The 56,492-nt window shown below is 64.3% G+C and carries 54 protein-coding genes (1 of these 54 running past the window's edge); 18 read left to right on the top strand and 36 right to left on the bottom strand.

What is annotated here, in order from left to right; genetic code table 11:
* A protein-coding gene (pyk, locus tag GPL20_RS33545) for a pyruvate kinase (RefSeq protein ID WP_157335989.1) crosses the window boundary here: on the top strand, positions 1-837 show its 3' portion. It extends 600 nt beyond the left edge of the window; 837 of the gene's 1,437 nt are visible here — the last part of the coding sequence; its start codon lies beyond the left edge, outside the window; the stop codon is at positions 835-837.
* A 149-nt stretch (positions 838-986) separates the two neighbouring features.
* On the opposite strand, the gene GPL20_RS33540 is transcribed toward pyk, so the two are convergent.
* Positions 987-1,667: a helix-turn-helix domain-containing protein gene (locus tag GPL20_RS33540; protein WP_157335987.1), complete on the bottom strand. Its 681-nt coding sequence runs from the start codon at positions 1,665-1,667 to the stop codon at positions 987-989.
* Between the two features lie 769 nt (positions 1,668-2,436).
* Between GPL20_RS33540 and GPL20_RS33535 the strand changes: the two genes are divergently transcribed.
* The 3 genes from GPL20_RS33535 (at position 2,437) to GPL20_RS33525 (ending at position 6,352) form a co-directional block, all read left to right on the top strand.
* On the top strand, positions 2,437-2,889 hold the full coding sequence (locus tag GPL20_RS33535) for a hypothetical protein (protein WP_157335985.1): 453 nt from the start codon (positions 2,437-2,439) through the stop codon (positions 2,887-2,889).
* A gap of 184 nt (positions 2,890-3,073) precedes the next feature.
* Complete coding sequence (locus GPL20_RS33530) at positions 3,074-3,805, top strand: hypothetical protein (protein ID WP_157335983.1); 732 nt, start codon at positions 3,074-3,076, stop codon at positions 3,803-3,805.
* 1,110 nt (positions 3,806-4,915) lie between these two features.
* Positions 4,916-6,352, top strand: a complete 1,437-nt coding sequence (locus GPL20_RS33525) for a hypothetical protein (RefSeq protein ID WP_246251164.1) — start codon at positions 4,916-4,918, stop codon at positions 6,350-6,352.
* Positions 6,353-6,483: 131 nt separating this feature from the next.
* Here the strand turns inward: GPL20_RS33525 and GPL20_RS33520 are convergent, their stop codons facing one another.
* Positions 6,484-6,648 carry a Flp family type IVb pilin gene (locus GPL20_RS33520; RefSeq protein WP_157335980.1) on the bottom strand — a complete coding sequence of 55 codons (165 nt, stop codon included), beginning with the start codon at positions 6,646-6,648 and terminating at the stop codon, positions 6,484-6,486.
* Between the two features lie 422 nt (positions 6,649-7,070).
* Here GPL20_RS33520 and GPL20_RS33515 point away from each other — a divergent pair, with 422 nt between their 5' ends.
* The 3 genes from GPL20_RS33515 (at position 7,071) to GPL20_RS33505 (ending at position 10,836) form a co-directional block, all read left to right on the top strand.
* Positions 7,071-8,582, top strand: coding sequence for a hypothetical protein (locus GPL20_RS33515; RefSeq protein ID WP_157335978.1), 1,512 nt, complete (start codon positions 7,071-7,073; stop codon positions 8,580-8,582).
* A gap of 57 nt (positions 8,583-8,639) precedes the next feature.
* Positions 8,640-9,824 (top strand): glycosyltransferase family 87 protein, encoded by a 1,185-nt coding sequence (locus GPL20_RS33510; protein ID WP_246251162.1) that lies wholly within the window; start codon positions 8,640-8,642, stop codon positions 9,822-9,824.
* A 148-nt stretch (positions 9,825-9,972) separates the two neighbouring features.
* The gene (locus GPL20_RS33505) at positions 9,973-10,836 is read left to right on the top strand and encodes an alpha/beta fold hydrolase (protein WP_157335976.1); all 864 of its coding nucleotides are present in this window, start codon (positions 9,973-9,975) and stop codon (positions 10,834-10,836) included.
* Between the two features lie 305 nt (positions 10,837-11,141).
* On the opposite strand, the gene ftsH is transcribed toward GPL20_RS33505, so the two are convergent.
* From ftsH to tolQ, 10 genes are all read right to left on the bottom strand, one after another.
* Positions 11,142-13,064, bottom strand: a complete 1,923-nt coding sequence (ftsH, locus tag GPL20_RS33500) for an ATP-dependent zinc metalloprotease FtsH (RefSeq protein ID WP_157335974.1) — start codon at positions 13,062-13,064, stop codon at positions 11,142-11,144.
* Between the two features lie 265 nt (positions 13,065-13,329).
* Positions 13,330-14,391, bottom strand: coding sequence for a tRNA lysidine(34) synthetase TilS (tilS, locus tag GPL20_RS33495; protein WP_157335972.1), 1,062 nt, complete (start codon positions 14,389-14,391; stop codon positions 13,330-13,332).
* Positions 14,392-14,473: 82 nt separating this feature from the next.
* Positions 14,474-15,517, bottom strand: a complete 1,044-nt coding sequence (gene ybgF, locus GPL20_RS33490; RefSeq protein ID WP_157335970.1) for a tol-pal system protein YbgF — start codon at positions 15,515-15,517, stop codon at positions 14,474-14,476.
* Between the two features lie 187 nt (positions 15,518-15,704).
* On the bottom strand, positions 15,705-16,193 hold the full coding sequence (gene pal, locus GPL20_RS33485; RefSeq protein ID WP_157335968.1) for a peptidoglycan-associated lipoprotein Pal: 489 nt from the start codon (positions 16,191-16,193) through the stop codon (positions 15,705-15,707).
* A 295-nt stretch (positions 16,194-16,488) separates the two neighbouring features.
* Positions 16,489-17,214: an N-acyl amino acid synthase FeeM domain-containing protein gene (locus GPL20_RS33480; protein WP_157335965.1), complete on the bottom strand. Its 726-nt coding sequence runs from the start codon at positions 17,212-17,214 to the stop codon at positions 16,489-16,491.
* Positions 17,215-17,408: 194 nt separating this feature from the next.
* Positions 17,409-19,739 (bottom strand): putative bifunctional diguanylate cyclase/phosphodiesterase, encoded by a 2,331-nt coding sequence (locus GPL20_RS33475; RefSeq protein WP_157335963.1) that lies wholly within the window; start codon positions 19,737-19,739, stop codon positions 17,409-17,411.
* Positions 19,740-19,975: 236 nt separating this feature from the next.
* Positions 19,976-21,343: a Tol-Pal system beta propeller repeat protein TolB gene (gene tolB / locus GPL20_RS33470; protein WP_167533330.1), complete on the bottom strand. Its 1,368-nt coding sequence runs from the start codon at positions 21,341-21,343 to the stop codon at positions 19,976-19,978.
* A gap of 23 nt (positions 21,344-21,366) precedes the next feature.
* Complete coding sequence (locus GPL20_RS33465; protein ID WP_254125413.1) at positions 21,367-22,326, bottom strand: protein TolA; 960 nt, start codon at positions 22,324-22,326, stop codon at positions 21,367-21,369.
* Positions 22,327-22,330: 4 nt separating this feature from the next.
* Positions 22,331-22,783, bottom strand: a complete 453-nt coding sequence (gene tolR, locus GPL20_RS33460; RefSeq protein ID WP_157335961.1) for a protein TolR — start codon at positions 22,781-22,783, stop codon at positions 22,331-22,333.
* A gap of 55 nt (positions 22,784-22,838) precedes the next feature.
* Positions 22,839-23,555: a protein TolQ gene (gene tolQ / locus GPL20_RS33455; protein ID WP_028180156.1), complete on the bottom strand. Its 717-nt coding sequence runs from the start codon at positions 23,553-23,555 to the stop codon at positions 22,839-22,841.
* A gap of 807 nt (positions 23,556-24,362) precedes the next feature.
* Here tolQ and GPL20_RS33450 point away from each other — a divergent pair.
* Together GPL20_RS33450 and ggt are read left to right on the top strand one after the other, a co-directional pair.
* Positions 24,363-24,686: a hypothetical protein gene (locus GPL20_RS33450; RefSeq protein ID WP_254125415.1), complete on the top strand. Its 324-nt coding sequence runs from the start codon at positions 24,363-24,365 to the stop codon at positions 24,684-24,686.
* Between the two features lie 373 nt (positions 24,687-25,059).
* Positions 25,060-26,796, top strand: coding sequence for a gamma-glutamyltransferase (gene ggt / locus GPL20_RS33445; protein WP_157335959.1), 1,737 nt, complete (start codon positions 25,060-25,062; stop codon positions 26,794-26,796).
* A 54-nt stretch (positions 26,797-26,850) separates the two neighbouring features.
* Here the strand turns inward: ggt and GPL20_RS33440 are convergent, their stop codons facing one another.
* Positions 26,851-27,015 carry a Rossmann-fold NAD(P)-binding domain-containing protein gene (locus GPL20_RS33440; protein ID WP_246251160.1) on the bottom strand — a complete coding sequence of 55 codons (165 nt, stop codon included), beginning with the start codon at positions 27,013-27,015 and terminating at the stop codon, positions 26,851-26,853.
* A gap of 78 nt (positions 27,016-27,093) precedes the next feature.
* Here GPL20_RS33440 and GPL20_RS33435 point away from each other — a divergent pair, with 78 nt between their 5' ends.
* The gene (locus GPL20_RS33435) at positions 27,094-27,612 is read left to right on the top strand and encodes a DUF2231 domain-containing protein (protein WP_157335957.1); all 519 of its coding nucleotides are present in this window, start codon (positions 27,094-27,096) and stop codon (positions 27,610-27,612) included.
* Between the two features lie 15 nt (positions 27,613-27,627).
* On the opposite strand, the gene GPL20_RS33430 is transcribed toward GPL20_RS33435, so the two are convergent.
* The 6 genes from GPL20_RS33430 to GPL20_RS33405 all read right to left on the bottom strand — a co-directional run bounded on the left by GPL20_RS33430 (position 27,628) and on the right by GPL20_RS33405 (position 31,466).
* Complete coding sequence (locus GPL20_RS33430; protein ID WP_157335955.1) at positions 27,628-28,395, bottom strand: serine acetyltransferase domain-containing protein; 768 nt, start codon at positions 28,393-28,395, stop codon at positions 27,628-27,630.
* A 202-nt stretch (positions 28,396-28,597) separates the two neighbouring features.
* Positions 28,598-29,092, bottom strand: a complete 495-nt coding sequence (locus GPL20_RS33425) for a DUF2852 domain-containing protein (RefSeq protein WP_157335953.1) — start codon at positions 29,090-29,092, stop codon at positions 28,598-28,600.
* 121 nt (positions 29,093-29,213) lie between these two features.
* Positions 29,214-29,954 (bottom strand): TetR/AcrR family transcriptional regulator, encoded by a 741-nt coding sequence (locus GPL20_RS33420; RefSeq protein ID WP_157335951.1) that lies wholly within the window; start codon positions 29,952-29,954, stop codon positions 29,214-29,216.
* 129 nt (positions 29,955-30,083) lie between these two features.
* Positions 30,084-30,449 carry a YciI family protein gene (locus tag GPL20_RS33415; protein WP_157335949.1) on the bottom strand — a complete coding sequence of 122 codons (366 nt, stop codon included), beginning with the start codon at positions 30,447-30,449 and terminating at the stop codon, positions 30,084-30,086.
* Positions 30,450-30,503: 54 nt separating this feature from the next.
* Positions 30,504-30,908, bottom strand: coding sequence for a YciI family protein (locus GPL20_RS33410; RefSeq protein ID WP_157335947.1), 405 nt, complete (start codon positions 30,906-30,908; stop codon positions 30,504-30,506).
* 138 nt (positions 30,909-31,046) lie between these two features.
* Complete coding sequence (locus tag GPL20_RS33405; protein WP_157335945.1) at positions 31,047-31,466, bottom strand: YciI family protein; 420 nt, start codon at positions 31,464-31,466, stop codon at positions 31,047-31,049.
* Between the two features lie 258 nt (positions 31,467-31,724).
* Between GPL20_RS33405 and GPL20_RS33400 the strand changes: the two genes are divergently transcribed.
* The 5 genes from GPL20_RS33400 to GPL20_RS33380 all read left to right on the top strand — a co-directional run bounded on the left by GPL20_RS33400 (position 31,725) and on the right by GPL20_RS33380 (position 34,794).
* Complete coding sequence (locus GPL20_RS33400) at positions 31,725-32,513, top strand: SDR family NAD(P)-dependent oxidoreductase (protein WP_157335943.1); 789 nt, start codon at positions 31,725-31,727, stop codon at positions 32,511-32,513.
* A gap of 165 nt (positions 32,514-32,678) precedes the next feature.
* Positions 32,679-33,116 carry a hypothetical protein gene (locus tag GPL20_RS33395; RefSeq protein WP_157335941.1) on the top strand — a complete coding sequence of 146 codons (438 nt, stop codon included), beginning with the start codon at positions 32,679-32,681 and terminating at the stop codon, positions 33,114-33,116.
* Between the two features lie 289 nt (positions 33,117-33,405).
* Positions 33,406-33,750 (top strand): hypothetical protein, encoded by a 345-nt coding sequence (locus tag GPL20_RS33390; protein WP_254125419.1) that lies wholly within the window; start codon positions 33,406-33,408, stop codon positions 33,748-33,750.
* A 109-nt stretch (positions 33,751-33,859) separates the two neighbouring features.
* Positions 33,860-34,069, top strand: coding sequence for a hypothetical protein (locus GPL20_RS33385; protein ID WP_157335939.1), 210 nt, complete (start codon positions 33,860-33,862; stop codon positions 34,067-34,069).
* A 374-nt stretch (positions 34,070-34,443) separates the two neighbouring features.
* Entirely contained in the window at positions 34,444-34,794 is a 351-nt protein-coding gene (locus tag GPL20_RS33380; RefSeq protein WP_157335937.1) for a hypothetical protein, read from the top strand.
* A 99-nt stretch (positions 34,795-34,893) separates the two neighbouring features.
* Here GPL20_RS33380 and GPL20_RS33375 read toward each other — a convergent pair whose 3' ends face one another.
* The 4 genes from GPL20_RS33375 to GPL20_RS33360 all read right to left on the bottom strand — a co-directional run bounded on the left by GPL20_RS33375 (position 34,894) and on the right by GPL20_RS33360 (position 37,712).
* Positions 34,894-35,307, bottom strand: coding sequence for a VOC family protein (locus tag GPL20_RS33375; RefSeq protein ID WP_157335935.1), 414 nt, complete (start codon positions 35,305-35,307; stop codon positions 34,894-34,896).
* A gap of 28 nt (positions 35,308-35,335) precedes the next feature.
* Positions 35,336-35,872: an SRPBCC family protein gene (locus tag GPL20_RS33370; RefSeq protein WP_157335933.1), complete on the bottom strand. Its 537-nt coding sequence runs from the start codon at positions 35,870-35,872 to the stop codon at positions 35,336-35,338.
* A 188-nt stretch (positions 35,873-36,060) separates the two neighbouring features.
* The gene (locus tag GPL20_RS33365) at positions 36,061-37,347 is read right to left on the bottom strand and encodes an RNA polymerase sigma factor (RefSeq protein ID WP_254125421.1); all 1,287 of its coding nucleotides are present in this window, start codon (positions 37,345-37,347) and stop codon (positions 36,061-36,063) included.
* Positions 37,344-37,712: a YciI family protein gene (locus GPL20_RS33360; RefSeq protein ID WP_007614296.1), complete on the bottom strand. Its 369-nt coding sequence runs from the start codon at positions 37,710-37,712 to the stop codon at positions 37,344-37,346. The genes GPL20_RS33365 and GPL20_RS33360 overlap by 4 nt, the downstream gene beginning before the upstream one ends.
* Positions 37,713-37,854: 142 nt before the next feature.
* On the opposite strand from GPL20_RS33360, the gene GPL20_RS33355 reads away from it, so the two are divergent.
* Positions 37,855-38,820, top strand: coding sequence for a 2-hydroxyacid dehydrogenase (locus tag GPL20_RS33355; RefSeq protein ID WP_157335931.1), 966 nt, complete (start codon positions 37,855-37,857; stop codon positions 38,818-38,820).
* A 116-nt stretch (positions 38,821-38,936) separates the two neighbouring features.
* Here the strand turns inward: GPL20_RS33355 and GPL20_RS33350 are convergent, their stop codons facing one another.
* Complete coding sequence (locus tag GPL20_RS33350; RefSeq protein ID WP_157335929.1) at positions 38,937-39,581, bottom strand: TetR/AcrR family transcriptional regulator; 645 nt, start codon at positions 39,579-39,581, stop codon at positions 38,937-38,939.
* A 128-nt stretch (positions 39,582-39,709) separates the two neighbouring features.
* Here GPL20_RS33350 and GPL20_RS33345 point away from each other — a divergent pair, with 128 nt between their 5' ends.
* On the top strand, positions 39,710-40,354 hold the full coding sequence (locus GPL20_RS33345) for a glutathione binding-like protein (RefSeq protein WP_157335927.1): 645 nt from the start codon (positions 39,710-39,712) through the stop codon (positions 40,352-40,354).
* Between the two features lie 103 nt (positions 40,355-40,457).
* On the opposite strand, the gene GPL20_RS33340 is transcribed toward GPL20_RS33345, so the two are convergent.
* The 10 genes from GPL20_RS33340 to GPL20_RS33295 all read right to left on the bottom strand — a co-directional run bounded on the left by GPL20_RS33340 (position 40,458) and on the right by GPL20_RS33295 (position 52,816).
* Entirely contained in the window at positions 40,458-41,225 is a 768-nt protein-coding gene (locus GPL20_RS33340; RefSeq protein WP_157335925.1) for a substrate-binding periplasmic protein, read from the bottom strand.
* Positions 41,226-41,261: 36 nt separating this feature from the next.
* Positions 41,262-41,612, bottom strand: a complete 351-nt coding sequence (locus GPL20_RS33335) for a c-type cytochrome (protein ID WP_246251158.1) — start codon at positions 41,610-41,612, stop codon at positions 41,262-41,264.
* An 88-nt stretch (positions 41,613-41,700) separates the two neighbouring features.
* The gene (locus GPL20_RS33330; RefSeq protein WP_157335922.1) at positions 41,701-43,419 is read right to left on the bottom strand and encodes a pyrroloquinoline quinone-dependent dehydrogenase; all 1,719 of its coding nucleotides are present in this window, start codon (positions 43,417-43,419) and stop codon (positions 41,701-41,703) included.
* 425 nt (positions 43,420-43,844) lie between these two features.
* Positions 43,845-45,149 (bottom strand): TRAP transporter large permease, encoded by a 1,305-nt coding sequence (locus tag GPL20_RS33325; protein ID WP_157335920.1) that lies wholly within the window; start codon positions 45,147-45,149, stop codon positions 43,845-43,847.
* A gap of 31 nt (positions 45,150-45,180) precedes the next feature.
* The gene (locus GPL20_RS33320; RefSeq protein ID WP_212431363.1) at positions 45,181-45,774 is read right to left on the bottom strand and encodes a TRAP transporter small permease subunit; all 594 of its coding nucleotides are present in this window, start codon (positions 45,772-45,774) and stop codon (positions 45,181-45,183) included.
* A gap of 10 nt (positions 45,775-45,784) precedes the next feature.
* Positions 45,785-46,786 (bottom strand): TRAP transporter substrate-binding protein, encoded by a 1,002-nt coding sequence (locus GPL20_RS33315; RefSeq protein ID WP_157335918.1) that lies wholly within the window; start codon positions 46,784-46,786, stop codon positions 45,785-45,787.
* 33 nt (positions 46,787-46,819) lie between these two features.
* Positions 46,820-48,478 carry a hydantoinase B/oxoprolinase family protein gene (locus GPL20_RS33310; RefSeq protein ID WP_157335916.1) on the bottom strand — a complete coding sequence of 553 codons (1,659 nt, stop codon included), beginning with the start codon at positions 48,476-48,478 and terminating at the stop codon, positions 46,820-46,822.
* A gap of 2 nt (positions 48,479-48,480) precedes the next feature.
* Complete coding sequence (locus GPL20_RS33305; protein WP_157335914.1) at positions 48,481-50,565, bottom strand: hydantoinase/oxoprolinase family protein; 2,085 nt, start codon at positions 50,563-50,565, stop codon at positions 48,481-48,483.
* Between the two features lie 199 nt (positions 50,566-50,764).
* Positions 50,765-51,760, bottom strand: coding sequence for an alpha/beta fold hydrolase (locus GPL20_RS33300; RefSeq protein ID WP_157335912.1), 996 nt, complete (start codon positions 51,758-51,760; stop codon positions 50,765-50,767).
* A gap of 126 nt (positions 51,761-51,886) precedes the next feature.
* Positions 51,887-52,816 (bottom strand): NmrA family NAD(P)-binding protein, encoded by a 930-nt coding sequence (locus GPL20_RS33295; protein WP_157335910.1) that lies wholly within the window; start codon positions 52,814-52,816, stop codon positions 51,887-51,889.
* Positions 52,817-52,929: 113 nt separating this feature from the next.
* Here GPL20_RS33295 and GPL20_RS33290 point away from each other — a divergent pair, with 113 nt between their 5' ends.
* Complete coding sequence (locus tag GPL20_RS33290; protein ID WP_157335908.1) at positions 52,930-53,565, top strand: TetR/AcrR family transcriptional regulator; 636 nt, start codon at positions 52,930-52,932, stop codon at positions 53,563-53,565.
* 140 nt (positions 53,566-53,705) lie between these two features.
* On the opposite strand, the gene GPL20_RS33285 is transcribed toward GPL20_RS33290, so the two are convergent.
* The gene (locus GPL20_RS33285; protein WP_157335906.1) at positions 53,706-54,527 is read right to left on the bottom strand and encodes an NAD-dependent protein deacetylase; all 822 of its coding nucleotides are present in this window, start codon (positions 54,525-54,527) and stop codon (positions 53,706-53,708) included.
* Positions 54,528-54,601: 74 nt separating this feature from the next.
* Positions 54,602-56,401 (bottom strand): cation:proton antiporter domain-containing protein, encoded by a 1,800-nt coding sequence (locus tag GPL20_RS33280; protein WP_254125424.1) that lies wholly within the window; start codon positions 56,399-56,401, stop codon positions 54,602-54,604.
* Positions 56,402-56,492 lie beyond the last annotated feature (91 nt).

Here is a 56,492-nt window from a genome sequence, read left to right as displayed (position 1 = left end):
GTGATCGAGGCCAAGAAGATGATCCGCGGCCGCGCCGCGGTGATGGCCAAGATCGAGAAGCCGCAGGCGATCGACCGTCTCGCCGACATCATCGAGGCCTCCGATGCGCTGATGGTGGCGCGCGGCGACCTCGGCGTCGAGCTGCCGCTGGAGCGCGTGCCGAGCCTGCAGAAGCAGATGACACGCATGGCGCGCCGCGCCGGCAAGCCGGTGGTGATCGCGACCCAGATGCTGGAATCGATGATCCAGTCGCCGGTGCCGACCCGCGCCGAGGTCTCCGACGTCGCCACCGCCGTCTATGAGGGCGCCGACGCCATCATGCTGTCGGCGGAATCGGCGGCCGGCAAATTCCCGGTCGAGGCGGTCTCGACCATGAACCGCATCGGCGAGGAGGTCGAGCGCGACCCGACCTATCGCTCGGTGGTCACAGCGCAGCGTCCCGCGCCGGAATCCACCGCAGGCGATGCCATCGCCGACGCCGCGCGGCAGATCGCGGAGACGCTCGACCTGCCCGCCTTGATCTGCTGGACCAGTTCGGGTTCGACCGCGGTGCGGGTGGCCCGCGAACGGCCGAAGCCGCCGATCGTGGCGATCACGCCGAACATCACCGCCGGCCGCCGGCTCGCCGTCGTCTGGGGCGTGCACTGCGTGGTGGCGGAAGATGCGCGCGATCAGGACGACATGGTGAGCCGCGCCGGCCAGATCGCGTTCCGCGACGGCTTCGTCCGTGCCGGCCAGCGCGTCATCATCGTCGCCGGCGTGCCGCTCGGCATCCCCGGCACCACCAACATGGTGCGCATCGCTTCGGTCGGGCCTGAGGGCGACGCGCATATCTGATTTCCGGGTCGCTCCGGAAAAAAATTGCGAAAACAACCCCATGCACAGTGGCCGGCGACTTCGGCGAGGGTGCTGCTTTTTCTCGAAAAGGCTTGCTCGACCAACGGCCTGAGCACGACGAGGCCTCCGCCTCGATCGCGCACGCGATTTTACGCCCCCACCAGCGCCTTCGCCGCCGGCAACAGCGTCTGCTGCACCACGAGGCCGCGGGCACGGGCATCCATGACGCCGACGGCGCGCAGCGCGAGCAGCGTCACGGTCTGCACGGCATCGCGCATCTTGGCGGGATCCTCGAGATTGTCTGGCGCGAGCGGCCCGACCAGCGCCTCATGGAGCGCACCGAGCAGCGCGGTTGCGGCGAGCGCGGTATCCTGTGCCGGCAGGTGACCGGCGCGCACGGCGGCATCGATCCGCGCGGCGATCTCGCCCGCGATCTCGCGCCGGCTGGCAAGGCGCGAGGCGCTGACATCGACGTCGACGGGCTCGGCGAGGATGCCCCAAGCCAGCCTACGCTGCGAAAGCGTATGGACCGCCACGGTGGTCACGGCAGCCGCCAGTGCCGAGGACGGGCCGGGCGCGGCGTCAGCCGCCCGGCGGATCGCCGCGAGCTCGTCGCGCGAGACCTCGGCGATCAATTCGGAGATCAGCTCGGCCTTGGAGGGGAAATAGCGGTAGACCGTTCCCGCCGCCACATTGGCCCGGACTGCGACCGGCGCGATCTGCACCGCCGCCATCCCGCCTTCCGCCGCCGCCTCGCGCGCCGCCGCCAGTATCGCACTGCGCCTGGCCGCAAGGCGCTTAACCACTTGATGCGTCCGCCGATAAACCATGGCGCGCTTCCTGTCCCACACGCCAGCCGCACGCCCTGCGGCCGAACGCTTCGTCACTTCAGTAGGTGCAAATCGTCCCGCAAGGACTGAACAACTATTCAGAGTGGATGACAAGATGCAAATGCGTGAAGCGTCACAGCGGAAGGGCTGGAGCGCCGAGGCCGCGCTGCAAAAGCTGCATAGGCGCGGCTCGCTCCCACCTGGCAACGACCTTGCTGGCCGGAGCTACCTACCGGGACTAGGAAGTCGGCCGGGATCGGAAGACGAGATGCTATTGCTGAGCGCGCCACTGCCTTGGAAGCAACCGAAGTTGCGCCACGTTGCTTTACATCTCTAAGCTATTCTGTAGGGTCTGCAACCGGACGTTGATATGAGCCGGCGCGCAATGTGTTGGCAGCGTCGACGCCCCGGGGCGGTGGTTGTGACTGGGGTTCGCAATACTTTCAGTGTCTGTTGGCGCAGAGCGAGTTCATGGCGCGCCCACCAAAGTCATCTGGCCAACTCATCATCAGACAATGTCGAAGGGTTCGAGCTGCCTTCCGCCGCTATCAAGCTACGGTGGAGAATCACATATGCGAACGGAGCGCACGACTTGAAGCGGCTCATGGGCTTCGTCCTCGCTCTCTTTCTCGCATTTCAATCGGCTGTAAGCGAAGCGCGATCTTGCAAACATTCGATGCGACGCGCGGTGGCTATTGCTTGCGTGGGCCCATCTTGTGACGGCGTTGCCGGGGGGCCCATCATTCCGCATGAGGGAGGCTTGGTCCGGATGGTTGCGAACGACCAAGCTCCTCTCGCCTACTTTCTGGATGAACTGCCGGATGGTTTCGATCCTTCCCAAGCGCCGAATGGCGCGAAAGAAGTCGCGATTGCCAGGGTGCGCGCACTCGACATTCCAGTCTGGCTAGGAAAGCGGGATCAATCCGGGATCACACCCACTCAACGTTCACGCGACAGGTATTTTATCCGAATACAGGTTCTTGAAGTACGAAGTGGCAGCGCCCCAGTAGGCAAGACGTATGAAATCTACTTTGGTGAATGGGGCCGCGAGATGATCTATCCACTCACGCCGGACCAACTCGCACGCGACTACGTCGTCGTCATGTACTCCGATCCGACTGATGGAAAGCACCGGCTTGTCGGATTTCCGGTCAACAGCACGCAGTACCGGGATTGGATGACTAAGCGCTCGGAATACTGGCGCTCGCAGTACAAGAAATAAGATCAACTGAAGGGGAATCGCGATGGCTTGGTCTGACGTCAGGATCAGGATCAAATTTTTCGGCGCGATAGAATCAAATTTGGAACCCACAGTCCGAGCACTTGAAGATACTCATTCGATCGCTCTTCGATCGCGATCGGCTCATTTGCCGGTGTTGCTCTCGTGCGGGAACGGAGCGAGCAACATGAAGCGGCTCATGGGCTTCGCTCTCACTCTGTTCCTTTTTCTCATGCTGATACCAGATCGTGCAGCAGCCGCTGAGCTATTTTCGGTGCGGTGTGAAGGTGGCGTCCCCGCCCGCCCTTACTTCGCGACGTTCGACGTCGATGCCAAAGCTGTCGTCTTTGAAACGCCGCCCATAAATGTCGAAACGAATTTCGGTATCAATGCGTTCTCAGGACAGATTGTCTCCTCAAACGATGGAAAGATTGAATTTGTGGTGCACGTCCTCCCAGGACGGCTCTACCTGATCCTTGATCGCAATCGAAGGACGATGACTTGGCCAGGATTGGATGACCCCACCTTTCGGCCGACATTGAATGACCGGTGCACCGTCACCCCGCCGAGAAGCATTTTGAGCTTCCGGGTTCGCGACCCAATTCAGCACCCGAGCTCGGTCCGCTGTGAAGATGCAGGTTACATGTACTTCACGATGGATGCCGCTTCGAAACAAGCGCTTTTCGAGCGCGGCAAGGAGGGAAGAGGGTATCGCGGCGAGGTCACGGATGCCGGCCAGGATGAGGTCACGCTGTCGATGAATTTCGATGTCCCTCGCCGGGTCGTATGGAGCAGAAGTCGCCAGACGATCACGATCGAAGGCATCGAGGGTGATGCATCGCGACCTCGCACCGTCATGCAATGCCAGGAAGTCCCGCCTCGAACCATGATGGAATTTCATAGAGACCCACAGCGGTAAGAGACGCCTCTACGACGGCAGCGATCCGCTTCAATCAATCGAAAGAAAACGAGCGACTGGCCGACCGTGTCTGACGGCATAAACATCGATGGAGCTTGGCTTTGAGATTCTCAATCGCTGGACGCGGAGCAAGCTGCACCATTCTGGTTCTGGCGCTGCCTACAGTCGGCCTTTCGGCCGAGGACCTGGACAAGAACCAGAACCGCCAAATCCGATCCGCTGCACATTTGGGCCCAATAGGCTCTCCGTCGAGAGGAGGTAGTAACATGGGGCACACGGCCGGACCTGAAGTGCCTCTTGCATATTTTCTCGATAAGGCTCCGAACGATATTCGCATTTCAACGCTACCCACCACAGCCACGGAAGTACTTCTGGCCAGGGTGCGACTGCTAGGCGCTGCATCCTATCTGGGCGGGCGCGTGGGGCGTGGGGGGCATCGGCAATATCCCCTCCCAAAAGAGATTTCTTTGCTCGCATCAGGATTGTTGAAGTCCTAAGCGGACATGCAGCCGTTGACTCGGTCTTCGAAGCGACGTTCGGGGCAGTTGATCAAACCCATTCCCTCATTCCGGTGCCGCGCACTCAACTCGAACTGGAGAAGGAGTACTTTGCGCTCCTATACGCGGACGATGGTGGTCAATGGCATCTAGCCGGATTTCCGATGGGCGAGGCTGAGTATCGGAAGTGGGAAGAGAAGTTTTGGAACGATGAGCGCGAGCGCATGCGCCCGAAGCAATAAGCGAAACGGCAGAGAAGCAAAAGAAACTGAGGATTTCTCGCACCCGGCCCGGCCCAAAGCCCGGCGGCCGCATGCTCATTCGCTGTCTTTCGCCCAAATCGCCCTCAAGAACTGAACAAATATTCAGAGTGAATGACAAGATGCAAATGCGCAGACGTGCGACACGCCATTCCAAAGCGCATGCAGACAGGTAAACGCATCCTTGCACAGCGTGGCCGTGGCGATCCGGTCCAGTTTACCCCAATTTAGAAGCGAACATGCTCTAGTTGCCGACGCTTGCGCGCTGTTGCGCGCTGACGCCCAGGCCCGAGAGTGCGATGTCGGTTTCCATCACAAGCACCATGCCCATTCGAGGCGTTGCACGCTGGCTCATGCCATTCTGCATCGGCGCCCTCGTCTACATGTTCTTTCTGGGCGTCGGCGACATCATGCTGCGGGATTCCGATACGCTGTGGCAGATCAAGGTCGGGCAGTGGATCCTCGAAAACCGCGCACTGCCCCATACCGACATCTATTCGTTCACGCGAGCCGGCGAAGCGTGGTTCTCGAGCTCCTGGCTGGCGCAAGTCCTGTTCGCACTGGCCTACGAGCCGTCGAACTGGTCGGGCGCGGTGATCCTGACATCGCTTGCGATCGGAGCGACCGCAGCGATCTTCATCTACCTGCTCGAGCCTTATCTGGAGCCTGCGCGCGCCTTCGTGCTCCTCACCCCGCTCCTCGCGATGTCGATGGGCCACTTTCTTGCCCGTCCGCACATGCTGGCGCTGCCGGTCATGCTGGCCTTTGTCGGCGGGCTGCTGGCGGCCGCCGATCGGCGCACTGCCCCCTCCTGGCTGCTGCTGCCCCTCATGGCGCTGTGGGCCAATCTTCACGGCGGTTTCGTCATGGGCCTGGCACTGATCGGCCCCATTGGCCTCGATGCGCTCGCGTCCACGGAGCGCAAGGACCGATTTGCACTGGCGGCGCGCTGGGCCTTGTTCGGATTTGCGGCGCTTGCCGCAAGCTGCTGCACGCCCTATGGCTGGAACACGCCGCTCGCAACGACCAAGATCCTCGGGCTCGGCAAGGCGCTCTTGATGATCCCGGAATGGGTGCCCGCCGATTTCAGCTCGCTCGATTTGTTTGGAGCCAGCCTGCTCGGATTGATCGCCATCGGCTACTACAGCGGGGTGGTGCTGTCCTGGACCCGTATTCTCTTGCTGCTCGGCCTGGTCTGGGCGGCACTCAACCACGTCAGAAACATCGAAGCCTTTGCGATGTTGACACCGCTCGTGCTGGCCAAGCCGTTCGCCGACCATTGGGGCGTGACGAGAACGGTCGCGTTCAGGGCGGCGGAATCCCGGCCCTCCCTTGCATTGACCGCAATCGCGGCGCTCGCGATCGTCGCGGCCGGCTGGAGCATCACACGGTCCTATGCCACGCCGTCCCGGTATGCCTTTATCGGTAACCACTCCCCCGCAGCCGCGGTCGACCTGCTCGAGCGGCGCCACGCAGAGCGTATCTTCAGCACGGCCCCGATCGGAGGTTATCTGATCTCCCGCAACGTCAAGGCCTTCATCGACGGCCGCGCCGAGCTGTATGGGGAGCGGTTCGTGCTCGACTATTTCGACGCCATCGAGGGCAAGAACGTAGACACTCTGCTGCGTCTGCTCGAAACCTACCGGATCGACGCGACGCTGCTGAACACCACAGTCCCCGCCTCGAGGATAATGGACCATTTGCCGGGCTGGAAGCGGCTCTATGCGGATGACATCGTGGTGGTTCACGTGCGCGACGACGCACCGGCGAAACCCTCCACGTCACGATGAGCCGCGAACTGGCCCGTTGATTCTCGCTGCCTTGTACGTGCGCGGACGCTTTGCTGCGTCTTGCAAACCAGCGCAGAAAAGAAAAGAGCCTCGTCTTGGACGAGGCTCTTTCGACTTTCGGTTCGCCGGCCTTACTTGAGGCTGGTCGAGATCGAGGTGAACTTGGTGTTCAGCGCCGTGCCGAGGTTGTTGACGACGGTGATGATCGCCAGCGCGATGCCGGCAGCGATCAGGCCGTATTCAATGGCGGTGGCGCCGGATTCGTCTTTCACGAAACGCGAAACGAGGTTCTTCATAGACTGCTCCCAAAGAGTACACGTGGCTACAACTGGTCCGGTCTTTTCGGCTTCCCAGCGCCGCCCGACCATGGAAAAAACCTAGTGGCAAAGAATTGCGCCGCAGTTAATTCAGCTGCGTAAACACGGAGCGGCTTGCGCGTATTGGCCGTTGGTAAAGGAGAATTGAAAACAATCAGTTAAATCGTCGGTATTCGGGGCAGGAACGAACTTGACGATTTACCCGAAGTTATGACCACGCGTGGTCCAATGCCGCCGGCTCGGCCTGAAGCGCGACGGGACGAATCGTTCATCGCGCTTCGGGTTATTGTTTGAGCATGATCTCCGCGCAAACGCGTTCCGCGTTTGTCGCGAGGGAAAACCGCTACACACTTTTCCGGATCATGCTCGACCGACAAGAACAAGCAGGACGACGAGGCGGCATGTCGCTTTCCTTTGCCAACAGCATCGCGGTGCAGAGCCGCGCACGCGCACTGGTGCCGCTGTGCGTCGGTGCCGGCGTCTATCTGTTCTTCCTCCATGTCGGCGACACGCTGCTTCAGGACTCCGACTCGTTCTGGCAGATCAAGATCGGGCAGTGGATCCTCGATCACGGCGCCATGCCGTACACGGATTTCTACTCCTTCACGCGGACGGGCGAGTCCTGGATCTCGACGTCGTGGCTGTCACAGGTGCTGTTTGCCTTCTCCTACGCGCAGTGGGACTGGGCGGGCCCGGTGATCCTCACCGCGGTCGCGATGGCGCTCACGGCTGCCATCTTCGTCCACCTGCTCGACGCGCAGATCGAGGCACCACGCGCGGTGCTGTTCGCGCTGCTGGCGCTGCTGCTGTCGATGCATCACGTGCTGGCGCGTCCGCATATCCTGGCGCTGCCCGTCATGGTGGCCTGGGTCGGCCTGCTGATGGCGGCGGCCGATCGCAGGAGCGCGCCGTCCTGGCATTGGCTGCCGCTGATGGCGCTCTGGGCGAACCTGCATGGCGGTTTCGTGCTGGGTCTCGCGCTGATCGGACCGATCTCGCTCGAAGCGGTCGAGCATGCCGAGAAGGGACGACGGCTTCGGCTGTTCATGCGCTGGGTGCTGTTCGGCGTCGGCGCATTGATCGCGAGCTGCTGCACGCCTTACGGCTGGCGGACGCTGCTGGGTGCGACCAACATCCTCAGTCTCGGCGAGCTGCTCTCGGTGATCTTCGAATGGATGCCGGCAAACTTTGCCACGTTCACGTCGTTTGAAGGCGCCCTGCTCGGCTTGATCGCACTCGGCTATTATCGCGGCCTCGTGCTCTCGGCGCCACGGATCTTCCTGATCCTGTTCCTGACATGGAGCGCGCTGACCCACGTCAGGAGCGTCGACGCCTTTGCCTTCCTGGTGCCGCTGGTGCTGGCAAAACCGCTCGGCGAGATGTTCCCGCGCGCGCCGACGGATGCGCCCGGCGCCGACCGCTGGCCGGCCCGCCATGTCACCGCGCTTGGCGCGCTGATGATCGTGGCCGCAAGCTGGACCTCGACCGTGCTCCATATGGGGCACCACCGCTTCGCCTTCACCATGACGCACACGCCCGTTGCCGCAGTAGACCTGCTCGAGCAACGCAAGCCGCAGCGCATCTTCAATGCCTATCAGTTCGGCGGCTATCTGATCTCACGCAACATCCCGGTCTTCATCGACGGCCGCGCCGAGCTCTATGGCGAGAAGTTCGTCATGGACTTCTTCAAGGCGACGGAGGGCAAGAAGCCCGAGCTCCTGCCTCGCCTGCTCGACGAATACAAGATCGACGCGACGCTCCTGGTCGCCGATGCGCCGGGCCCGCAGATCCTCGACCAGCTCAGGGGCTGGAAGCGGATCCATACGGATGATGTTGCGGTGATCCATGTGCGAACCGGCGCGCAGACCGATGTGGCGCCGGAAGCGGAAACCGCGAAGGGGGCTTTCAAGTAAGTGTCCGTTCAACAGACGACGTCAGGTGGATCGCGCAGCTGGATCTGGATTCCCCTCATGCTGCTGCCGGCGCTGTCGATCGCAACGCTCTTCGGCTGGGGCATCCTGATCTCCACCTTCGTCCATCCCGGCTGGATCGGGCTGAACCACATCGCGCCCGGCACTGACTGGATGGTGTTTTACGGTGCCGTCAGATCGGTGCTGGCCGGCAATCCTGCGCTGGTCACCGATGGCGACGCGTTCACCGCCTATCTCAACCAGTCGTTCGCATCATGGCTCACGGTGCCTCTGGCGTTCCGTCCATGGTTCTATCCGCCCAGCTTTCTCGTTCTGCTGCTGCCATTCGCGCCGCTTGGTTTCGTCGGCTCCTATGTCGCATTCCAGGCCGCGACCGCAGGCCTCCTGGCCTGGGCGCTTCGCAACCGGGCCGATCAACCGCGACTGACGCCCTGGATCATCGCGGCCGTGCTGATCTCGCCATCCGCATCTCTCAATCTGGCCGATGGACAATGCGCCTTTCTCGTCGCCGCGCTGCTGGTCGCAGGCGTCAGGCTGCTCGGACCGCGACCGCTCCTTGGCGGTGCAATCCTCGGGCTCCTGAGCTTCAAGCCGCAATTCTTCCTGCTCGTCCCGCTCGCGCTGCTGGGCCTGCGCCAGTATCGCAGCCTGTGCGCCGCCGCCTGCTCGGCATTCGCATTGGCGGCTGCAAGTGCCATGATTTTTGGCGTCGAATTGTGGCTGTGGTGGATACCGCAGGCGTTCAACAATCTGGTCAGCCCCGATGCAAAATGGCTGACCTATGGCCGCATCTGGGGTCACAGCGTGTGGGCCTGCGCGGTGCTGCTGGGCCTGCCGGAACGGCTGGCATCGATCCTGCAACTGGCCGCAATCCTTTCGAGCGCGGCAGCGACCTTCGCGGCATTTCGCTCCTCGCTCAGTACCGACAACAGACTGATCGTGTTGCTTGCGGCAACCGTGCTGGCGGCGCCGCATTCGGGGCCCTATGACGCGACGCTGCTGGCGGTCGCCATCGTGCTGTGGCTTGCCGCATCGATCGATACTCCGCGCTTTCGCGACTGGCTGATCGGGCTCGGCATCTGGATGGTGCCGTTGCTCAGTCCGGCGGTCTATATCCCGGCGGGGCGGCTATCGCCCCTCCTCATCGTCGCTCTCATCGGCCTCGTCTTCGGCACGTTGCGCAGCCCGGCGAAGTTCCTTGGCGAACACGTCACAGCGAAATAAAGCCGCTGGTGGTGCTCGCGATCTCCGGCGTCGTCTGCCCCGGCAAGTGGAGATCAGGGAGCTTCACTTCTCGGTGCTGACCGTCCCGGCAGGTGACGCGCCCGTTTGCCGTGCGGTAATAGCTGACGGTCGAACAGGAAGGCGCATCATGCCGCTTCGCAATCTCTTCATCGCATTGCTCGTCACGGTCTCGATCGGCGCAGCGCAAGCCGCGCCGCAATGGCTGAACCTGCCGCCGACGCCGACATTGCCCAAGGCAACGCAGAGCGGCTTCGCGCCCGTCAACGGGGTCAGGATCTGGTACGCCGTGTTCGGCCGCGGGCAGCCCGTGCTGTTGCTGCATGGCGGCCTCGCCAATGCCAATTACTGGGGCCACCAGGTCCGTGCGCTGCAACGGCACTATCAGGTCATCGTCATGGAGAGCCGCGGCCACGGGCGCAGCAGCCGCAATCAGGAGCCGTATGGCTACGACCTGATGGCCTCGGACGTGGTCGGGCTGCTCGACCATCTGAAGATCAGGAAAGCGGCGATCGTGGGCTGGAGCGACGGCGCGATCATCGGCCTCGACATCGCCATGAAGCATCCGGAGCGGGTGAGCAGGCTGTTTGCCTTCGCCGCAAACTCGGATCCGTCAGGCGTTGCGGACATTGCGACAAGCGACGTCTTCAATGCCTACATCGCGAGGGCCGGAGAGGAATACACGCGCCTGTCGCCGACCCCGACCGAGTACAAGAACTTCGTCGCGGAGATCACCAAAATGTGGGAGAGCCAGCCGAAATGGACGGCCTCGGACCTTGCGGCGATCAAGGTCCCGACCTGGATCGTGGACGGCGACCATGACGAGGCGATCAAGCGCGAGAACACGGAGTTCATGGCGGCGAACATTCCGGGGGCCGGCCTGCTGATCCAGCCGGAGGTCAGTCACTTCTCGTTCCTGCAGGATCCCGCGCAGTTCAATGATGACGTGCTGCATTTCCTCGGGCGTGGCGGTGAGCGCGCAACGCCGAAATGAGTGGCCTGTAGGGTGGGCAAAGCGCAAGCGTGCCCACCACGTCTGCCGCGACTTCCGAAAGATGGTGGGCACGGCGCAAGAGCGCCTTTGCCCACCCTGCGAAGCTGGCTTCAAGTCATTGCGAGCGGCGCTCTCTCAACACCGTCATTGCGAGCGCAGCGAAGCAATCCAGGGTGCCTGTGCGGAGGCGGTCTGGATTGCTTCGTCGCAAGAGCTCCTCGCAATGACGAGGCACTCGTGAACGCTGGCCAATAAAAAACGCGGCGTTGCCGCCGCGTTTTTCAATTCGATCTGCCGCCCGGCGATTATGCCTGCGGCTGGGGCTCCAGGCCCGGATCCGGATCGGGGCGCGGACGCGACTTGCCGGCCGGGGGCACGGCGGAGGCGCGCGGCGTGGTCGGCTCGAGCACGGACTCGCGGTTCGGCTTCTTGCCCTTCAAGAGATCGACGATCTCGTCGCCGGTCAGCGTCTCGAACTCGAGCAGGCCCTTGGCCAGCGTCTCGAGGTCGGCATGCTTCTCGGTGAGGATGCGGGTCGCTTCCTTGTAGCCTTCCTCGACCAGACGCTTGATCTCGGAGTCGATCTTCTGGACGGTCGCCTCGGACGCGTTCTGCGTGCGCGACACCGACATCCCCAAGAAGACCTCGTCCTGGTTCTCGCCGTAGGAGACGGTGCCGAGCTCTTCCGACAGGCCCCAGCGCGTCACCATCATGCGGGCAAGGCGCGTGGCCTGCTCGATGTCGGAGGCGGCGCCGGACGTCACCTTCTCGCGGCCGAAGATCAGCTCTTCGGCGACGCGGCCGCCCATCATGATGGCGAGGCGCGAGGTCATCTGCTCCAGCGACATCGACAGCTTGTCGCGTTCGGGAAGCTGCATGACCATGCCGAGCGCGCGGCCGCGCGGGATGATGGTCGCCTTGTGGATCGGATCGGTCGCGGGCACGTTGAGGCCGACGATGGCGTGGCCGCCCTCGTGATAGGCCGTCAAGAGCTTCTCTTCCTCGGTCATGACGAGCGACTTGCGCTCGGCGCCCATCATCACCTTGTCCTTGGCCTCCTCGAACTCGGCCTGCGTCACCATCCGCTTGTTGCGGCGGGCGGCGGTCAAGGCGGCTTCGTTGACGAGGTTCATCAGGTCGGCGCCGGAGAAGCCCGGGGTGCCGCGCGCGATGGTCTTGAGGTTGATATCCGGCGCCAGCGGCACCTTGCGGACATGCACCTTGAGGATCTGCTCGCGGCCGACGACGTCGGGATTGGGCACCACGACCTGACGGTCGAAGCGGCCCGGACGCAGCAGCGCGGGATCGAGCACGTCGGGACGGTTGGTCGCGGCGATCAGGATCACGCCCTCGTTCGCCTCGAAGCCGTCCATCTCGACCAGCAACTGGTTCAGCGTCTGCTCGCGCTCGTCATTGCCGCCGCCGAGGCCGGCGCCACGATGACGACCGACGGCGTCGATTTCGTCGATGAAGATGATGCAGGGCGCGTTCTTCTTGGCCTGCTCGAACATGTCGCGCACGCGGGAAGCACCAACGCCGACGAACATCTCGACGAAGTCGGAGCCGGAAATGGTGAAGAACGGCACGTTGGCTTCACCCGCAACCGCGCGCGCGATCAGGGTCTTGCCGGTGCCGGGAGGGCCGACCAGCAGCACGCCGCGCGGAATGCGGCCGCCGAGGCGCTGGAATTTGCCGGGGTCGCGGAGGAATTCGACGATCTCCTGGAGGTCCTGCTTGGCCTCATCCACGCCGGCGACGTCCTCGAAGGTGACGCGGCCATGCGCTTCCGTGAGCATCTTCGCACGCGACTTGCCAAAACCCATCGCCTTGCCGGCGCCGCCCTGCATCTGCCGCGACAGGAAGATCCAGACGCCGATCAGCGCGATGAAGGGCAGCCAGGAGACCAGCAGCGAGACGAACCACGGCACGTTGTCGCCGGGCGGCTTCGCGGTGATCTGGACCTTGCTGTCATAGAGACGCTTCACCAGCGTCGGGTCGTTCGGCGCATAGGTCTGGAAGCTCGAGCCGTTGGTGAAGGTGCCATGGATGTCCGGCCCCTGGATCACCACGTCGCGCACATTGCCGCGGTCAACCTCGCTCAGGAGCTGGGAGAAGGCGATGTCCTGGGAGGAGGCGCGCTGACCCGGATTCTGGAAGAGCGTGAACAACGCCAACAGCAGCAAAACAATGATGACCCAGAGGGCGAAATTGCGCAGATTGGCGTTCATCGATCTTCCTTCGTGGTCGCGCGGATCGCGGCCCTGATCCTTCGGGAGTTACTTGACCCAGTCACTTGGGCTGCGAGGAAATCCCCAAGGAATCCTCATCGTTAGACGCATACAATTTAGGTGCCGCCCCGGTCGCTGCCAAGGGAACGAGATGGGACTATTTATCCCATCTTAGAGCGATTCCCGCTGAAATAATGGCGACCTGGCCGGGGTTTTTCCTGCCTGGTTAAGGTGTCCTGACACGGTACATCTGAAACGGCCGGTGTCATGATCCGCCCTTGCCTCGCCGCGTCGGCGCCGGCGCGATGTGGATACGCCCCCCGGCAAGGCTGATCAAGGCTCCCGCAAGGGTCTGCTTCAGCATCGGCCGGCCATTTGCGGCTGTACGGGGGCCCGCGATGGCCTGATCGAGCGCGGCCAGGAGAGCTTCGACCTTGCCGAGTTCCGCCGGCCCCTCGTGCCCGAAGGCGTTGACCGCCCGCAGCAATAGCCGCAGCCGGACCTCCTCCGGCAGGGCGGCAAATGCCGACGCATCGAAGCTCCGCGCGCCCCGGAGATGCGGCGCATCGCCGCGATCCCGCACGCGGAGGAAGCGCTCGGCGCCGTCGGCTAGCACCTCGACCGCCGCGTTGGCGCGCGCCAGCCGCGCCGCAAGCCGCGCCAGATTTCTGACGTCGCCGCCCTCGGCCGCGAGCTGCGGCAGCAGCGCGCGCAGCCGCGGCCGGGTGAAGGCGGTGTCGCGATTGGTTGGATCATCGGCGAAGCCGACCTTGGCCCGCTTCAGCGTCGCGACCAGCTGCGACTTCGCGACATCGAGCAGCGGGCGCGCGATGAGGATGCCGTCGCGCTCGGACAGACGCGCCATCGCCGACAGCCCGGCAATGCCGCTGCCGCGCAAGAGGCGCATCAACAGCGTCTCGGCCTGGTCGTCGCGGGTGTGCGCGGTCAGCACGTGGCTGGCGCCGGCGGCCCGCGCGGCCTGCGCGAGCAGGCGGTAGCGGGCTTCGCGCGCGGCCGCAGGCAGTCCCGTCTTCGGCTTGGCGCCGCGCCAGCGCAGGGTCCGATGCGGCAGGCCGAGCTCGGCGGCCAGCCGCTTGACCTCGCGCGCCTCGCGCGCCGCCTCTCTCCGCAGGCCGTGATCGACGGTGACGACGGTGAGGTGCGGGCCGCGGGCAAGGCTGCGCTGCCAGCGCGCCGCGAGCCACATCAGCGCGACCGAGTCGGGCCCGCCGGAGACCGCGAGCACCAGCGCCGGCGCAGCTTTCAGATCGGCGAAGAGGCGCTTCGCCTCGCGCGCCGAGATCGGTGAGTTGTCGTCGTCTGACATGACGCGGCCCAGCAATCGCCAGCGGATGATCGCGATGTTTAGCGCACCAGCATCCGCATTGTCAGGGCTCAAACACGAGGTGTCAGCACTTCACCCGCTTCTGCTCGCGGTCGACAGCGGCTTTGACGCCGGCGGAGGCGCGCGGATATTTGCGGCCGACCTCGCCGAAGGCGGCGCAGGCGGCCTCCTTCTCCTTCAGCGCGGCGAGCGACTGGCCGAGCCGCAGCAGGGCGTCCGGCGCCTTGGCCGATTTCTCGTATTTGGTGGTGACAGCGAGGAAGGCTTCCGCCGAGTCGCGATATTGCTGGCGCTGGAAGTAGCTCTCGCCGAGCCAGTATTGCGCGTCGCCGAGCAGCGGATCGCTCGGATATTTCTGCGTGAAATTCTTCATGGTCTGCTCGGCAAGCGCATAGTCCTTGCGCTGCATGTAGCCGATGCCGAGGTCGAACTCGTCGCGCGGCGTTGCCGAGGGCGGCAGGGTGGTAAGGCCCACACCGGCACCCGGTGCCGGATAGCCTGATTGTGCCGGCGGATAGCCGGGCTGTGCCGCCGGGGGCGCGGCCTGCGGCTGATAGCGGGGGCTGGTGTTGGCGAGATCGAGCGGCTCGCCGGCGCCGCGACCGCCGGGTGCTCCGGACTGAGCGCCCGGCGACATCGGCTGCTGCCCGCCGCCGAGCGCGCGCGGTGCGCCCGGCGCGTTCGGATTCTGGTTCGGGTCGAATGCATCGCCGCGGCGGCGCGTGCCGGGCGCACCCGGAGGCGGCGCCTCCTGAACGATCGGCGCGGGAGAAGCGATCTGCGGCTGCTCGTAGTTCGGCTGCGCGGGCTGCTGGCGATAGACCGGCGCCGCCTGGACGGGCGGTGCAGCCGCGACGTTGGGCTGGACCGGTGCTTGACCGGGCGCACCCTGCGCGCCGCCTTCGAGCGCCCGCAGCCGCTCCTCGAGCTGGCGGTTGCGGTATTGCAGCTCTTCGTTCTGGCCGGTGAGCTGGCGCAGCTGGTTCTCCAGCCGCTCGATCCGCATCTCGGGGTCGGCATCATCCGACTGCGCAAATGCGGGCGAGCACAAGGAGAGCAGCGCGGCGATCGCCACGGTGCCGGTAAAGACCTTAAATCTGGATGACATCTTGCCCTGACGACAAAAGCGAAATGGCCTGCGACGGAACATTCGACGCGCCACACATTGAAGTGGAGTACGCCAAAAATGTGACTGCTACAAAGGGGTTTCGGTCACAGAATGCTGAAACGAAACCGGCGCCCGAGAGGGCGCCGGCATAATCGGTTTCTGAAGATGAACGGCGCCTGAGCGAGCGTCAGGAGCTCGCGTTCAGCACGGTGACGGCGCGGCGGTTCTGCGACCAGCACGAGATGTCGTTACAAACGGCCACCGGCCGCTCCTTGCCGTAGGAGATCGTGCGCATGCGGTTCGGATCGATGCCGCGCGAGGCCAGGAACGAACGTACCGACTGGGCGCGGCGGGCGCCGAGCGCGATGTTGTATTCGCGGGTGCCGCGCTCGTCGGCGTGACCTTCGATGGTGAAGCTGTAGCGCGGATAGGTCTGGAGCCACTGCGCCTGCTTCTCCAGGGTCACGATCGCCTGCGGGGTCAGATCGGTCTGGTCGCTTTCGAAGAACACGCGGTCGCCCACGTTCACGACGAAATCCTGCTGACTGCCAGGCGTCGCCGCGTTGGCCATCGCATCCGTCGCAGCGTTCTTGTTGGCGCAGGCGCCCATCGACAGCGCGACCGCGAGCACCGCAGCCAGCTTCAATCCCTGGAGGATACGCATAGGATATTTCATTCCGGAGCCTCCACGCTCACGTTAGTCCACTGCTGTCCGGTCTACAGGGGGTTGGTTAAGCGAACGTTCCGTCAACCTTGACGGAACCTTGCTTGAGCCGGTCAAATGCCCCCAACCAGCGAAAAGCAACCGTCATGGTTAATGGGTTGTAAATGTGGCGCGAGGGTGAAGGCAAGCCGTGCCCGCCGGCAAAAACGCCGGCATTTGCTGGAATATTGGGCTCAGAGCGGATGTGAGGCAATGCGAGCGCCGGCCCGACCGCACAGCGCGGGCCCGTGACGATGCCCGCGGGGAATCAGGCGTGGGCGGCGTCCGGCACCAGCGCCGGCCGCTGCGGGACCCGGTGCTGGCCACCGCGCCCAAACAGCATCCGCCGCTCGAAGGCAGTGGAGCGCATGATCGGATAGCGCTCGAACACCTTCTTGCGGAAGGTCGGGAAGTCCGCCGCCATCAGCCCGAACGGCTTGGTGAGACCCGGAACCAGCCGGGGCTCGGCGATGGTCTCATGCAGGAAGACCCGCCGGTAGAACGCCTGATGCTCGGGACGCACGATGGCAAGCCCGAGATCGGCATTGAAGTGCTCGCAGGCCATGTAAGCGAGGCGCGTCGTCAGATACGGCAATTCCGGAACCCGCTTGACCTGGTCGGGATCGGCGACGAAGCGGGTCGGATCGATCATGACCTCGCCGCGGTCGAGCCGCGGCAGCAGGATCTCGGGGAAGACGTCGACCGAGGTGGACTCGCGCCATTCCGAGGTCAGCACGCTGATGCGCACCGAGCTGCAGAGCTCGCCATGGAGATAGACGCCGAAGGTCCACGCGTTCGGCAGTTCGTCGTAGCGGTCGGTGACCCTGGCTTCGGGGGATTCCTTGACGGCACCCTCGCGCAGATAGGCGCGATAGCGGAGGTTGTAGATCTCCTCCTTGTCCGCGGCCGTTTCCGCAAGATGGTAATCGACGTCGGTCAGAAGCTCCGCTCCCCGTCCAACAGCCGAAATGACAGATCTGGCTGAGGACTGCATTCCAACTCCTTACCCACCCACTCACGCTCGCGCGAACCAAAGGCAATTGCTGCCAGACAACTTGCGCGCGCGTGATCATTTATTAACACCTCCTTAACAAGTATGCAAAGCAATCGAACGGTTAGGGTTAACCCCCGTAGCACTACGGTAGCCGGCAACCGACTGAAATAACGGGAAATTTTTCGAGGGTGGACTCAGGCGAAGGAGCGCGAGTGGACGACGTGGAGCAGGCTCTCGTCGCGTCGTCCATGCGAGGCGTTGAGGAGCTGGCGCATCCGCACGGCAGGCACCGGACGGCTGAACAGATAGCCTTGCGCCTCGGAGACGGTGCCGTCGGCGCTGATCAGCTCGAGCTGCTCGTTGGTCTCGATGCCCTCGACCACGACCGCCATGCCGAGATCGGCGGACAGCCGCGCCACGCCGCGCAAGAGTGTCAGCGGCCGGTCGGTGTCGATGCCCTCGAGGAAGGAGCGGTCGATCTTCACCTTCTGCATCGGAAAATTGTGCAGATAGCTGAGGCTGGAATAGCCGGTGCCGAAATCGTCCAGCGAGATGCGCACGCCGAGCGCATGCAATTGCGACAGGATGTCGTGGGTGAGCTGGGTGTTGCGGAGCAGCGATGACTCGGTGATCTCGATCTCCAGCCGATGGGCGGGGAGACCGGAGACCTCGAGCGCGTAGCGGATTTCGCTCAGCACGTCGCGCTGGTGAAACTGCTGCGGCGAGAAATTGACGGCGACGCTGACGCCATCCGGCCACTTCATGCATTCCATGCAGGCGCGGCGCAGGATCCAGCGGCCGAGATCGACGATCAGGCCCATGTCCTCGGCGACCGGGATGATGTCGACCGGCGAGACCGTGCCGCGCACCGGATGATTCCAGCGCAGCAGCGCCTCGCAGGTGGTGATCTTGCCGGACTTCAGATTGACCAGCGGCTGGTAGAACAGCTCGAACTCCTCGTTGGCGAGCGCCTTGCGCAGGTCGAGCTCGAGGATGCGGCGGGCCTCGACGGTCGCCGCCATCTCGTCGCGGAAGAAGCAGAAGGTGCCACGGCCGTCGGCCTTGGCGCGGTACAGCGCCATGTCGGCGTTCTTGAGCAGCGTGTCGGCGCTGGTGCCGTCCGGCGAGGTCAGCGCGATGCCGACGCTGGCGCCGATCTCGACCAGATGATTGTCGATGCGGTAGCGCTCGCTCAGCCGCTCGACGATGCGGCGGGCGAGGCTGGCGGCGTCCTCCGGCGAAGAAAGATTCTGCTGGAACACGACGAACTCGTCGCCGCCGAAGCGGGCGACGAAATCCTCCGGCCGCAGCATCTCGCGCAGGCGGTTGGCCACCGCGCACAGGAGCTGGTCGCCGCAGGGATGGCCGAGCGTGTCGTTGACCTGCTTGAACTGGTCGAGGTCGATGAACAGCAGCGCGGAGAGCCGCTCGGCATGGTGCGAATTCGCCAGCAGCCGCTCGATCTCGTCGCGGAAGCTGACGCGGTTCGGCAGCGCCGTGAGCTCGTCATAGCGGGCGAGATGGGTGATCCGGGCTTCCGCATTGGTGCGCTCGGTGATGTCTTCCAGCAGCAGCACGGTGCCACCGCCGGCCATCGGCTGGAACGTCCAGGACAAGGTGCGGCCGCGCGCGGGATCCGGATCCGCGGTGACGATCTCGCAGATTCTCGCCTTCTCGATCTCGGACAGGACCTGGTTGCCGCTCTCCGCCGAAATCGACCCCGCAGCGACGCAGGCCGACACGATGTCGGCGGCCGAGGCGCCGCGCTTGACGAGGTCGTCGGGCAGCGCCATCAGGTCGCCGAAGCGATGGTTCATCACCGCCAGGCGGCCGTCGGAGCGAAACATGCACAGGCCGTGCGGCATGTTGTTGAGCGCGGTATCGAACTGGCTCGCCAGCGCGGATTCGCGGAAGCTCGAGGTCAGCGCCTTGACGAAAATCGCATGCAGGCTGAGGTTGATGTTCTTCAGCCCGATGAAGAAGAACATCAGCAGGATCGCAAGGCCGATGTGGTAGAATCCGCCGTGCAGCAGCAACGCGAGCGACATCGGACCGCAGGCCAGCGCGACGTGCCACTGGATCACGCGGGGCTGCCCGTAATTGCGAGCGGCGCCACCGGCGGTGTAGCCGATACCGATTGCGACACAGAGCATGTCGGCAACCGCATCCTCGTTGTTGTAGATGACGACGAAGGCCCACACACCGAGCACCGCGGCATAGCTGAGCGCGCCGATCCAGTAACGCGGCTCCAGATACTTGGCCTCTTCGAATGACAGAGGCTGCGTTCGGTGTTCGTAGCCGCGCATCTGGAACGCGCGCGCCGTGCCGATGGCGATCAGGAGAAACGCGAGCGGCCACAGCCAGACATCGCCGGTCTTGAGCGCAGTCATGACCGCGGCCACGGCCGCGGAGGCCGAGCCCAGGAAGATCGCCCAGAAATTCTGCACCATAGAGTTGATGAGAGCGGCGTAGAGTATCGGCTCCAGCTCGTCTCGATCGCTCTGCTTCTGGTCGGCCAGCTGCATTGGCTTGTTACGCATCCTGTTTGGAGCGTACTTTTACCCAGCCCTGATGAAGCCTTTCTGAGGGAACATCGTTAAAGTCGGGTTGTTTTTCGGCAATAGCGAACCCGTTTCTGCTGACATATCAAGCAACTAGGCAAGCCTTGCCGGGCTCAAGGTGAAGGAAAGCTTGCTGTCCTGACCGAACCCGGAAAAATCGGCGCGTTTTTTCGGAAACATCGCGCGTCTGAACGCGCGATTTATTGGCCCGCGGTCGAGGACAATAGCGGCGACCATGCCGGGTCGGAGGCGAAGCCCGGCGTCGGCACCTTCAGCTCGTTGCGACCGGAGATGTCGACGGAGTACAGCGACGGTCCGGCATTGCCGCCGGGATCGCGGAAGAACATCAGCACGCGGCCGTTCGGCGAGAAGGTCGGACCTTCATTGTGGAAGCCGGAGGTGAGCAGCCGCTCGCCGCTGCCGTCCGGCTTCATGACGCCGATCGAGAACTGCCCGCCGCCCTGCCGGGTGAAGGCGATGTAATCGCCCTTCGGCGACCACACCGGCGTCGAATAGCTGGCGTTGGTGTCGTCCTTGGAGAAGGAGATGCGCTGCGCCTGCCCACCGCCCGCTGCCATGACGTAGATCTGCGACCTGCCGCCGCGATCGGATTCGAAGCAGATGCGGGTGCCATCCGGAGAATAAGAAGGAGACGTGTCGATCGCCGGCGTGTCGGTGAGGCGCGTGGTCGAGCGCGAGCGCAGATCCATCACGAACAGGTTGGAATTGCCGCCCTGCTGGAGGCTCATGATGACGCGCTGGCCGTCCGGCGAGAACCTTGGAGCAAACGTCATGCCCGGGAAGTTGCCGACGATCTCGCGCTGGCCGGTCTCGATGTTGAAGAGATAGACCTTCGGATCGCCCTGGCCGAACTCCATGTAGGTGATCTCTTGCGAGTTCGGCGAGAAGCGCGGCGTCAGCACGAGATCGGAGCCGCGGGTCAAATAGCGCACATTGGCGCCGTCCTGGTCCATCATCGCGAGCCGCTTGATGCGCCGCTCCTTCGGGCCGCTCTCGTCCACGAACACCACGCGGCTGTCGAAATAGCCCTTCTCGCCGGTCATCCGCTCGTAGATCTGGTCGGAGATGATGTGGGCGATGCGGCGCCAGTATTCCGGCGAGGTGAAATATTGCTGGCCCGCGAGCTGCTGGCCGGTGACCACGTCCCACAGGCGGAATTCGGCCTTGAGCCGGCCGTCCGGCTGCCGCGTCATGCGACCGGTGACCAGGGCCTGCGCGTTGATGGTCTTCCAGTTCTGGAATTGCGGCGCGACGTCGATGTTGCTGATGCGCTCGATGAAGGCGGCCTGGTCGATCGGCGCGAACAGGCCCGAGCGCTTCAGATTGTTGGTGATCACCTGCGTGACGCCATTGCCGACGTCGCCGTCGGACGGCGAGCCCGGCACGAAGCTGGAGATCGCGATCGGGATCGGCTGGAATTCGGTGGGATCGATGCGAAGCCGCGGCTGGGCCTGCTGGGCGAAGGCATGTCCGCCCCCAAGCATCGCGAGCGCCGATCCGGTGACGGTCATAAAGCGGCGGCGGGTGATCGATCGAGCGTCATTCATTGCAAAATTCTTTTGTTCGGATGTCACAACATATCTTTCAGGCCGAAGGTCATTGGAATGAGCTTCCAGCTCTCGTACTGCTGCTTCGGCATGAACGAATAGACCTGGCACTGCACGATGGCGCGCTTGGCGCTCTCCGCCACCGCCTGCGCGATCGACCGCGACGGTCCCCTCACCGCGACGACGATGGGCTCGGCCGCGAGCGATCCATCGATCTTCATGGGAATGTCGATGTCGGCTTCGTACTGGTCGGCGTCCTGCCCGTTATATGTCGGCGTGAAGCAGCGCTTGACCGCGCCCTGGAAGGCACCGCGCCAGGTCGCAACGTTGGCAACCGCGGTCCCCGTGGTCGATCCCAGCGATGCGGACGCATTCAGCGCCGCGCCGCCGAGCTCATGCCGGGTCGCAGCGCGCTTGTCGAGATCGCGCTGGATCTGCGCGGGATCGAAGGTGCGCTCCTTCGGCTTCGGCTGCTGCTGCGGCTGCACCGCAGCGACCTTCTGCTCCACCGGCTTGGGCGGCGGCTTCTTGGTGTCCAGCTTCTTCTGGAGCTCGGCGATCGGATCTTCCTTGGCCGGATCAGGCTTCTTTTCCTGCGGCTTCGGCTCTTCCTTCGGCTTGGCCTCGGCCACGGGCTTGGGCGGCTCGGGCTTCTTCTCGACCGGCTTCTCGGCGGGTTTTGGCGGCGGCTCGGGCGTCGAGTTGGTCTTGATCAGCTCTTTCTTCTCGGTGACCTTGCCGACGGCATCTTCTTCGGGCTTGGCTTCCGCGATCTTCTCCACCTTGGGCTTCGGCTTGTCCTTCTCGCCGGTCTTCTGCCCGGCGGTCATCTGCGCGAGCTGGTCGGTGGTGATGATGTCGATCGGAAGCGACTCTTCCGGCGCCACGAATGCCCTGCTACTAAAGGTGACGAGCCCCCATCCAATCACGAGGACGTGGAGGACAATCGACGCAACGAGTGTCTTGTCGACGTTCACCTTCACCGGATTAGGACCCCTGCTCCACTTCCGTGACCAACGCCAGCTTCTTGAATCCGGCTCCGGACAACAGGCCCATCACCTTGGCGACAGTGCCGTAATCCGCCTTCTTGTCGGCGCGCAGATAGATGCGCTCCTCGAGCCCGCCGCGCGCATCCGTGATCGCCTTCAGCTTCGGCACGAGGTCGTTGAGCGCGACCTCGGCGTCGTTGATGAAGACCTTGCCCTTGACGTCGACCGACATCTGGAGCGGCTTCTGGTCATTCTGGTCGAGGCTCTTGGCCTGGGTCTGCGGCAGGTCCAGCGGCACGCCGACCGTGAGCAGCGGCGCCGAGACCATGAAGATGATCAGCAGCACCAGCATCACGTCGACCATCGGCGTGACGTTGATCTCGGCCATGACCGGCTTGCGCCGGCTGCGGCGGCCGCCGCCTCCGGACGAACTCGCGACGTTCATGCCCATGGTCTGGTGCCCAAATTGCCCTTCACACTATACATGCCGTCATACATGCCGTCCGTCAGCCCCGCTCGTCGATCTGACGCGACAGGATGGCCGAAAATTCATCGGCAAAGCCCTCGAGCCGCTGGGCCTGCCGGTTCACCTCGGAAGTGAACTTATTGTAGAAAATAGTGGCAGGAATGGCGGCGATAAGGCCGACGGCGGTCGCAAACAGCGCCTCCGCGATGCCCGGCGCCACCACCGCCAGAGAGGTATTTTTCGACGCCGCGATCGACTGGAAGCTCGACATGATGCCCCAGACCGTGCCGAACAGGCCGACGAAGGGGCCGGCGGAGCCGACGGTCGCAAGCACCAGCAGACGGCGTTCCAGACGCTCGACCTCGCGCGCGATCGAGACGTTCATGACCTTGTCGATGCGCATCTGGAGGCCCGCGACCGAGCGGGCGTGACTCTCGAAGGAACGCTTCCACTCGCGCATTGCCGCCACGAAGCAGGCCGCCATGGAATGCGTCGGCTTGGCCGAGAGCGTGCGATAGAGCTCCTCGATCGACTCGCCGGACCAGAAGGCCTGCTCAAACCGGTCCATCGAGCGCCGTGTGCGCGCGTAAAGAAAGATCTTGTCGATGGCGATCGCCCAGACCCAGACCGAACAGGACAGAAGTCCCAGCATCACCGCTTTCACGATCCAGTGAGCCTGCCAGAACAGGGCGATCAGCGACACGTCCGCGGAAGCGGCAACCGGAAGGGCTGATTGGGCCACGTCGGCCGGATTCATAAGCAGTGTCCTCTCAAGGCGATCGTTCCACGTATTCCCGGGAGCAAATGGCTGCCGAGTCCCCAAGGCCGCGCGTCACGGCGCAGCCGGCAAGCCTGCTCAAAGCCTTATCTTTTTGGTTTGCAGCGGCCCGTCCGAAGCCGGCCGTCTGCTTTCCCCGCCAAGATGTCAAAACTAAGGGCTCCGGGCGCGACTTTCCGCCATTTACCAGACGCCAGCGATAGTTAACGCGGGGTTACCGGGAGCGAATTTGGCCGCCGAAAAGGTAGGCGGAGCAGGCGGTTGGCGGGGTGCTGAATACATCGAGCCTTTCAGCCCCGCGCGAGCTGCGTTCCCTCCCCTTGCAGGCAGGGCAATCGCATATGGCATTTTGCGTGACTTGAGCGCGCGCCTCGTCCTTCGAGACGACCGCTTCGCGGTCTCCTCAGGATGAGGCTAAGCGGCATCGGCGCTCGTCGAAACTGCTGCCACGCACTCGGTCCTCATCCTGAGGGCCCGCCAACGGCGGGCGTCTCGAAGGATGGCCACAAAGAAATTGGCAGCGATAGCCCTACCCTTGCAGGGAAGGGTCAGGGGCCCCCTGCACGGCACACTTTTTCGGTTGGCGTTCTCGCGGCGCATTTCGTCCGAGCGGGGCGCGTCACTCACGCAGAATCCGAAATTCGGTAAAGGCGGAGTCGGAAGCGTCGTTATGCGGTTTGTGCCATCCGCGACGGAACTTCACCTCGCGAGCGGCCACACAGCTCTATTGTTTTTGTCTGCAAACCGCCTGAGAGTGCCGGATGGGCCGCTCGTCAACTGATGGTAGTGGCTGATGAGCTGCCCGTCATACGGGAGATCCTCATGGAACAGATTCTGATCAACCTCGTCTCAGGCGCGCTTGGCGGAATTGGCGCGGGCAAGTCTTCGCCGACATTTGATCTCGGAATGGCTGGAAACGTCATTTCCGGTCTGGTCGGCGGTGGCGTGCTCGGCCAGGTCGTGACGTTGTTGCTTCCGTCCGTCATGGCCGCAGCGCAATCGGGAAATCTCAGCGTTGGCGGCGTCGTGTCACAGGTTGTCGCCGGCAGCGCCGGCGGGGCGATACTCACCGCGATCATTGGCGCCATCAAGAACAAGGCTGCCGCCTGATCCGTCGGACCGCGATCTACCACTTCTCCTTCGAGGTTCCCTGTGGACTTGGCCTTCCTTGACCACGGGCTCTGGGCGCGACTGTCCGCTCATACCAGAGCCCGGTGATAGCTAATGCGGGGTTACCAGCGGCGAATTTGGCTGCGGGAAAGGTAGGCAGCGCAGGGGGATGGCCGTTTTGCCACGGCGGCGGACCTGGGCGAGCTGCCTGCCCCCGGAGCGAGACGGGGTTCCCTGCCCTTGCGGGGAGAGGGAACGCAGTGTGCTCCACAGCCCGACCCCGTTCCCACGCTCCCTCGGCGGGCGCGAGCTGATAGGGTCCGCTCGCGGACAACAACGTGCCGACATCACCGGCCAACCTGAGGAACTCCCCATGCCGAAACAACAAACAAACGTGCGGTGGATGATCGCCGCGGCCGTATCGATCTGCCTCGTCGCATCCAGCCCCACGCGCGCCGCATCGGTTGCGCCGGTCGCCGCGGAAAACGGCATGGTGGTGTCCGCGCAACATCTGGCGACACAGGTGGGCGTTGAGGTGCTCAAGCGCGGCGGCAATGCCGTCGATGCTGCTGTGGCTGTCGGTTATGCCCTTGCCGTCGTCTATCCGGCGGCCGGCAATCTCGGCGGTGGCGGCTTCATGACGATTCAGCTCGCCGACGGCCGCAAGACCTTCCTCGATTTCCGCGAGACGGCTCCCAAGGGGGCGACAGCCAATATGTATCTCGACAAGGACGGCAACGTCATCAAGGGCCTCTCGACCAAGGGCCATCTGGCCGTGGGCGTGCCGGGGTCCGTCTCGGGCATGGAATATGCGCGCGAAAAATACGGCACCATGAAGCGCGCCGACCTGCTCGCTCCCGCGATCCAGCTCGCCGAACAGGGATTTGTGCTCGACCAGGGCGACATCGACCTGCTGCGCACGGCAACCAACGATTTCAAGGACGATCCGGCATCCAGTGCCATCTTTCTCAACAACGGCCAGCCATTCGCTGTTGGCGACAGGCTGGTGCAATCCGAGCTGGCGAAAACCCTGCGCGAGATCAGCACCAAGGGCACCGACGGCTTCTACAAGGGCTGGGTCGGCAGCGCCATCGTGGCATCCAGCCAGGCCGGCAAAGGCCTGCTGACGCAGGACGACCTCGACGGCTACAAGACGCGCGAACTCGCACCGGTCGAATGCGACTATCGCGGCTATCACGTGGTTTCCGCGCCGCCGCCGAGCTCGGGCGGCGTCATCATCTGCGAAATCCTGAATATCCTGGAAGGCTATCCGCTCAAGGAGCTGGGCTATCATTCCGCGCAGGCCATGCACGTGCAGATCGAAGCGATGCGGCACGCTTACGTGGACCGCAACAGCTATCTCGGCGATCCCGACTTCGTGAAGAATCCGCTCGACCGCCTGCTTGACAGGGCTTACGCGGCCAAGATCCGCGCCGTGATCGACCCGAACAAGGCCGGCGTCTCCAAGGACATCAAGCCGGGCGTCGCGCCGCACGAGGGCAGCAACACCACGCACTATTCAATCGCGGACAAGGACGGCAACGCCGTGTCTGTCACCTACACGCTGAACGACTGGTTCGGCGCCAAGGTGACGGCTGCGAAGACCGGCGTGCTGCTCAACGATGAAATGGATGACTTCACCGCCAAGGTCGGCGTTCCGAACCTGTATGGCCTGGTGCAGGGCGAGGCCAACGCCATCGCGCCCGGCAAGCGGCCGCTGTCCTCGATGAGCCCCACCATCGTCAGCAAGGACGGCAAGCCGGTGATGGTGGTGGGCACGCCCGGCGGCAGCCGCATCATCACGGCCGTGCTGCAGACCATGATCAACGCCATCGACTACGGCATGAATGCGCAGGAAGCCGTCGACATGCCGCGCATCCACCAGCAGTGGCTTCCCGATATCACCAACGCCGAGAATTATGCGCTGTCGCCCGACACGCAGAAGATTCTGGAGAGCATGGGCCACAAATTCGGCCCGCCGCAGCCGGCCAACCATCTGGCAGTCATCATCGTTGGCGCGCCGTCGCTCGACGGCAAGCAAGTCGGCAACAATCGTTACTACGGTGCGAACGATCCGCGCCGCAACAGCGGGTTGGCGGCCGGGTATTGAGAGAACGCGTAGGGTGGGTTGCGCTTTCGGCCAACCCACCCTACCGCCACGACGCTACCACTTCTCCTTCGAGGTCCGCACGTCGAGCTCGAACGACCAGGCGCGTTCGGGCTGGCGATAGAGGAAGGCGAAGGCATCGGCGATGCCTTCGATGTCGATCAGGCTGTCCTCGCGGCTGGGCAGAATCGGAAAAGCGCGAAAAGATCTTATCGCCCGCAATCGGCGGTTCCCGTGCCTGCAGGAACCACCCCTCCACCAGAAAATTGTCCCGAAAATCACCTTTGGCGAGGTTTTGCCATGAGCATCAACCCCAAGACGACCGCCGCGATCGGCGACCATCCGCTCCACCCCATGATCATTCCGTTCCCCGTGGCATTCCTGGTCGGCGCACCCATCGCCGATCTGGCCTTCATCGGAACCGGCGACGGTTTCTGGGCCAGGGCCGCGATCTGGCTGATCGGCGCCGGCATCGTGATGGCGCTCGTTGCCGCCGCGGCCGGCTTCACGGACTTCCTCAACGAGCCCCGCATCCGCAGCCTCAACGATGCCTGGTATCACATGATCGGCAATCTCACCGCGGTCGTGCTGGCCCTGATCAACCTCTATCTCCGCTACGCGCAAGGCACTGAAGCTGCGATCAAGCCGTGGGGCGTGGTGCTGTCGCTCGTCGTGGTCGGCATCCTCCTGTTCACGGGATGGAAGGGCTGGGAGATGGTCTATCGCCATCATGTCGCGGTGCTGGACGCGCCGGGCCAGACCAGCTCGGAGCCTGTGAGCCCGCATCATGGCGGCGAGAGCCACCGCCACGCCGCCTGACGAGGTGATGGCGGTTCAAGCCGCGGAAGCGGGTTCCGGGCAGTTGGTCAGCCGTGCAGGATTGCCGACTGCGGTGCAGCCGTCCGGCACGTCGCCGGTCACGACCGAGCCCGCACCAATCTTGGCGAAATCGCCGATGCTGATATCGCCGAGGATGGTCGCGCCGCCGCCGATGTAGACGCCGCGGCCGATGCGCGGCGAACGCGTCGGCAGCTCGCCATGGCGCCCGATGCTGACGTTCTGGAGGATGGTGACCTCGTCGCCGATGACGACATTCGCACCGATCACGATGCCCGTGGCGTGGTCGAGATAGACGGACGATCCGATGCTGGCGGCGGGATGAATGCTGACCTGGAGGACGTTCGACGCTTCGTTCTGAAACAGCAGCGCAGCATCGACGTGGCCATGGCGCCAGTGCCAGTTCGAGACGCGCCAGGCTTGCAGCGCGACATAGCCCTTGAAATGCAGGAGCGGCGGCAACAGCGCGGCGATGGCGGGATCGCGGAGCGCGATCGCGCGCAAGTCGTGACCGGCTGCCTCGACCAGCTCCGGCGCGCGACCAAAGGCGTTGCGGGAAAACGCCGCGAAACGCGCGCGGTCGGCACTGCTGCCGCCAAGGCGGCGCCCGGTCAGATCGGCCAGGGCAGCGGCGAAATCGTCATGGACGAGGATCGTGCCGGCAAGGACCTTGCCGAAGACGGGATCGGCTGCCGCCGCGCGTTCGGCCTCGCTGCGGATCTCCCGCCAGAGGCTGTCGCTCGCCACGATCGCAGCTTCCGTCATCGTCGCCTCCGGTCAGCCCTCTTGCGTAGCGGCGAATATAGGACGTCCGCATCAGGGCGCCAGTCGTCGCGCCGGCATGCGCCGGCTCCCGCGCTCCTGATGCCCCCAAAAACCAAACCGCCCGCCTGCGGGTTGCGCAGGCGGGCGGCTCGGGGCCATCAGGACTTTGGGGGCATGCGCCTGAAGGCTTTGAGAGGTTCGATCAACCCTGCTGCTGCTGGTCGGTCGGCGGCGGGGTCGGACGCGTCTTGTGCTGCGCCATGAACTGGTCGAACTCTTCCTTGTCCTTGGCGTGACGGAGCCGCGTCAGGAAATCCTTGAACTCGCGCTGCTCTTCCTCGAGCCGCTGCAGCGTCTCGGCGCGGTATTCGTCGAAGGCGCGGTTGCCCGAGGACGGCGGGCCGAAGCCAAAGCCGAAACCACGGCGCTCCACGCGGTCGCGCATGCGATCCATCTTGTACTGCATCCGCTCCATCTTGTTCTGCCAGCGATCCTGGTGGCTCCAGCACGACATTCTTCTGCTCCCGAGTGTGAAAAAGAGAAGGGCAAGTCCGATCGGCCACCAGATGATGAAGCCGAGGATGGTCACGGCGATCCAGCCGGGATGCCAGGGTGTGTCCAGCATGCGGGGGCGCTCGTACTGTTGGTATTGGTCCGAAGGGCCGCGCCATCGATTGACATCAGCGGTGTAGGCCATTTCCCATCTCCATCACGGCACCAGCGCCGTTGTGAATGTAAATAACATTTACATAGGTAGCCCATCCCGCGATTTTGTCAAGCTGGCCACCCGACAGGCCGGGCGAATTATTTGCGCAATTTTATTTCGGTTTGCCCCAGGGACCGCCGGGCGGCACGCCAGAACCGGAGGATGCCTCCGGCGGCACCGGGGGCGGCTCGGCGCTCCTCGCCTGAGAGCGACGGTCGGTGGGGAAGCCGAGACCGCGCAGATAGATCAGCACCTCGGCTTCGAGCAGCTCGTCCGGCGACATCGGCAGTTTGCGCCGCGCGGCGTCGCCGCGCGAGAACAGCGAGGCCACGCCGTGCGCCATCGACCAGATGTGCAGCGCCATCATCATCGCCGGCGGGCGCGGCGTACCGGGCGGCGCGAGCGCGGCAAGCCGTTCTGCCGCGGCGCGAATGATGTTGAAGGCGCGTTCACTGGCGGCCTGCAGCGCCGGATTTGAATCGACCGGCACGCCCGATTCGAACATCGCGTTGTAGAACGCCGGCTCCTCGCGGGCGAAGGCGAGATAGGCTTTGCCGACGCGCTCGAACGCGGTGACGGTGTCGGGCCGTCCGTCGTCCCAGGCCGCGGTCAAGCGTGATTCGAACTGCTCGAAGCCGCGCTGGGCGATCGAGGACAGCAGCTCGTCACGGTCGCGGAAATGCCGGTAAGGCGCGGCGGCGCTGACGCCGGCCATGCGCGCGGCGTCGGCAAAGGTGAAGCCCGCCGCGCCCTTCTCGGCGATCAGGCCGAGAGCGGCCTGCAACAGGGCCTCCTTCAGATTGCCGTGGTGATAGCCGCGCTCGGCGCGGCGCTGCTCCTTGCGCCAGCTCATGTGAACGGCTTTTACATGAGCCGGGCGTGAAGGTCACTAGCGGCGATGAGGCGTCATTAACCCCGTACTTCCACGGGGCATGCCGGGCCGATACGTCGGCATCGAGCCCGGAAACGTGTTCGCCCGAGGCTACATCTGCGGAAGGGGCAGCACGGGCATGACTTCCACCGCCTCGCCCGGGAAGATCGCAAAATGCGGATGGTTCTCGAACAGCCTGGCAGCTTCCTCCTGCGAGGCGGCCCGCACCACCGTGAAGCCGGTCAGCGCATTGCTGACCTCGCTGATGCCGGTCGCGTCGATCCTGCGGGTCTTGCCGAGCGGGCCACCCATCTCGACGATGACGGCCTTGTGCTTCTCGACCCAGCCCTGCCAGGCGGCCATGCCCTCCCGCTCCTTTGCCTTCCGTTCGGCCTCGGGCAGCGCGCGCCAGGCCGCCATTTTCGAGCCGTTCATGCTGCCGAGATAGACGGCGAGGAATGTGTGTTCGGTGCTCATCGGTTCTCTCCTTGTTGATCGATTGACGGCCGCGATTCATCGCGACCGCTGTGGCTATTTCTTCAGCTCGTCGAAGCCGGCTGCGGCCTCCTGCACGTCAGGCGGAAAGTCACTCATCTCCTGCACCTGGCGGATCTCGATGATTTCATTGGGCGAGGCCGGACACTTCTTCGCCCAGGCGATCGCCTCCTCCCGCGAGGCGACCTCGATCATCCAGTAGCCGCCCAGCACTTCCTTCGCCTCCGCGAAGGGACCGTCGGTCACGAGCGGCTCGCCGGTCGCAAAGGAGACGCGCGCCCCCATCGAGGGCGGGTGCAGGCCGTCGAGCGTGATCAGCACGCCGGCATCCTTCAGGGCCTCGTTGTAGCGCATCATCGCGGCAACGCGCTCAGGATCGAGCTGCACGTCCGGCGGCGCGCTCTCGTAACCGAGCGGGATCATCAGCATCATGAATCGCATGGGGGGTCCTCGTTACGCTCAGCCATTCCGGGATGCGCCGGAAGGCGCAGGTCCGGAATCCATTGATCGACGATCTCCGCGGCCCGATGGATTCCGGGCTCGATGCTGCGCATCGCCCCGGAATGACGGGTGGAGAGGCTAATGCTTCGCCGCATGCGCGCGCGTGCGCTCTTCCTGCTCGCGCAACTCGGGCGTGAAGGCCTCGCCAAAATCCTCGGCCGAAAACACCTGGCGGATCTCGATCTCGGAGCCGGGATCGAACGGCGCGCGCTTCATCCAGGCGATCGCCTCGTCGAGCGAGGCGGTCTTGATCAGCCAGAAGCCGGATATCAGATCGGGCGAGAGATCGAAGGGACCGCGGGTGACGCTCGCCTCCGACGGCGCCGAATACCCGACCCGGGCGCCCTTCACCGTCGGATGCAGGCCCTCGCCGGCCTCGATCACGCCGGCCTTGGCCATCTCCTCGTTGAACCTGCCCATGGCCGCCAGCATCTCCGTGGTCGGCATCTTGCCGGCCTCGGTATCCTGGTTTGCCTTGACGATCACCATGAAACGCATCGACGTGCTCCGTGAGAGTTCCCGCGGGCGAGACCAGCCGGGCCCGCATTCCCCTCTAAGACGAGCGATCTCTCGCCGATCCGACAGCGGGGCAGAAAATATCTGCAGGCCGCGCCGGCGCGACCGCGACAGGCGCATTCGGGGCCGCATCGGGATCGATAGGTTCGGCTTGAGGCCTTTCTTGCCGGAACGAAAGCGAAGTAAAACAGCCCGGCGCTCGCACACCAGCACCATTTCGGACACAGGATAGATCAGCCAATGCCGCCAGCCCCGCAGAAAGTCGCCCTCGTCACCGGAGCCGCACGCGGCATCGGGCTTGCGACCGCGAAGAAGTTCCTCGCCGAGGGTTGGCGCGTGGCGCTGCTCGACATCGAGGGCGAGCTGCTCGGCCAAGCGGTCGCCGAGATCGGCCAAGGCGAGGCGACGCTGGCGCTGACCTGCGACGTCTCGGACACGGCCGCGGTCGGCGCCGCCATGACCGCGATCGAGCGGCGGTTCGGCCGGCTCGATGCTCTCGTCAACAATGCCGGCATTGCCGTGTTCGCGCCGCTGATGGAGACGTCGGAGGCCGACTGGCGGCGCGTGCTCGACGTCAACCTCACCGGCCCGTTCCTCTGCACCAAGGCTGCGGTGCCGCTGATGCGCGATGGCAACGGCGGCGCCATCGTCAACATTACGTCGATCTCGGCCGTGCGCGCCTCGACGTTGCGCTCGGCCTACGGCACCAGCAAGGCGGGCCTCGCGCACCTCACCAAGCAGCTTGCGGTCGAGCTCGCCTCGCTCGGCATCCGCGTCAACGCGGTCGCGCCGGGGCCGGTCGACACCGCGATGGCGAAGCAGGTGCACACCAAGGAGATCCGCGCCGACTATCACGACGCCATTCCGCTCAATCGCTACGGCCTGGAGGAGGAACTCGCGGAGGCGATCTTTTTCCTGTGCTCGGGACGCGCGAGCTACATCACCGGCCAAATTTTGGCCGTTGATGGCGGCTTCGATGCGGCGGGTATCGGTCTGCCGACGCTGCGTGGCGAGCGGCGGAACGGATAGGCACGGAACTTGTAAGTCGGGAAGTTCGTAGGATGGGTTAGCCCGAAGGCCTAACCCACCACTGTCTATCTCTGCGGAAACAAAAGAGGTGGGTTACGCCAGCGGACTGCGCTCCGCGCCGCCGCCGGCTAATCCACCCTACGGTATCGAGTTGGTGGAGGCCTTATGCGACGCATCACCTACGTCACAGCCTTGATGCTCGCATCTGCGCTGCTCGCCACCGCACCGGTGCGAGCCGAGATCCGCATCATCCAGTCGCCCGGCGGAGAGGTCGGACCGTTCCTCGATCTGTTCGAGAAAGTGCGCGAGAGCGGCGAGCGCGTGGTGATCGACGGTCCCTGCCTGTCCGCCTGCACGCTGGTGCTGAGCATCGTGCCGGGCGAGCGCATCTGCGTCACGAAACGCGCGGTGTTCGGCTTCCATGCGGCGCGTTCGGTCGACCGGCGCGGACGCTTCTATGCCGAGCCGGAAGCATCCGAAGCGGTGCTCCAAGCCTATCCCGGCCCGGTGCGCGACTGGATCAGCCGCCGCGGCGGCCTCTCGTCGCGACTGCTTCTGTTGAAGGGACGCGACCTCGCGGCAATCTATCCGCGCTGCCGCTGAGCATCCGGCAGCCGGCGCGATGTGACCGGGACGAATCCGCTCCTGTCCGGCGATTAGGCAATCTTGCGAAATTCCGGCTCTGCGGCCGGCGAATCCGCTCAACCGCTTCGCAACGCCTGCCCAATTTACGCGATTTGCAGCCTGTCCCGACCGTTTATGATGATGCCTGCCGGACTGAGGCCGCTCCGAGGTCGCAATGGCCACGGGGCCGTCACAATTTCAGCGGTGGTCACAGGCTAGGATGGTTCCGCTTTTTCAAGATTACTCATTTTCAAACGGGTCGCAGGCCGTGCAGCCCCTCGATTTTCACTACCGCCTGTCGGATCAGGGACGCATCGTCCTTGGCCAGCTGAACTCCGAAGAGACCGCCGAATTCGAGCTGCTGTCGCGCCGCGATCGCGAGGGGCTGATGGACCGGGCATCGGAGCTGCGGCTGCTCGAGCTCTATGTGAAGTACACGGGCTCGGGCACTCGGGCTACGCTCGCACCGCAGGAGCCGATCCGGCAAGCGGGCGAGAAGCCGCGACGGCGGGGGCCGCAATCCGCGCGGACGGCGCGACCGCGCAACTACGTCCTTTCCATGATTGTCGTCGCAAGCGTCAGCTTCACGCTCATTGCATTGCTCGCGAGCTGACACATGACGCGGCGGCGAAAATGCGTTGCCTCTGTGACCGCGTCACACTAACGCCAACTTGGCTTGGCATACCTGAGGCCGCGCGACACAAATGTCTGCGGAGACGTTCATGACCGGCATCGGCACCGACGGACATGCGGACACGCAGGCGCAATCGCCCGCATCGCAATCGCTTCTGTCGCAATCGTCCCTGTCTCGAATGGGCGGCGAACAAGCGATCGGCATCGCGTTCCTGCTCACGAGCACCGTGGCAACGCTTGGCTGGTTCTACGCTCTCTCAGAGGGCGCCATGGCCATCGCAAACTGGCTGATGTCCTAAAAGAACCTCTGAATCATCTGCGTCAATTCCATGCTTGCGCAGATGAGCATACCCCAAAGTGCAAAGTTGATTTGTAGCGCCGTCGCCATCGGTCGCTCCCCTTCCAAGTCACGCCCACCCCTGTTTGTAGAATTTGTGAATATGATTAGCGATTCTGTCGCGGAGTTCACAGCCTAATATTGCGCCAATTGTTGTGCGATGCGGGCCGCACCTTTTCACGAAGCGGCCTCACTGCTCTCGCAAAGTGATGCGACAGCAAGACTCCATATTCGGCCATGCCGGCCACGTCATTTCCCTTTGGTTCCATTCAACCGACGCGATGCAAGGTCTCCCAGGCGGATTCTGCGTGTCACGCACCACACCAAGGATCCGGCATGATACGACACGGCTTTCTCTTGCTCACTTTTTGCGCAGCACTGCTGGGATGCACTGTCGCGCCTGCGCAGGAGCGCCGTTCGATCGCATGGGATGGTCTTGGCCGGAATCCGAATCGGCCCCCCGTCACGAAGCAGCGCGTGGCCAGTCCCCCGCCTGCCGAGAGTGATCCCAATCAGGAGCGGGAAAGAGTGCTCGGCACGTTGCGCCCCTACTCCGAGGCATGGTGGGCGGTCCATGACGAAATCGAAGCGGAGAACGACAGGCGACTCGGCGCCAAGCTCGTGATCTGCCCGCGCTGCGTTCCATCACCGCCGCCGGGCGAGGACACCACCGGGTCGATTCGCTAAAGTCAGATCAATCGCAATTGGCGCGGCACTGTGCGTGCGCCCCCTCCCGATACAATGGGGAGAGGGAGCGCCGCGTGGTGCATCAGGCAAGTGCGCCTGTCACATCCCCTCCGCAGGGCAGTTCACCATCCAGGGAATGCCGAACTTGTCGACGCACATGCCAAAGCCCTTGGCCCAGAACGTCTTGCTGAAGGGCATGGTGACGGAGCCGCCGTCGGCGAGCGCGTTGAACTTGCGCTCGCCGTCCGCGGGGTCCTTGACCGTGAGCGAGATCGAGAAGCCCTGCGGCTTGTGAAAATGCTCGGCCGGCGCGTCGGAGGCCATCAATACGCTGCCGTCGGGCAGTGACATCCGCGCGTGCATGATCGTCTTCTCGCGGCCGGGGGCCGCGGGCATGTCCGGCGGCGCATCCGATGCACGCATCATCGCGTCGATCTTGCCGCCGAGCACCTTGGCGTAGAAATTGAACGCTGCTTCACAGGTGTCCTGATAGAACAGATAGGCATTGAGCATCGTCTTTCTCCCTGGGTAATAAGTCTTGCTACTTCTCGGTGAGCTTCTTCAGGCTGCCGAGCCCGGCCTCGAAGTCCTTGCCGATCATGCTGTCCATGTTGATGAACACCTGCATCACCTTGGACAGGAACGGCGCCGGGCCGTACATCGCCCACGTCACCAGTGTGGCATCGCCTTGCGGCACAAAGGTGAACTCGGCGGTGTTGTGGCCTTCGAAGGGACGTTCGAAATCGAGCTTGATGCGAAGCTTCGACGATGCGTTCGCCTCGAGGATCTCCATGTGGCCGGCCCCGACATTGTTGTTCCCGTCCCACGCATAGGTCGCGCCCTTGCCGACAGCGGTTCCGCCAAAGGTCCGCTTCATGGCGGGATCGCGATTCTCGTAGGGTGACCAGGCGGTCCAGCGGTGGAAATCGGCGACCGCGGGATAGATCGCATCGGCCGGCGCTTTCACGGCGAGGCTGCGCTCGACGCGGAACGTGTCGGGCTTGGTGAGGGCAAAGACGAGGACGGCGGCAACTCCGACCGCAAGTGCGACGGCGACGACGGCAAAGGCTTTCAGCATGAATGGCTCCCTGGATACAGGATTAAGACGAAGGGGAGAGGCTGGGGCCGACAATTGGCTGGAAACAATTTTGGTCGTCATTCCGGGATGGTCCGCAGGACCAGACCCGGAATCTCGAGATTCTCAGGTGCGCAACTGCGCACCATAGTTCGGTCCTGCGGACCGCCCCGGAATGACGCGAAGCCGCGTCACTTCGCCTTCGCGCTTTCCTTCGGCTTCGGCTGGCTGTCCCGGATCAGGCGATCCAGATGCATGCGGATGTGGGCGGCTTCCGCCGAGGTGTTGGCGAGCGCGATGGCGCGGTCGAAGGCGATGCGGGCCTCGTCGTTGCGGCCGAGCTGCATCAGGAAGGCACCGCGCACGCCGTAGAAATGGAAATAGTTGGCGAGCTTCGGCGCCAGCGGCTCGATCAGATCGAGCGCGGCTTGCGGTCCGCGCACCTTGGAGACCGCGACCGCGCGGTTGAGCGTCACCACCGGCGAGGGCTGCACCAACTCCAGCGCGCCATAGAGCAGGTCGATCTGGGTCCAGTCGGTCTCCTCGGGCCTCAAAGCGCGCGCATGCAGCGCCGCGATCGCGGCCTGGATCTGGTAGGGCCCGCTGCGGCGGTGGCGCATCGCCTTGTCGATCAGCGCCAGCCCCTCCGCGATCATGGTGCCGTTCCACAGCGAACGGTCCTGGTCTTCCAGCAAGATCAGCGAGCCATCGTCCGCAAAGCGCGCGGCGCTGCGCGCATGCTGGAGCAGGATCAGAGCCGTCAGGCCCATGATCTCCGGCTCGCTCTGGAACAATCGCAGCAGCAGCCGCGCCAGGCGGATCGCCTCCTCGCAGAGCGGCTTGCGAAGCTCCGCAGTCTCGCCGCTCGCCGAATAGCCCTCGTTGAAGATCAGGTAGATCATCGCCGCGACACCGGCGAGTCGCTCAGAGCGCTCGACCGCGCCGGGCGCTTCGAACGGCGTCCCGGCTTCCGCGACCTTGGCCTTGGCCCGCGTGATACGCTGCTCCATCGCGGCGTCCGAGACCAGGAAGGCGCGGGCAATCTGCTTCACGGTGAGGCCGGAGACGATGCGCAGCGCGAGCGCGATCTGCTGCGTCGCCGGGAGCTGCGGATGGCAGCAGATGAACATCAGCCGCAGGATGTCGTCGCGGTAGTGCGAGCCGTCGAGCCGTTCGGCGAGCGCGCCTTCGGCATCGCCGAGGTCGGAGATCGCCTGGTCATCCTCGGGCAATGGCTGCTGCTTGCGGGTGCGGCGAACCTCGTCGATCGCGACATTGCGCCCGACCATGATCAGCCAGGCCGCGGGATCGCGCGGCGGCCCGTTCTGCGGCCAGGCCCTGAGCGCACGGAGGCAGGCGTTCTGGAACGCCTCTTCTGCGGTGTCGAGATCGCGGAAATAGCGCAGCAGCGCGCCCACCGCCTGGGGTCGCGCCGAGGTCAGCGCGGTCTCGATCCAGGCGGCATCGGTGTCGCTCACGTCAAATTCCCTCCGGGCCGGAACACGCCGACGGGACGCACTTCATAGGCGCCGCCGGGGTTGGCCGCGCCGAGGTCGCGCGCGACGTCGAGGGCGTCGTCGAGATTCTTGCAGTCGACGATGTAGAAGCCGAGCAGCTGCTCCTTGGTCTCGGCATAGGGACCGTCGAGCACCAGCGGCGGGTCTTCCTTGCGCAGGGTCGCGGCGGCCGTGGTCGGCAACAGCCGCGCCACCGGGCCGAGCCGACCCTGCTGTGTCAGCTTCTCCTGCACCACGGCGAGCTTCTTCATCACGGCCTCGTCCTGGTCCTTGCTCCAGGAGCCGACGAAGTCCTCATCATGATAGCAAAGGATGGCGTAAAGCATGGGCGACATTTCCTTGGGTCTTGTCCTGAAGACGATCCACTATGCCCCGCCCCGACAGGACTGCGGAAAAAATTTGCAAGAAAAATCCGACAGATCGTGCCAAGGAGAGCCCGCAAGCGCGGAACTCGACGAGGCACTTCGAATGACCCAAGGCACACTGGCCGTCCTGATCAACAGCACACAGCAAAACTGGCTGCCGGAGCGCTGGAAGGTCCGGTTCGACGCGGTCTGCGGCGGCCGCCGCGTGGTGCTGCTGCCCGATGCGGGGCTCGATCCGGCCGAGGTGCACTATGCCGCGGTGTGGAAGCCGGTGCCGGGCGACCTCGGCGCCTTTCCCAATCTGCGGGCGATCTTCAATCTCGGTGCGGGCGTCGATGCGCTGATGGCTGACAAGAGCCTGCCCGACGTGCCGCTGGTCCGCGTCGCCGTGCCCGATCTGACCAATCGCATGACCGAATATGTCGTGCTGCACGTGCTGATGCACCACCGCCAGGAGCTTTACCTGCGGCAATCCCAGCGCGAGAAGCGCTGGGAGCCGACATATCAGTGGCCGGCGAGCGCGGTCACGGTTGGCGTCATGGGCCTCGGCACGCTGGGTGCCGACGCAGCCGATGTGCTGCGGCGGCTCGGCTTCCGCGTCGCCGGCTGGAGCCGCAGCCCGCGCACCATTGAGGGCGTCGAGTGCTTCCATGGCGCGGACGGAATGGATGCGTTCCTGCGCAAGACCGATATCCTCGTCAGCCTGCTGCCGCTGACGCCTGATACAAACGGCATCCTCAACCGCGACGTATTTACAAAACTCAACCGCAAGAGCCCGTTCGGCGCGCCTGTGCTGATCAATGCCGGCCGCGGCGGCTTGCAGAACGAAGCCGACATCCTTGCCTGCCTCGATGACGGCACGCTGGGCGCCGTCTCGCTCGACGTCTTCGTGCAGGAGCCGCAGCCGGCGGACAGCCGGTTCTGGACCCATCCCAAGGTGCTGCTGACGCCGCACAATGCGGCGGACACCGACGCGGACGCCATCTCGGCCTATGTCGCCGAGCAGATCGCGCGCTTCGAGGCGGGCGGCGCGCTGGAGAATGTGGTGGATCGAGCAAGGGGATATTGAGGCTTCGCTTCCAGCCTAAAGCATGATCCGGAAAAGTGTGAAGCGGTTTTCCGAAAAGATCATGCTCAAACAACAACCTAAAGCGCGATGACGATTCATCCCAATCTCATCGCGCTTTAGCGCTTGGTCCCCACCATCACGTCGATCGCGCCTTTCACGAGCGCCTCCAGCTCCTTGCGCGGAACGCGGGCGCGCGAGCGGATGGCGATCGAGTGCACGGTCGACGACGCGAGTTGCGCCAGCACGGCCGGATCGGCGCGCTCCGGCAACTCCCCGTTCTCGATGGCGCGGCGGAAGCAACTCGTGAAAGCCTTGTCGAGCTCGGCGAGACCGTCGAGCACCATGGCGCGAATCTCGGGATCACCGACGGCTTCGGACGCTGCGGTCACCACCGTGAAGCAGCCGCGCGGACCGGTGTCGCCGGACAGATAGATGTTCAGCGCGGACGCGAAGATGCGCTCCAGCCGCTGGCGCACGGGCATCTCCTGGCGAAAGATCTCCACCATCGCTGCGCGCGCTTCCTCGCGATAGCGCTGGTAGCTCTTGATGTAGAGCTCCCGCTTGTCGCCGAAAGCGCCATAGAGGCTCGGGCGATTCATGCCGGTGGCTTCGCTGAGATCGTCCAGCGACGTCGCGGCAAATCCCTGCCTGCGGAACAGGTCGAGCGCCTTGCCGAGTGCAACATTGGGCTCGTAAGCGCGGGGGCGGCCACGACGCTTGGGCGCGTTGGCTGCGGCGGGCGGCTTCGATTTTTGTACCATTTCGCAAAATAATCCTTGACCGGCCATATATTATGCAAGACAGTACAAAAATCAATCTGGCCAGGTTGTGCGACGTCCCAAGAGACATGCCAGGACGATACCGAAGGAATTGCCCAAGGAGGCTACAGATGGATCTCTATTTCTCGCCGCTTGCCTGCTCGATGGCGACGCGGGTTGCGCTGTACGAAGCCGGCGCCGAAGCGAATTATCTCGAAGTCGACCCGCCGACGAAGAAAGTGCTGAGCGACGGCACAGACTTCCGCTCCGTCAACCCGATCGGCCTGGTGCCGACGCTGCGCACCGACGAGGGCGTGGTGCTGACCGAGAACGCGGCGATCCTGCAATATGTCGCGGACCGCTTCCCGCAATCCGGCCTCGGCGCCACCGCGGGCATCGAGCGCACGCGGCTGCATCAATGGCTCTGCTTCATTGGCACCGAGCTGCACAAGGCGCTGTTCATCCCCCTGCTCGACCGCAAGGCGCCGCAGGAAGCCAAGGCCTATGCGCTGGAGAAGAACCTGTCGCGGCTCGACTATCTCGACAATCATTTGAAAGGCCGCGACTTCCTGCTCGACCATTTCAGCGTCGCGGACGCCTATCTCGTCACGGTCATCAACTGGACCATGGCGACACCGCCGATCGAGCTCGCAAAATGGCCGAACCTGAAGGCCTATTACGAGCGCATGCGGCAACGCCCGTCGGTCGCGAAGGCGATCGCGGAGGAGTTCGAGCTGTACAAGGCCGAGCAGGCGCGGAAGAAGGCGGCGGCGTAATGACACGCGAATTCGCCCGCCGTCCCGGCCGGGACGGCGGGCGATTGTGCAAAGCCAGTCTTCCATATCTCCCGACCGGATGCTCCGGACCTGTTGCCCGTCGCTACCTTGGCGCTTGCAGCACGACCCCGTAGCGGCCGTAGATCCGATCGATCGAGCCGTCTTTCCGCAATCGTTCAATGGCTCCATCGATGGCTTCGCGCATCGCATCATCCGGACGGACCATGCCGACGGCGACGTTCCAGTTGAGATCGGCCACGCTCTCGTCGCGATCCAGGATGCGAAGCGCCTTGTCCGGATGCGTCAGATTGAAATAGCTTGCCGCCGTGGGTGTGACCGCAGCGGCATCGATCTCATGGTTTGACAGGGCGTCGAGGCTGTCGCTCTCGAAGCCGAAGGTCGACGTAGGCACGTGCCGTCGACCGATGATCATGGCTGCCATGGATCCGACCTGCACCCCCACTTTGGTATGCTCGTTGAGGTCGAGGAACGAGGCCAGCGTGCTGGATGATGGCACGGCGAGTGCGACGCCTGTGCGATAATACGGTTTTGAGATCCTCAAGCGGGTCTCGCCCTGCGCCTCGCGGTCGGCGATGACATCGAGAAGAATGTCACAGCCGGCGCTCCGCATCTGGTATTGGGTGATGATCCAGTCGAGCCGCAGCGACACGCCGAGCTCGCGTGCCAGCGCCTGCCCCAATTCAACCTGAAAGCCGGGAGGATTGCCGGCCTTGCTCGCGAACGGAAGCGAGTTGGGATGGGCGCATAGTCCGAGCACGCCGGACGAACGGATCGCATCCAGGGTTCGCGCCTGCACCGGACCGGACAGTCCGATGACGGCGCCGACCACAAGCGGGAGAACTGTCTTCATTCCGCGTCCTCGTATCGATCGACCGGCCTCGGCGATTCATCCCTCCCGCGGCTTCAAGGCGCGGATGTATTTGACCATCAGATCGATCTGCGCGTCGGTGAAGGCCCCGCCGAATGCCGGCATCGCGCCAGACTTGCCGTTCTTGATGCGGTTATGCAGAAAGTCGTCGTCGCGCGGCGAATTCATCAGTTGCGGTCCCTTGCCGGCAGCCCGGCCGCCGTCGGAGTGACAGAAGCCGCAAGTCCCCGCGAACAACTGATCGACATCGAATGTCCCGTTCTCAGGTGCAGGGGTAGCAGACTGCGCTTGAACCTGTGCGGCACAGAGCGACGAGGCGCCCAGCACCGCCGATAGCAGCGCAGTGCAGTTCTTCAAATGCAATTTCAAGGTATCCAGCTCCATGTCCCGAAGCACGCCCGCAACTCCAATGCACGGGGAGCGGGCTTGCGCCTGCTCCCCGGCAATCTGCGATGGTCTATTTCAGGCTGAAGACGATGAGCGCTCCGTCGTCGCGCGGCATGCTCTTGTAGACGCCGCCGAAGTTCGGCGCGTACTCGTCCGCCAGCATACCGCCAAAGCCTGCGGTCACGGCAATGTACTGTTTGCCGTTGACGGAATAGCTGACGATGCCGCCCTGATGGCCGGTGCCATTGTTGTGATTCCAGAGCTCGGTCCCGGTTTCAGCATCGTAGGCATGGAGGATGCCGCGCGAGTCGGGCACGAATACGAGATTGCCCGCGGTCGACAGGACACTCCCAAGCGGCGGCTCGGGATAGCGAACCTCCCACTTCTTGGCTCCGGTGATGGGATCGCGCGCGTCGAGATGTCCATAGATCTCGCCGCCCGGAGGGGGCGCCATCTTGAAGTCGGCGCCGATGTTGAGCTGGACCTGGGGCGCGGTGACCGGCGTCGTCTTCTGAACGTCGAGCGTCATGCACCATTCCTGGCCGATCTTGTAGTAAAGGCCCGTCTTCGGGCTGTATGATCCGGCGTTCCAGCTGATGCCACCACCAATGAACGGACACAGCGGCGGTTCGGTGACCTTCCCCGCGGTGAAGTCGCGACGGCCGATCAGCGCGCCGGTCTTGGGATCGATATCCTTGACGAAGTTGATGTTCTCAACCAGCCGCCAGACGTTCTTCACACCGAGATTGCGGTCGTAGACGAAGACGAAGCCGCCCTTGTTCGGATGAACCACGTATTTCTGGCCGTCGCGCTCGAGCATCACGAACTCGCCGACGGCGCTGTCGAAGTCCCAAGCGTCGTGCGGCAGTTCCTGATGATAGAATTTCAGCTTTCCCGTATCGATGTCGAGACCGATCACCGAGCTCGTGTAGAGATTGTCGCCGGGACGCGCACCTTGCGTCTTGTAATCGGCGCCCGACCAATCGTAGAGCGGCGCGGGATTCGCGGTGCCCCACAGGATGGTGTTGGTCTCGGAGTCGTAGGTGCCCGGCATCCAGCCGCCGCCCCCGCCTGTGCGCCAGGAATCGCTCCCCCACGTCTTCATGGCCTCGTCGGTGCCTGCGACCGTCAGGAACTCCCACTTCTTCTTTCCGGTGGTGGCATCCACGGCGAAGATCGGGCCGCGGCCCGGCCATTCACCGCCTTGCGCTCCGATGATCACCGTACCCTTCGCGTAAAGCGGCGCGCCGGTGAAGCCGACCGTGAGCTTCTGCGAGTCGATCAGCCTGGTTTCCCAGAGGACCTTCCCCGACTTCGCGTCCAGCCCGAACAGACGGCCATCCATCGTACCGACAAAGACCTTGCCTTCGCCGAGAGCTACACCGCGGTTGTAGGGCGAGTGGGTCTGTCGGCTGATGAGCGCCTCGTCCAACTCCGGGAAGTACGACCAGATGACCTCGCCCGTTGCGCCGTTCAGCGCAAACACCCGGCTATAGGAACCCGAGTAGTAGAGCACGCCGTCGGCCACCAGCGGCATTGACTGCAGGCCACGGGTCGAGCGTCCGGGAATGTGGATCCAGGCGACGCTCAGATTTCCGACGTTGCTCGCATTGATCTGCGCGAGCGGGCTGTAGTGATAGGATTTGTATGAACCGTGATAAGTCAGCCAATCGTTCTGACCGGCGCCGTCGATCCGGGCAGTATTCACTGTTTGGGCCAACGCCGACGACACGATCAGCGTCGCGCCAGCAACAAGAGGTAGACCAGAACTACGCCAACGCTTCTTCATCCGTTCCTCCCGTTCTATTGTTTGTTGAAATTTGCGTCTAACGTCGCCGCGAGGGACGTTAGCGGCTCGCTACATGTCGGTTCCTCTCCATCGCATATGAGTTTCTGCCAACAGTTCTCGATCTCTCTCGGCGGACACCGCCAAAAGGAGCTACATTCATTGGATCGGTTGCTGTAGCGCTCCTGCTCGCTCGCATAGAGTACGCCGGATGACAGGGAGCGCAAAGATGGAATGCGCACCGGGCGTGAATTTGACGCGCGGTGCGAATTGGAAACGTCAGTTGCGCTGACCGTTTGTCTCGCCAGGATGTCGAAGGGGCGTCGATGCCGCTGCCGGACCTCGACAGGCGGTGGTGCGGCGCATCCTCCCAGTCAAATCAACGCACCGACCGTTTACCCGCAGTCAAACGCGCTCGCCAATGGCCATTATCCGTACAGCACCCGCGGCAGGATCGTGACGATACCGGGCCAGATCGTCAGCAGCAGCACGAAGCCGACCATGATCATCAGATACGGCAGCGTGACGCGTGCGATGTAGCCGAGGCCGTCTTCGGTCAGGCCCTGGATCACGAACAGGTTGAACCCGACCGGCGGGGTGATCTGCGCCATCTCGACGGCCAGCACCAGGAACACGCCGAACCAGACCTCGTCGAAGCCGGCACCCTTCACGATCGGCAGCACGATCGGCAGCGTCATCACGATCATCGAGAAGCCGTCGAGGAAGCAGCCGAGGACGAGATAGAAGATGACCAGCACGACGATCAGCATGAAGGGCGACAGGCCCAGGCCTTTGACGAAGGCTGCGACTGCCTGCGGGATGCCGAGAAAGGCAGCCGCGTTGCCGAGGATCGAGGCGCCGAGCACGATCAGCGCAATCATCGAACAGGTGACGACCGAACCGATCAGCACGTCCCGCATCACCTGCTGCGACATCGCGCCTTGCGCCCAGGCCACCAGTGCGGCGCCGAGCACGCCGACGGCCGCCGCTTCCGACGGGGTCGCGAGCCCGCCATACATCGAGCCGAGCACGCAGGCGATCAGGAACAGCGCCGGTGCGAGATCCTTCAGCGCCGCGAAGCGCTCGCTCCACGGCACTTGCGAGAGTTTTGCTTCCGTCTCCGGGACCATCGTGCCGTTGAGGCTCGTGTGCAGCATCACCCAGGCCATGAAGGTGGCCGCCAGCAACAGGCCGGGCAAGACGCCGGCGGTGAACAGCTTGAGGATCGAGACGTCGCCGAGCACGCCATAGATGATCATGATGTTGGACGGCGGAATCAAAAAGCCGAGCGTGCCGGCGCCGGCGAGCGAGCCGATCGCGATGTCGCGGGAATAACCGCGACGCAAGAGCTCGTTGAGCGACATGCGGCCGATCACCTGCGTCGTCGCCGCCGAGGAGCCGGAGATCGCCGCGAAGATGGTGCAGCCGATCACGTTGACATGCAGAAGGCGGCCCGGCAGCAGCCCTGCCCAGGGCGCGAGCCCCTGGAACAGCGAACGTGACAAGCGGGTGCGAAAGAGCAGCTCGCCCATCAGGATGAACAGCGGCAGTGCCAGGAGCTCTTGCGTGGTCAGGATGTTCCACGCGTATTGCGGCAGCAGCTTGTCGAGTGGGATCGAGCGGAACATCGCCAGCAGCAGCGTGGCGGTGAGCGCGAGCGTGAGGCCGATCCACACGCCGCAAGCCAGCAACGCAAACAGGATCGCGAACAGGGCGACGACTTCGATGGTCATGCGATCTCGAATCCGATGGCGGGCAAGGCGTTCATTCGACGGGCGAGGCCTTCATGCGATGATCCTCCAGCGGCAGGCCGAGCACGGCCTGGATCGCGCGCGCCAGGAACTGGAGCGTCAGCAGCAGCATGCCGAAGGTGACGACCGCTTCGGGAAACCACAGCGGCGTATCGCTCGAGGTCGAGACCTGACCACGCACATAGGCGCCGAACGCGAACTTCGCCATCGCCGACGTCAGGAACGCCATGAAGGCGAAGCCGGCCGCCGCCGACAGGATCTCGAGCGCGCGCTGCACCGGCGCCGGCGCGTTCTTGAGCAGCAGGACGACACGGATGTGACCGCCGACGCGCAAGGTCATGGCGGCGCCGAAGGTAAAGGACGCCGCCATCAGATAAGACGAGTACTCCCAGGCGATCGAGATGCTCGGCGGGAAGAACGACAGGAAGTTCGAGAGGAAGCGCGTGGCGACCTCGCACAGCATCAGCAGGGTCAGCATCAACAGACAGCCACCGCCGATCCAGCCGTCGAGCCGGCCGAGGCGATCGATGCCGTCGAGCAGGATACGCAGCGGCGCCGGCGCCGCTGCATTGAGGCTCTGCGGAGCTTCGGGCGAGACGCTCACCACGACTTGCCGCTCAGCCACGCTTCATTTCGGCGAGATAGGCCCGCACCGGCTTGTCGGCTGCCGGCACGCGCTTGAGGAAGGCATCGAGCTGCGGCGCGGTCTTGCTGCGGATGTCCGTCATCATCGCGTCCGAGACCGGGATCACCTCCATGCCGCCCTCCTTGAGACGGTTAAGGCTGTCGACGTCGGCCTTGAGCGAGTTCGCCCAGAAGCCGGGCTCCATCTTGGCGGCGATATCCGCGACGAGCTTCTGTTGATCGCTGGAGAGTGCTTTCCAGGAGTCGAGATTGACGGTGAGCATCTGCGACGACCAGACGTGGTTGGTCGGGTAGATGTATTTGAGGAATTCCCAGAACTTGCCGTCAACGCCCGACACCGCCGAGGTGGAGACGCCGGAGACCGCGCCAGAAGCAAGCGCGGGGATGGTCTCGCCCCAGGGGATCATCACCGGCGCCATGCCGACCACGGCCAGCATGTCGACGGCGTTCTTGTCGGGCACGCGGATCTTGATGTTCTTCAGGCCCTCGACGTCGGCGACCTTCACCTTGAGGTGCAGATATTGCGTCGGCCACGGCACGATGTAGAGGATCTTCTGGTTGTTGCGCGCGGCGACCTTCTCGTATTCGGGCCGCACATATTTGTGCAGCACCTTCAGTTCGTCCATCGAGCCGCACAGGAAGGGGATGCTCTCGACACCCATGAAGGGCTCGTCACCGACCTGCTGGATGTTGAGGACGTCGGCGAGCGGCACCAGGCCATCGCGCACGGCCCGCAGATGCTCGGGACCCTTGAAGCCGAGCTGGCCGCCGGCCTTCACGGTGATGTTGACCGAGCCGCCGCTCTGCTTCTTCACCTCTTCCGCGAAGGCAAAAGCGTTCTGGGTGTGGAAATTGCCGTCGGGCCACACCGTCGACATGTCCCAGTTCGCCGTCGCCGCGCGGGCGCGGGTCGAGATGTGACCGGCGGCGAGCAGCGTCGCTGCGCCCGCGGTGAAGTTCCGTCGCGTGATCATTGAGCCCCTCCGTTTACCAAGCGCACTGACGTGTCAGCGCGCGTACCCATAAACTGCAACCGCATTGTCAGCGGACACGAGGCCGCTTTCGATGTCGTCCTTGACCGCCGCGCGGTCGCGCTCCGTGGGAGCGCCGATGCCGGCGCCGCCGGGCGTGTGCACCACCAGCCGGTCGTCCGGCGGCACCTGCTGGAAGCCCTTACCACGCAGCTTCTTGCCGGACTTGAGGCCGACGTAACCGGCCTCGCCGTTCTTGCCACCGTCGCGCCCGCGCGGCGGATGATCGATGCGGTCGAAGGCGGCCAGGATATCGAACGGCGCATCGACGCCGCTGCCGACCTCGATGATCTGGCCGAGGCCGCCGCGGGTGCGCCCTGCCCCACCAGAATCCGGACGCAGCTCCTTGCGCCAGAAGATCAACGGCGTCTGCGTCTCCGCGATCTCGACCGGCGTGCCGCGCACGCCACTTGGGTAAGCAGTCGCCGACAGCCCGTCCTTGCCGAAGCGCGCGCCGGTGCCGCCATTGGAGGTCACCGCCATCGAGAACCCGTAATTGCCGCCGATGCCCGAACGGGTCTGTCCACGCACGTTGAGATTCCACAGGCACGAGGTGCCTTCCGCCGGCACCCGCTCGGGAATGATCTGGCGCAGGCAGCCGAACACGACATCCGGCAGCATCTGGCCGATGATGTGGCGCGAGGCGACCGGCGCCGGCTTCGGCGCGTTGAGGATCGCGCCTGCCGGCGCCGACACCGTCAGCGGCGAGAGCGACCCGGCATTGTTCGGGATCTGCGAGGCGACGACGCAGCCGAGACCGAACACGGTATAGGCAGTGGTGTAAGACAAGGGCACGTTGATGCCGAACTTCGAGGCGGCCGAGGTGCCGTCGAAGTCGACGTGGATGCCCTCGTCCGAGATCGTCAGCGTCGCCGCCAGCGTCACCGGCGCATCATAGCCGTCGACGACCATGGTGTTGCGCCAGCTTCCCTTCGGCAGCTTTGCGATCTCGGCCAGCACGGCCTCGCGCGAGCGGTCGCAGATGTAGTCGCCGAGCTCGTCCAGCGTGTCGATGCCGAACTCGGTCATCATCTCGACCAGGCGCTCGCAGCCGACGTCGTTGCAGCCGGCGAGCGAATAGGTGTCCCCTTCGGTGTCGATCGGCAGACGCGTGTTGGTCCGGATCATCGCCATCAGCGTCTCGTTGACGACGCCCTGGTCGATCAGCTTCAGCATGGGGATGTAGAGCCCCTCCATGAACACGTCGGTGGCATCAGGCCCGAAGCCGATGCCGCCGATGTCCATGAGATGGCTGGTGCAGGAGAACAGCGCGACGACCTTGCCGTCCTTGAAGCAGGGCGTGGTGACGACGAAATCGTTGAGATGGCCGGTGCCCATCCAGGGATCGTTGGTGATGTAGGCGTCGCCCTCCTTCATGGTCTGAAGCGGAAAGTGGGCGATGAAGTGCTTGACCGATTCCGCCATCGAGTTGACGTGACCGGGCGTGCCGGTCACCGCCTGCGCCAGCATGCGGCCCTTGAGATCGAACACGCCGGCAGAGAGGTCGCCGCATTCGCGGACGATCGGACTGAAGGCGGTGCGGAGCAGCACTTGCGCCTGCTCCTCGACGACGGCGATCAGCCGGTGCCACATGATCTGGAGGTCGATCAGGCTCGCGCCATTTGCCTTGCTCATGATCAAGCCGCCTTTCGTTCCATGACGATGCTGCCGGCGCCGTCGATATGGGCGTCAAAATTGTTGGAGACGAAAGTCGACGTCTCGTCCTCGGCGATCACGGCTGGCCCCGCGATCGTGGCGCCCGGCGCCATGTCCTCGCGGCGATAGAGCGGGATCTCGATCACCTCGCCGGCGCGGCCATCGAAGAACTTGCGGCTGCCGGAGGCCTTGCCCGCGGGCCTGCGTGCAACGGCCGCGACCGCGGGCGGATTGCGCGCCTCGGTGGTCGCGAGCACCGACCAGCTCAACACCTCGATCGCAGCGCCCGGGATCGGCCGCTCGAACATCGCTGCATAATCCGCCTCGAATTTCTGGCGCAGACCGGCGAGATCAGCCGATGTCAGCCGCCGGTTCGGCAGCTCAACCGAGATCTCGTGACCCTGGCCGACATAGCGCATGAAGGCCGCGCGGCGTTCGCGCACCGGGGCGCCGGCGGCGCCCGGCTCGACCAGCGCGCGCGCTTCGGTCACCATCTCCTGGAGCAGGTCCGAGACCGCCTCGGTGTCGAAATCGTCGAGCCGGACATGACGGCTGCGCACCAGCTCATAGGCGATGGGAGCTGCGAGGAATCCGACCGCCGAACCGACGCCGGCATTCGACGGCACGATCACACGTGAGACGCCGATCTTCTCGGCGACGCGCGCCGCATGCAGCGGCGCTGCGCCGCCGAAGGCGATCAGCGTGTGCTGGCCGACGATCTCGCCGCGCTCGACCGCATGCACGCGCGCCGCGCTTGCCATGTTTTCGCAGACGACCTCATGCACGGCATAGGCCGCGGTTTCCGCCGACAGCCCAAGCGGCTCACCGACGTCGCGGAGCAGCGCCTGTTTCGAAAGCTCCGGATCGAGCTTGATCGTGCCGGCCGCAAAGGCGTCGGGATCGATCATGCCGAGCGCAACGTCCGCATCGGTCACGGCCGGACGTTGGCCGCCGCGGCCGTAGCAGGCCGGCCCCGGCTCGGACGAAGCGCTCTCGGGGCCGACAGTGACGCGCTTCATGGCGTCGACATGCGCGATCGAACCGCCGCCGGCGCCGATCTCCACCATCTCGATCACGGGGATGCGCACCGGCAGGCCGGAGCCCTTGAGGAAGCGCGCGGCGCGATCGACCTCGAACACGCGCGAGGTCTCGGGCTGGTACTTCTCGATCAGGCAGATCTTCGCCGTGGTGCCGCCCATGTCGAAGGACAGCACCTTGCCCTCGCCGAGCCGCGCCGCGATCTGCGCCGCGAAAATGGCGCCGCCGGCGGGACCGGATTCGACGAGGCGCACCGGAAAACGCCGCGCCGTCTCGATCGAGGTGACGCCGCCGCCGGAGGTGACGAGATAGATCGCACCGCGGAATTGCTCGACCTGCAAGGCGTCCGCCATGCGCGCGAGATAACCGTCGATCAGGGGTTGCACATAGGCATTGGCAACCGCGGTAGACGTGCGCTCATACTCCCGGATTTCCGGGCACACCGCGGAGGACACCGTCACGGAGATGCCGGGCATCTCCTCGCTGATGATCGCGGCTGCGCGGCGCTCATGCTCGGGATTGGCATAGGAGTGCAGGAAGGCGATCGCGACGCTCTCGACGCCTCGCTCACGCAATTTTGGCGCGAGCGCGCGCACCGCCACCTCATCCAGCGCGAGCCGAACAGCACCGTGGGCGTCGATGCGCTCGGGCACGGTGAAACGCAGGCTGCGCGGCGCCAGCGGCTTCGGCTTGTCGATGCTGAGATCATATTGGTCGTAGCGGCTCTCGGTGCCGATATCGAGCACGTCGCGAAAGCCGTCGGTCGCAATCAGCGCCGTCCTGGCGCCGCGTCGCTCGATGATGGCGTTGGTCGCGAGCGTGGTGCCGTGAATGAAGACGTCGATGTCGCTGATATGCGCGCGCGCGTCGGTGAGAATGAGCCGCATGCCGTCCAGCACCGCCTGCTCGGGCCGCTGCGGCGTCGTCAGCACCTTGCGGGTTTTGCGATCCTGACCCACGTCCAGCACGATGTCGGTGAACGTGCCACCGATATCGACGGCAAGCCGTACCTCGGCTCCCTCAAGCATTCCAAATTCTCCGGCTGATCGTCAAAACTCGGGGTGAAAACGGAGCAATTTTCATACCAGCGAGCGCGTCGGTCGAGAAGGCGGTTTTGCGTGGCACCTATGCAGCATTGCCAACGTGGCTGGGTCAAGCTCTCTTGCAAGTCAGGGCCGGTTGTTCGACCGGCCCTGACCACGACGCTTTCCGAAAAGACGGCATTGCTCACGAACGGCTGGGCAGTGCGCGCATGAATTCAACGAGAGCGGCACTGACTTCGCCTGGTCGCTCCTGCTGGGTCCAATGGCCGCACCCCGGAAGCATCTGGACCTTTCGCAAGCCGGGAACGAGTGTCTTCAGATTTGCGAGCAACTGATCCGTTCCGGGAAAGGACAGCAGAAAGTCGCGATCGCCCGCCATGTAGAGCGCGGGTATGGTGACCTGAAGGCCCGTCAAGGCACCCGTGATTTCCCAATTGCGATCGAGATTGCGGTAATAGTTCAGCGCGCCGCGAAAGCCGGTCCGCTTGAACTCCTCGCCATAATGGTCGATGTCGCGCTCGCTGATCCACGACGGCAGTGTTGGCGGCGCGCCGGGTCCTTGCAGGAATCCGCCGCCCTTCGGGACCATCGCGAGATTCGGCGGTGTCCCGCCGGCCGCGCGGGATGCGGCCACACCGTCGCCGGACGCGCCAAACAGCATGTTGCGAAGGGTCGCACGCGGATCGCGTCCGAGTTCGGCCTCGGCAGGACCCGGCTCCTGGAAATAGAGCTGATAGAACTGCGCAGCCTCCGTGCGCGGCATGAGGCTGGTCGGTAGCGCCTTGGCGCGCGGCCGGAACGGGACGCTGAGCGCGGCGATGGCCTTGAAGCGATCAGGCCGCGTGAGCGCCGCCTGCCAGGCAACGCTGGCGCCCCAATCATGCCCGACGATGACGGCGGTCGGCACGCCCAATGCATCGAGAATGCCGACCATGTCTCCGACGAGATGCAGGATCGTATACTGGTCGATCGCCTGCGGCGCATCGCTCTTGCCGTAGCCGCGCATGTCGGGAGCGACGACACGGAAGCCGGCGGCAGCAAGATCGTCGATCTGATGCCGCCAGGAGTACCACGTCTCGGGGAAGCCATGGACCAGCAGGACCAGCGGGCCTTCGCCCTGCTCGGCAATGTTGAGGCGAATTCCGTTGGCTTCGATCATTCGTTGCGTTGTCTTGGTCATGTTTTCGTCCCGTTCCGAATTTGCCGCAAAGGCGCTCGATGACACTGTGAGCGGCGCCGCTTGCAATGCGAGCGGAGCCAGGGCCGCAGCCAAGAACCGGCGTCTGTCCATGAGCATTCCTCCCGCTTAAGCCGTCGCCTTCGCGGCGGGCGCAAGCAGCTCGGACTGTCGCTCGCGAACGAACTGCTCGAACGTCTTCGGCTCTACACCGCCGATTTTCGCGATGGCATCGGTGACAGCGAAGCGCGCGGTCTCGGCCGAGAGGCGGGCGGCCCGCAGCGACTTCCAGAGCGAGGAGAGGTGCTCGACCGCATGCGTGTTCCAGCCTCGCGCCAGCACCTCGCTGCGCCACTGCTCATCGCTGATTTCTTCGTAATGGATGTGCCTGTCGAAGACGCGCGCGAACGCCCGGACGATGTCTCCGACGGAATTGACGCTGCCGATGATGGGATACGCGGATCCCGCGGCTTGCTCCGGACCGGCAAGCAGACCGACAGCGACCCGCGCCACGTCTTCAGCCGAGATCAACGGCAGGATGGTGCCTTCATCGCCGAGCGGCAGGCGGATCGCACCGCGCTCCGGCAGGTTCGCACCGACGAGACGAGCCACGTTCTCGTAGAAGACGGTGGCCCGCAGATGCAGCGGCCCGACGCCGGCCCATTCGAACACCTGTTCGGACAAATAGTTCTGCCGCATGCGCGGTGTCGGCGCATCGATCGACGACTGGTACATCACGAGGTTGACGAGCCGCGCAATGCCATGCCGCCGCGCCGCGAACGCCATCGCCGCGGTTGCTTCCGCCAGTCCGTCCTGGACCGGATAGGCGAAATAGATCGACGAGACGCCCCTCGCCGCCTGTTCGACGGAGCGGACGTCAAGAAAGTCGCCGACGAAAATCTCCGCACCGAGTGACTTCAGCCGATCGGATCGGCTGTCGATTTGACGCACGAATGCTCGGACTTGGTGACCTCGCTGGAGCAGCATTTCGGACACATGCCGGCCGGTCTGACCTTGGGTGCCCCCTGCCGCGGAGGTCACGAGGGTAATTTTTGTCATCGTCTCGATCCTTTCCCATCTCGCCTGGTTCTGGTACGATGCGGTACCACGCAAGGAGCGATATGGTACCAAATGGTACCAATTCAAGGGGAAGCAAGGGGAAGATTGCGTCGATGAGTCCGAAGATCGAGCCGCGCGAAGACGACGCCGAAGGACATGAGGTCCGCAAGCGGATCCTGGGCGCAGCGCTTTCCGCGTTCATGGAAGGTGGTTACGCGCAGACCAGCACCCTGGAGATCGCAACGCGCGCACGCGTTTCAAAACGCGAACTCTATTCGCTGTTCGGCAACAAGGAGGCGATGCTGGTCGCCTGCATCACCGAGCGCGCCGAGCGGATCAAGGCACCGACGGACCTGCCTGCGCTCCGCGACAGGGAGATGCTGGCCAAAGTGCTCACCGCATTTGGAACGAAGCTTTTGACGGAAACGACCGATCCGGTCGTCGTCGCCGTGTTCCGGCTGGCGATATCCGAAGCCGTCCATGCGCCAAAGGTCGCGCATGCGCTGGACAGCATCGCCCGCAAGCCCATCCGCGAGTCGCTGCGAACGATCATGACGAACGCCAGATCGACGGGTCTTCTTGCCGGCGAGCCCGACGCGATGACCGAGACGTTCCTTGGACTGTTGTGGGGCGACCTGATGACAGGTCTGTTGCTGCAGGCAACCAATCGCCCGAGCACCGGCGAGATCGCGCGGCGAGCAGGCGAGGCGTCAACGGCGTTCCTGCGGCTCTATCCGAAGCCCGGCTAAAGCGCGATGGGATTAGGATGAATCGTCATCGCGCTTTAGGTTATTGTTTGAGCATGATCTCCGCGCAAACGCGTTCCGCGTTTGTCGCGACGGAAAACCGCTGCGCACTTTTCCGGATCATGCTTTAGCCGCCACCTCCCTCAGAGCAGGAATGCAAGCGCCGCCTCGCAGCGCTCCTCGACCTTCAGCGTCAGGAGATCGTCGGCGCGGGTGCGGCCGAGATTGACCGCCGCGATCGGGATGTTGCGCCGCGAGGCGGCCTGCACGAAGCGGAAGCCGGAATAGACCATCAGCGAGGAGCCGACGATCAGCATCGCGTCGGCCTGAGCCAGATGATCCTGCGCGGCGGCGACGATGTCGCGAGGGACATTCTCGCCGAAGAACACCACGTCGGGCTTGAGGATGCCGCCGCAGGCCTCGCAGGCCGGCACGTGGAACGAGGAAAAATCCTCGTGCTCCAGATCGGCGTCGCCATCAGGTGCATCGGCGGCATCGAGCGTCAGCCACGCCGCATTCGCCCGGCCAAGCGCCTGCTGAAACTCATCGCGCGGCGTCTTGCCGCCGCAGCCCATGCAGCGGACCAGATCGAGCCGGCCGTGCAGGTCGATCACCTGCCGGTGGCCGGCGGACTGATGCAGACGGTCGACATTCTGGGTCAGCAGCATCCCGCACCGGCCGTTCGCCTCGAGTCGGGCCAGCGCATGATGCGCATCGTTCGGCCTCGCCTGGCCGAACCGCCGCCAGCCGATCAGGCTGCGCGCCCAATAGCGCCGGCGCGTGTGCTCGTCCGACATGAAGGCCTGAAAGTTGACCGGCTGGGTCCGCTTCCAGTTGCCGTGGCTGTCGCGATAGTCGGGAATGCCCGAATTGGTGCTGCAGCCGGCGCCGGTCAGCACGAAAAGCCGTTCGTGCCGACCGATGAAATCCTGGAGCTGAGGGTTTGCCAGCGGAGCGTTGGTCATGGCGCAGATGTAGTCTGCGCGGGCAGATTTTGCCAGATCACGACGGTCGCGGCGCACGCCGCCCGGATAAGCGGCTAGCGCGGGGGCAGGCGCCCCGTGAGATCGAGCGGACGAGCTTTCTCTTGTCCTGCAATGCGGGCGGCCTGCTGCAGCGTCAGCCGAAATTCGTCCCGCTTCTCATGCACCGAGGCTATCGCATGCCCGACCGCAACTCCGAGGCCGACCAGTGCGGCTTCGGAAAGCTGCAGGCTTGCCTCGATGGTTTCCGGCACCGCATCGGTTGCGCCGATCGCATAGAGGTGGCGGGCATGATCGGCGTCCCGCGCGCGTGAAACGATCAGCACATCCGGCCGCACCGCGCGGATTCGCTCGACGACGGCATCGATCGCTGTTCGCGACTGAATGGTAATGATCACGCCGGTCGTTTGCATCAGGCCGCAAGCTTCGAGGAAGCCCGGTTCTGTCGCATCACCAAAATAGACCTTATGACCCTCCCGACGGTCGCGCGCCACGGCAACTGCCTCGTGATCGACCGCGATGTAGTCCAGACCATGGCTGGTCAGCAGCGAACAGACGACCTTTCCAACGCGGCCGTAGCCGACCACGATGGCCTGCGCCCGATCACCGGGCGGCCGAACCGCCAGTTCGGGATCTGGCGTGCGCTCGCTACCCAGCTTCGCGGCCAATCGTCGTCCGAGCAGGCCCAGAAGCGGCGTCAATGCCATCGTCACGGCGGTGATGGCGATGGCAAAGCTCGACACGTGAGGCTCGATCAGGCCGCCGGCCACCGCCATTCCGATGCTGACGAAAGCGAATTCGCCGACCGGCCCCAGCAGGAAGCCGATCTCGATCGCCGCCGGCCATGAGAGCCTGAAGAGACGGCCCAGGATGATGACCACGATTGCCTTGCCGGCGAGAATGCCGATAACGGCGGCCAGCAGCCAACCGGGCTCGCGCATGAACACGCGGAAGTCGATGGCCATGCCGACGGTGAAGAAGAAGATGCCGAGCAGCAGGCCCTTGAACGGCTCGACGGTGGCCTCAATGGCTTTGCCATACTCCGTTTCCGCCAGCATAAGCCCTGCAACGAATGCTCCGAGCGCCATTGACAGGCCCGCCTGGTGCGCGGCAAGGCCGGCGCCGACGATGACGAACAAGGTCGCGGCGACAAACAATTCCGTCGAATGGGTGCCCGCAACCGTCTGGAACAGCGGACGCATCAGCAGCCGTCCGAGCAGGATAAGGACGGCGACCGCGAGCACCGCCTTCAGGATCGCACTGGAGATGTGCGTCACGACGGAGCCGCCGCTGCCTGCGCCGAGCACCGAGACGAAGACCAGAATGGGGACTACTGCAAGGTCCTGGGCCAGCAGAACCGAGAAGCTGGCGCGACCGGCCGTGGTCGCAAGTCGTCTCTCGGCGGACAGAAGCTCGAGCACGATCGCCGTCGAGGACAGCGCAAGGCTCGCGCCAAGGATGACGGCCGTATCGGAGTTCTGCCCGGCGAGAAGCGCCGCACCGAAAATCATGGCGGACGTCGCCAGTACTTGCAAGCCACCAAGCCCGAACACCAGGCGTCGCATCGTCACGAGCCGCCTGAACGACAGCTCGAGCCCGATCAGGAATAGCAGGAATACGATGCCGAGATTGGCGATACCCTCGACGTTCTGCGCGTCCGCCACCGTGAACCAGTACAGGAACGGGAGGTCCCGAACGAGCGAGCCGAGCCCGAGCGGACCGAGAATGGCGCCGGCACCGAGATAGCCCAGGACGGGATTGATGCCCCAGTGACGGACAATCGGCACCACGACGCCGGCAGTACCGAGGACCACCAGCGCGTCACTGTAGGCATTGATGTTGATGGTTGTGGTCACGAGCCCGTCATGTGTCGGCGCTTGCCAATAGCGACAGCGTCGTCCACGGTCGATAGCACACGGCGCCGCAGCCCCCTACCCGCCCCTGACC

Source organism: Bradyrhizobium cajani (assembly GCF_009759665.1).
GTDB classification, from domain to species: Bacteria; Pseudomonadota; Alphaproteobacteria; order Rhizobiales; family Xanthobacteraceae; genus Bradyrhizobium; species Bradyrhizobium cajani.
The sequence above is the reverse complement of the archived record's forward strand: the minus strand, read 5'-3'. Positions and strand labels throughout refer to the sequence as shown.

Bases quoted from the DNA above. Each gene is read 5' to 3' on its own strand.
- GPL20_RS33520 (WP_157335980.1), bottom strand. From the start codon at position 6,648: ATGAAGAACCTCGTTTCGCGTTTCGTGAAAGACGAATCCGGCGCCACC.
- GPL20_RS33420 (WP_157335951.1), bottom strand. From the start codon at position 29,954: ATGAGCTGGCGCAAGGAGCAGCGCCGCGCCGAGCGCGGCTATCACCAC.
- GPL20_RS33530 (WP_157335983.1), top strand. From the start codon at position 3,074: ATGAAGCGGCTCATGGGCTTCGCTCTCACTCTGTTCCTTTTTCTCATG.
- GPL20_RS33355 (WP_157335931.1), top strand. From the start codon at position 37,855: ATGACCCAAGGCACACTGGCCGTCCTGATCAACAGCACACAGCAAAAC.
- GPL20_RS33410 (WP_157335947.1), bottom strand. From the start codon at position 30,908: ATGCGATTCATGATGCTGATGATCCCGCTCGGTTACGAGAGCGCGCCG.
- GPL20_RS33295 (WP_157335910.1), bottom strand. From the start codon at position 52,816: ATGACAAAAATTACCCTCGTGACCTCCGCGGCAGGGGGCACCCAAGGT.
- GPL20_RS33310 (WP_157335916.1), bottom strand. From the start codon at position 48,478: ATGAGCAAGGCAAATGGCGCGAGCCTGATCGACCTCCAGATCATGTGG.
- pal (WP_157335968.1), bottom strand. From the start codon at position 16,193: ATGAAATATCCTATGCGTATCCTCCAGGGATTGAAGCTGGCTGCGGTG.
- GPL20_RS33540 (WP_157335987.1), bottom strand. From the start codon at position 1,667: ATGGTTTATCGGCGGACGCATCAAGTGGTTAAGCGCCTTGCGGCCAGG.
- GPL20_RS33430 (WP_157335955.1), bottom strand. From the start codon at position 28,395: ATGACGGAAGCTGCGATCGTGGCGAGCGACAGCCTCTGGCGGGAGATC.
- tolQ (WP_028180156.1), bottom strand. From the start codon at position 23,555: ATGAATCCGGCCGACGTGGCCCAATCAGCCCTTCCGGTTGCCGCTTCC.
- GPL20_RS33350 (WP_157335929.1), bottom strand. From the start codon at position 39,581: ATGGTACAAAAATCGAAGCCGCCCGCCGCAGCCAACGCGCCCAAGCGT.
- GPL20_RS33315 (WP_157335918.1), bottom strand. From the start codon at position 46,786: ATGATCACGCGACGGAACTTCACCGCGGGCGCAGCGACGCTGCTCGCC.
- ybgF (WP_157335970.1), bottom strand. From the start codon at position 15,517: ATGTCATCCAGATTTAAGGTCTTTACCGGCACCGTGGCGATCGCCGCG.
- GPL20_RS33505 (WP_157335976.1), top strand. From the start codon at position 9,973: ATGCCGCTTCGCAATCTCTTCATCGCATTGCTCGTCACGGTCTCGATC.
- GPL20_RS33415 (WP_157335949.1), bottom strand. From the start codon at position 30,449: ATGAGCACCGAACACACATTCCTCGCCGTCTATCTCGGCAGCATGAAC.
- GPL20_RS33510 (WP_246251162.1), top strand. From the start codon at position 8,640: ATGCTGCTGCCGGCGCTGTCGATCGCAACGCTCTTCGGCTGGGGCATC.
- GPL20_RS33405 (WP_157335945.1), bottom strand. From the start codon at position 31,466: ATGCGTTTCATGGTGATCGTCAAGGCAAACCAGGATACCGAGGCCGGC.
- GPL20_RS33380 (WP_157335937.1), top strand. From the start codon at position 34,444: ATGATACGACACGGCTTTCTCTTGCTCACTTTTTGCGCAGCACTGCTG.
- GPL20_RS33290 (WP_157335908.1), top strand. From the start codon at position 52,930: ATGAGTCCGAAGATCGAGCCGCGCGAAGACGACGCCGAAGGACATGAG.
- GPL20_RS33285 (WP_157335906.1), bottom strand. From the start codon at position 54,527: ATGACCAACGCTCCGCTGGCAAACCCTCAGCTCCAGGATTTCATCGGT.
- GPL20_RS33435 (WP_157335957.1), top strand. From the start codon at position 27,094: ATGAGCATCAACCCCAAGACGACCGCCGCGATCGGCGACCATCCGCTC.
- GPL20_RS33515 (WP_157335978.1), top strand. From the start codon at position 7,071: ATGTCGCTTTCCTTTGCCAACAGCATCGCGGTGCAGAGCCGCGCACGC.
- GPL20_RS33535 (WP_157335985.1), top strand. From the start codon at position 2,437: ATGGTTGCGAACGACCAAGCTCCTCTCGCCTACTTTCTGGATGAACTG.
- GPL20_RS33325 (WP_157335920.1), bottom strand. From the start codon at position 45,149: ATGACCATCGAAGTCGTCGCCCTGTTCGCGATCCTGTTTGCGTTGCTG.
- GPL20_RS33480 (WP_157335965.1), bottom strand. From the start codon at position 17,214: ATGCAGTCCTCAGCCAGATCTGTCATTTCGGCTGTTGGACGGGGAGCG.
- GPL20_RS33425 (WP_157335953.1), bottom strand. From the start codon at position 29,092: ATGGCCTACACCGCTGATGTCAATCGATGGCGCGGCCCTTCGGACCAA.
- GPL20_RS33340 (WP_157335925.1), bottom strand. From the start codon at position 41,225: ATGAAGACAGTTCTCCCGCTTGTGGTCGGCGCCGTCATCGGACTGTCC.
- tilS (WP_157335972.1), bottom strand. From the start codon at position 14,391: ATGTCAGACGACGACAACTCACCGATCTCGGCGCGCGAGGCGAAGCGC.
- ggt (WP_157335959.1), top strand. From the start codon at position 25,060: ATGCCGAAACAACAAACAAACGTGCGGTGGATGATCGCCGCGGCCGTA.
- GPL20_RS33385 (WP_157335939.1), top strand. From the start codon at position 33,860: ATGACCGGCATCGGCACCGACGGACATGCGGACACGCAGGCGCAATCG.
- ftsH (WP_157335974.1), bottom strand. From the start codon at position 13,064: ATGAACGCCAATCTGCGCAATTTCGCCCTCTGGGTCATCATTGTTTTG.
- tolR (WP_157335961.1), bottom strand. From the start codon at position 22,783: ATGGGCATGAACGTCGCGAGTTCGTCCGGAGGCGGCGGCCGCCGCAGC.
- GPL20_RS33360 (WP_007614296.1), bottom strand. From the start codon at position 37,712: ATGCTTTACGCCATCCTTTGCTATCATGATGAGGACTTCGTCGGCTCC.
- GPL20_RS33525 (WP_246251164.1), top strand. From the start codon at position 4,916: ATGCCATTCTGCATCGGCGCCCTCGTCTACATGTTCTTTCTGGGCGTC.
- GPL20_RS33370 (WP_157335933.1), bottom strand. From the start codon at position 35,872: ATGCTGAAAGCCTTTGCCGTCGTCGCCGTCGCACTTGCGGTCGGAGTT.
- GPL20_RS33345 (WP_157335927.1), top strand. From the start codon at position 39,710: ATGGATCTCTATTTCTCGCCGCTTGCCTGCTCGATGGCGACGCGGGTT.
- tolB (WP_167533330.1), bottom strand. From the start codon at position 21,343: ATGAATGACGCTCGATCGATCACCCGCCGCCGCTTTATGACCGTCACC.
- GPL20_RS33330 (WP_157335922.1), bottom strand. From the start codon at position 43,419: ATGAAGAAGCGTTGGCGTAGTTCTGGTCTACCTCTTGTTGCTGGCGCG.
- GPL20_RS33375 (WP_157335935.1), bottom strand. From the start codon at position 35,307: ATGCTCAATGCCTATCTGTTCTATCAGGACACCTGTGAAGCAGCGTTC.
- GPL20_RS33300 (WP_157335912.1), bottom strand. From the start codon at position 51,760: ATGACCAAGACAACGCAACGAATGATCGAAGCCAACGGAATTCGCCTC.
- GPL20_RS33305 (WP_157335914.1), bottom strand. From the start codon at position 50,565: ATGCTTGAGGGAGCCGAGGTACGGCTTGCCGTCGATATCGGTGGCACG.
- GPL20_RS33395 (WP_157335941.1), top strand. From the start codon at position 32,679: ATGCGACGCATCACCTACGTCACAGCCTTGATGCTCGCATCTGCGCTG.
- GPL20_RS33400 (WP_157335943.1), top strand. From the start codon at position 31,725: ATGCCGCCAGCCCCGCAGAAAGTCGCCCTCGTCACCGGAGCCGCACGC.
- GPL20_RS33475 (WP_157335963.1), bottom strand. From the start codon at position 19,739: ATGCAGCTGGCCGACCAGAAGCAGAGCGATCGAGACGAGCTGGAGCCG.